The organism is Streptomyces sp. NK15101 (genome assembly GCF_020400725.1).
Taxonomy (GTDB): Bacteria; Actinomycetota; Actinomycetes; order Streptomycetales; family Streptomycetaceae; genus Streptomyces.
This window is the reverse complement of record NZ_JAINVG010000047.1, coordinates 1-57,198: the sequence shown is the minus strand read 5'-3', so window position 1 is coordinate 57,198 and position 57,198 is coordinate 1. Positions and strand designations below refer to the sequence as shown.

44 protein-coding genes and 3 pseudogenes are annotated in these 57,198 nt (G+C 71.5%); 17 read left to right on the top strand and 30 right to left on the bottom strand.

The features are described from left to right. Nucleotides 1–307 precede the first annotated feature (307 nt). From K7G60_RS23995 to K7G60_RS23930, 15 genes are all read right to left on the bottom strand, one after another. Nucleotides 308–1,072 (bottom strand): DUF4239 domain-containing protein, encoded by a 765-nt coding sequence (locus K7G60_RS23995; RefSeq protein ID WP_225803002.1) that lies wholly within the window; start codon nt 1,070–1,072, stop codon nt 308–310. 97 nt (nt 1,073–1,169) lie between these two features. Beyond that, nucleotides 1,170–1,301: a hypothetical protein gene (locus tag K7G60_RS38910; RefSeq protein ID WP_037675104.1), complete on the bottom strand. Its 132-nt coding sequence runs from the start codon at nt 1,299–1,301 to the stop codon at nt 1,170–1,172. A gap of 953 nt (nt 1,302–2,254) precedes the next feature. Further along, the gene (gene panD, locus K7G60_RS23990) at nt 2,255–2,680 is read right to left on the bottom strand and encodes an aspartate 1-decarboxylase (protein WP_225803001.1); all 426 of its coding nucleotides are present in this window, start codon (nt 2,678–2,680) and stop codon (nt 2,255–2,257) included. Nucleotides 2,681–3,087: 407 nt separating this feature from the next. Next, nucleotides 3,088–4,257 carry an agmatine/peptidylarginine deiminase gene (locus K7G60_RS23985; protein WP_225803000.1) on the bottom strand — a complete coding sequence of 390 codons (1,170 nt, stop codon included), beginning with the start codon at nt 4,255–4,257 and terminating at the stop codon, nt 3,088–3,090. A 59-nt stretch (nt 4,258–4,316) separates the two neighbouring features. Continuing rightward, complete coding sequence (locus K7G60_RS23980) at nt 4,317–5,768, bottom strand: cytosine permease (protein WP_225802999.1); 1,452 nt, start codon at nt 5,766–5,768, stop codon at nt 4,317–4,319. Between the two features lie 89 nt (nt 5,769–5,857). Further along, entirely contained in the window at nt 5,858–6,199 is a 342-nt protein-coding gene (locus K7G60_RS23975; protein ID WP_225803006.1) for an agmatine deiminase family protein, read from the bottom strand. A 73-nt stretch (nt 6,200–6,272) separates the two neighbouring features. Continuing rightward, nucleotides 6,273–7,070 (bottom strand): ABC transporter ATP-binding protein, encoded by a 798-nt coding sequence (locus K7G60_RS23970; protein WP_225802998.1) that lies wholly within the window; start codon nt 7,068–7,070, stop codon nt 6,273–6,275. Next, on the bottom strand, nt 7,060–8,049 hold the full coding sequence (locus tag K7G60_RS23965; RefSeq protein ID WP_225802997.1) for an ABC transporter ATP-binding protein: 990 nt from the start codon (nt 8,047–8,049) through the stop codon (nt 7,060–7,062). Before K7G60_RS23965 ends, K7G60_RS23970 begins: the two co-directional genes overlap by 11 nt. After that, nucleotides 8,046–8,900 carry an ABC transporter permease gene (locus tag K7G60_RS23960; RefSeq protein WP_225802996.1) on the bottom strand — a complete coding sequence of 285 codons (855 nt, stop codon included), beginning with the start codon at nt 8,898–8,900 and terminating at the stop codon, nt 8,046–8,048. The genes K7G60_RS23965 and K7G60_RS23960 overlap by 4 nt, the downstream gene beginning before the upstream one ends. Then, nucleotides 8,897–9,856 (bottom strand): ABC transporter permease, encoded by a 960-nt coding sequence (locus K7G60_RS23955; protein ID WP_225802995.1) that lies wholly within the window; start codon nt 9,854–9,856, stop codon nt 8,897–8,899. Before K7G60_RS23955 ends, K7G60_RS23960 begins: the two co-directional genes overlap by 4 nt. Beyond that, a complete protein-coding gene (locus K7G60_RS23950) occupies nt 9,853–11,532 on the bottom strand; it encodes an ABC transporter substrate-binding protein (RefSeq protein WP_225802994.1) in 1,680 nt (559 codons plus the stop codon). The genes K7G60_RS23955 and K7G60_RS23950 overlap by 4 nt, the downstream gene beginning before the upstream one ends. Nucleotides 11,533–11,610: 78 nt before the next feature. Next, nucleotides 11,611–12,627 (bottom strand): agmatine/peptidylarginine deiminase, encoded by a 1,017-nt coding sequence (locus K7G60_RS23945; RefSeq protein WP_225802993.1) that lies wholly within the window; start codon nt 12,625–12,627, stop codon nt 11,611–11,613. 162 nt (nt 12,628–12,789) lie between these two features. Beyond that, on the bottom strand, nt 12,790–14,541 hold the full coding sequence (locus tag K7G60_RS23940) for an urease subunit alpha (RefSeq protein ID WP_225802992.1): 1,752 nt from the start codon (nt 14,539–14,541) through the stop codon (nt 12,790–12,792). After that, entirely contained in the window at nt 14,538–15,233 is a 696-nt protein-coding gene (gene ureA / locus K7G60_RS23935; protein ID WP_225802991.1) for an urease subunit gamma, read from the bottom strand. The genes K7G60_RS23940 and ureA overlap by 4 nt, the downstream gene beginning before the upstream one ends. 341 nt (nt 15,234–15,574) lie before the next feature. Beyond that, the gene (locus tag K7G60_RS23930; protein ID WP_225802990.1) at nt 15,575–16,156 is read right to left on the bottom strand and encodes a TetR/AcrR family transcriptional regulator; all 582 of its coding nucleotides are present in this window, start codon (nt 16,154–16,156) and stop codon (nt 15,575–15,577) included. 152 nt (nt 16,157–16,308) lie between these two features. On the opposite strand from K7G60_RS23930, the gene K7G60_RS23925 reads away from it, so the two are divergent. Together K7G60_RS23925 and K7G60_RS23920 are read left to right on the top strand one after the other, a co-directional pair. Further along, nucleotides 16,309–17,499, top strand: a complete 1,191-nt coding sequence (locus K7G60_RS23925; RefSeq protein WP_225802989.1) for a 7TM domain-containing protein — start codon at nt 16,309–16,311, stop codon at nt 17,497–17,499. After that, nucleotides 17,499–18,359, top strand: a complete 861-nt coding sequence (locus K7G60_RS23920; protein ID WP_225803005.1) for a sugar-transfer associated ATP-grasp domain-containing protein — start codon at nt 17,499–17,501, stop codon at nt 18,357–18,359. Before K7G60_RS23925 ends, K7G60_RS23920 begins: the two co-directional genes overlap by 1 nt. 211 nt (nt 18,360–18,570) lie before the next feature. Here K7G60_RS23920 and K7G60_RS23915 read toward each other — a convergent pair whose 3' ends face one another. The 4 genes from K7G60_RS23915 to K7G60_RS23900 all read right to left on the bottom strand — a co-directional run bounded on the left by K7G60_RS23915 (nt 18,571) and on the right by K7G60_RS23900 (nt 23,570). Beyond that, the gene (locus K7G60_RS23915; RefSeq protein WP_225802988.1) at nt 18,571–19,230 is read right to left on the bottom strand and encodes a response regulator transcription factor; all 660 of its coding nucleotides are present in this window, start codon (nt 19,228–19,230) and stop codon (nt 18,571–18,573) included. 10 nt (nt 19,231–19,240) lie between these two features. Further along, nucleotides 19,241–20,647 carry a sensor histidine kinase gene (locus tag K7G60_RS23910; protein WP_225802987.1) on the bottom strand — a complete coding sequence of 469 codons (1,407 nt, stop codon included), beginning with the start codon at nt 20,645–20,647 and terminating at the stop codon, nt 19,241–19,243. A 67-nt stretch (nt 20,648–20,714) separates the two neighbouring features. After that, nucleotides 20,715–21,881 (bottom strand): agmatine/peptidylarginine deiminase, encoded by a 1,167-nt coding sequence (locus K7G60_RS23905; RefSeq protein ID WP_225802986.1) that lies wholly within the window; start codon nt 21,879–21,881, stop codon nt 20,715–20,717. A 120-nt stretch (nt 21,882–22,001) separates the two neighbouring features. Beyond that, on the bottom strand, nt 22,002–23,570 hold the full coding sequence (locus tag K7G60_RS23900; RefSeq protein ID WP_225802985.1) for a serine/threonine-protein kinase: 1,569 nt from the start codon (nt 23,568–23,570) through the stop codon (nt 22,002–22,004). A 127-nt stretch (nt 23,571–23,697) separates the two neighbouring features. On the opposite strand from K7G60_RS23900, the gene K7G60_RS23895 reads away from it, so the two are divergent. The 4 genes from K7G60_RS23895 (at nt 23,698) to K7G60_RS23880 (ending at nt 28,204) form a co-directional block, all read left to right on the top strand. Continuing rightward, nucleotides 23,698–24,279 carry a TetR/AcrR family transcriptional regulator gene (locus tag K7G60_RS23895; RefSeq protein ID WP_225802984.1) on the top strand — a complete coding sequence of 194 codons (582 nt, stop codon included), beginning with the start codon at nt 23,698–23,700 and terminating at the stop codon, nt 24,277–24,279. A gap of 249 nt (nt 24,280–24,528) precedes the next feature. Then, a complete protein-coding gene (locus K7G60_RS23890; protein ID WP_225802983.1) occupies nt 24,529–25,689 on the top strand; it encodes an agmatine/peptidylarginine deiminase in 1,161 nt (386 codons plus the stop codon). 21 nt (nt 25,690–25,710) lie between these two features. Then, entirely contained in the window at nt 25,711–26,580 is an 870-nt protein-coding gene (locus K7G60_RS23885) for a DUF4436 family protein (protein ID WP_225802982.1), read from the top strand. Between the two features lie 463 nt (nt 26,581–27,043). Continuing rightward, complete coding sequence (locus K7G60_RS23880) at nt 27,044–28,204, top strand: agmatine/peptidylarginine deiminase (protein ID WP_225802981.1); 1,161 nt, start codon at nt 27,044–27,046, stop codon at nt 28,202–28,204. Between the two features lie 658 nt (nt 28,205–28,862). Here the strand turns inward: K7G60_RS23880 and K7G60_RS23875 are convergent. Further along, nucleotides 28,863–29,999 carry a tyrosine-type recombinase/integrase gene (locus K7G60_RS23875; RefSeq protein WP_225802980.1) on the bottom strand — a complete coding sequence of 379 codons (1,137 nt, stop codon included), beginning with the start codon at nt 29,997–29,999 and terminating at the stop codon, nt 28,863–28,865. A gap of 938 nt (nt 30,000–30,937) precedes the next feature. Between K7G60_RS23875 and K7G60_RS39220 the strand changes: the two genes are divergently transcribed. From K7G60_RS39220 to K7G60_RS23860, 3 genes are read left to right on the top strand one after another with little or no spacing between them, the layout of a single operon-like run. Further along, nucleotides 30,938–31,315 (top strand): hypothetical protein, encoded by a 378-nt coding sequence (locus K7G60_RS39220; protein ID WP_308081998.1) that lies wholly within the window; start codon nt 30,938–30,940, stop codon nt 31,313–31,315. 42 nt (nt 31,316–31,357) lie between these two features. Beyond that, the gene (locus K7G60_RS23865) at nt 31,358–33,940 is read left to right on the top strand and encodes a S8 family serine peptidase (RefSeq protein ID WP_225802979.1); all 2,583 of its coding nucleotides are present in this window, start codon (nt 31,358–31,360) and stop codon (nt 33,938–33,940) included. After that, entirely contained in the window at nt 33,937–36,897 is a 2,961-nt protein-coding gene (locus K7G60_RS23860) for a VCBS repeat-containing protein (protein WP_225802978.1), read from the top strand. Before K7G60_RS23865 ends, K7G60_RS23860 begins: the two co-directional genes overlap by 4 nt. 178 nt (nt 36,898–37,075) lie before the next feature. Here the strand turns inward: K7G60_RS23860 and K7G60_RS23855 are convergent, their stop codons facing one another. Beyond that, nucleotides 37,076–38,398, bottom strand: a complete 1,323-nt coding sequence (locus K7G60_RS23855; RefSeq protein WP_225802977.1) for a DUF1254 domain-containing protein — start codon at nt 38,396–38,398, stop codon at nt 37,076–37,078. Nucleotides 38,399–38,615: 217 nt separating this feature from the next. Here K7G60_RS23855 and K7G60_RS23850 point away from each other — a divergent pair, with 217 nt between their 5' ends. The 4 genes and pseudogenes from K7G60_RS23850 to K7G60_RS23835 form a co-directional block, all read left to right on the top strand. Next, complete coding sequence (locus K7G60_RS23850; protein ID WP_225802976.1) at nt 38,616–38,918, top strand: hypothetical protein; 303 nt, start codon at nt 38,616–38,618, stop codon at nt 38,916–38,918. A gap of 55 nt (nt 38,919–38,973) precedes the next feature. Beyond that, the gene (locus K7G60_RS23845) at nt 38,974–42,435 is read left to right on the top strand and encodes a BTAD domain-containing putative transcriptional regulator (protein ID WP_225802975.1); all 3,462 of its coding nucleotides are present in this window, start codon (nt 38,974–38,976) and stop codon (nt 42,433–42,435) included. A 673-nt stretch (nt 42,436–43,108) separates the two neighbouring features. Next, complete coding sequence (locus K7G60_RS23840) at nt 43,109–43,402, top strand: helix-turn-helix domain-containing protein (protein WP_225802974.1); 294 nt, start codon at nt 43,109–43,111, stop codon at nt 43,400–43,402. Between the two features lie 153 nt (nt 43,403–43,555). Continuing rightward, nucleotides 43,556–43,771 (top strand): annotated as a pseudogene (locus K7G60_RS23835) (malate synthase A); the annotation flags it as partial. On the opposite strand, the gene K7G60_RS23830 reads toward K7G60_RS23835, so the two are convergent. The 3 genes from K7G60_RS23830 to K7G60_RS23820 all read right to left on the bottom strand — a co-directional run bounded on the left by K7G60_RS23830 (nt 43,761) and on the right by K7G60_RS23820 (nt 45,456). Beyond that, complete coding sequence (locus K7G60_RS23830; RefSeq protein WP_225802973.1) at nt 43,761–44,063, bottom strand: SelT/SelW/SelH family protein; 303 nt, start codon at nt 44,061–44,063, stop codon at nt 43,761–43,763. The pseudogene K7G60_RS23835 and the gene K7G60_RS23830 overlap by 11 nt on opposite strands. Beyond that, nucleotides 44,060–44,971 carry a HipA family kinase gene (locus K7G60_RS23825; protein ID WP_225802972.1) on the bottom strand — a complete coding sequence of 304 codons (912 nt, stop codon included), beginning with the start codon at nt 44,969–44,971 and terminating at the stop codon, nt 44,060–44,062. The genes K7G60_RS23830 and K7G60_RS23825 overlap by 4 nt, the downstream gene beginning before the upstream one ends. Before the next feature lie 74 nt (nt 44,972–45,045). Then, nucleotides 45,046–45,456, bottom strand: coding sequence for a hypothetical protein (locus K7G60_RS23820; protein WP_225802971.1), 411 nt, complete (start codon nt 45,454–45,456; stop codon nt 45,046–45,048). 232 nt (nt 45,457–45,688) lie between these two features. Here K7G60_RS23820 and K7G60_RS23815 point away from each other — a divergent pair, with 232 nt between their 5' ends. The 3 genes from K7G60_RS23815 to K7G60_RS23805 all read left to right on the top strand — a co-directional run bounded on the left by K7G60_RS23815 (nt 45,689) and on the right by K7G60_RS23805 (nt 50,652). Further along, a complete protein-coding gene (locus K7G60_RS23815; protein ID WP_225802970.1) occupies nt 45,689–47,572 on the top strand; it encodes a galactose oxidase early set domain-containing protein in 1,884 nt (627 codons plus the stop codon). Between the two features lie 33 nt (nt 47,573–47,605). After that, the gene (locus K7G60_RS23810) at nt 47,606–49,876 is read left to right on the top strand and encodes a Dyp-type peroxidase (RefSeq protein ID WP_225802969.1); all 2,271 of its coding nucleotides are present in this window, start codon (nt 47,606–47,608) and stop codon (nt 49,874–49,876) included. A 242-nt stretch (nt 49,877–50,118) separates the two neighbouring features. Continuing rightward, the gene (locus K7G60_RS23805; protein WP_225802968.1) at nt 50,119–50,652 is read left to right on the top strand and encodes an EF-hand domain-containing protein; all 534 of its coding nucleotides are present in this window, start codon (nt 50,119–50,121) and stop codon (nt 50,650–50,652) included. Between the two features lie 69 nt (nt 50,653–50,721). Here the strand turns inward: K7G60_RS23805 and K7G60_RS23800 are convergent, their stop codons facing one another. Genes K7G60_RS23800 through K7G60_RS23785 form a run of 4 tightly spaced genes read right to left on the bottom strand, consistent with a single transcriptional unit; the run spans nt 50,722 to nt 54,960 of the window. Then, nucleotides 50,722–51,681 (bottom strand): SAM-dependent methyltransferase, encoded by a 960-nt coding sequence (locus tag K7G60_RS23800; protein WP_263986242.1) that lies wholly within the window; start codon nt 51,679–51,681, stop codon nt 50,722–50,724. Next, nucleotides 51,678–52,790 carry an NAD(P)-dependent alcohol dehydrogenase gene (locus K7G60_RS23795; protein ID WP_225802966.1) on the bottom strand — a complete coding sequence of 371 codons (1,113 nt, stop codon included), beginning with the start codon at nt 52,788–52,790 and terminating at the stop codon, nt 51,678–51,680. The genes K7G60_RS23800 and K7G60_RS23795 overlap by 4 nt, the downstream gene beginning before the upstream one ends. Beyond that, a complete protein-coding gene (locus tag K7G60_RS23790; RefSeq protein ID WP_225802965.1) occupies nt 52,787–54,196 on the bottom strand; it encodes an aldehyde dehydrogenase family protein in 1,410 nt (469 codons plus the stop codon). The genes K7G60_RS23795 and K7G60_RS23790 overlap by 4 nt, the downstream gene beginning before the upstream one ends. Nucleotides 54,197–54,204: 8 nt before the next feature. After that, nucleotides 54,205–54,960: a (5-formylfuran-3-yl)methyl phosphate synthase gene (locus K7G60_RS23785; protein WP_225803004.1), complete on the bottom strand. Its 756-nt coding sequence runs from the start codon at nt 54,958–54,960 to the stop codon at nt 54,205–54,207. A gap of 426 nt (nt 54,961–55,386) precedes the next feature. Here K7G60_RS23785 and K7G60_RS23780 point away from each other — a divergent pair, with 426 nt between their 5' ends. Continuing rightward, nucleotides 55,387–56,187, top strand: a complete 801-nt coding sequence (locus K7G60_RS23780) for a TIGR01458 family HAD-type hydrolase (RefSeq protein ID WP_225802964.1) — start codon at nt 55,387–55,389, stop codon at nt 56,185–56,187. 96 nt (nt 56,188–56,283) lie between these two features. On the opposite strand, the pseudogene K7G60_RS23775 reads toward K7G60_RS23780, so the two are convergent. Both K7G60_RS23775 and K7G60_RS23770 read right to left on the bottom strand, forming a co-directional pair. Then, nucleotides 56,284–56,367: pseudogene (locus K7G60_RS23775) on the bottom strand (NPCBM/NEW2 domain-containing protein); the annotation flags it as partial. A 171-nt stretch (nt 56,368–56,538) separates the two neighbouring features. Beyond that, a pseudogene (locus K7G60_RS23770) lies at nt 56,539–57,099 on the bottom strand (alpha-galactosidase); the annotation flags it as partial. Nucleotides 57,100–57,198: the final 99 nt, after the last annotated feature.

The window sequence follows — 57,198 nt, the reverse complement described above, 5'->3', positions numbered from 1 at the left end:
CACGAGGAAATCTCCCGGCGCCTTGGCCCTGGCCGCCCGCGGGCCGGTCGCGGGCGCACCGTCCGCGGCGAGGGCGGCGGGGGCGGCCAGGGCGAGGGTGACCGCCCCCAACAGGGCAGCGGACGCGGCACGTATGGCGTGCATGGTGAATCCTCCGGGTCCCGAGGGACAGCCGCGGAAGGGGGTTCCCGCGAAGAACCGTGCACCTCGCTGCCCAGAACGCTAGGAGCGCACTACCACAGCCGCGATCCCAGAGGTGCGAATGGGGCACCGATGCCCCCCGAGTGGCCCATGCGCACGGGTCGCCTCAGGGGCTGATCTGCGGGAACAGATCGGTGAACGGCGCGGCGGTGGCCGAGATGCCCCGGCCGAACGGCGCGTCGAAGTCCCAGATGAGGAACAGCAGGAAGGCGATCAGCACGCTGAAGAGCCCGGCGAGCAACAGCTCCCGGCCGGTCCTGCGGATCTGCAGCGTGAAGATCAGGCCGACCGTCACCAGGGCCCCGATGATCAGGCCGAACCAGACCACCCCCGGCATCGTCGCCCCCGCGCTCTGCCCGCGCGCGCCCCGGGCGTCGTCGGCGAGGGCCACCTGGTCCACCAGCGGCTGGTACGCCTGCCCCTCGAAGTCGTCGGCCGGCCGGTAGTCGGTGACGCTGCGCCGCACCCGCTCCAGGAGCGCGGTGCCCTCGTCGCTGAGCTCGCCCTTCTCGGCCATGTACGTCCACTCGTCGTGGACCACGTACGAGACGTACGCGTCGACGTCCGCGCGGATCCGGGAGCGGACCTCCTGCGGGTACACCTCGGCGCGCGCCGAGATCTCGTGCAGCGCCTGGGCCTCCTGCCGCACGGTCTCCTGGGCGGCACCCCGGGCCTCCCAGACGCCGGCGATGGCCAGACCGAGGACGATCGCGTAGATCACGCCGATCATCATCGTCATGTACTCGATGACGTCCGGGGTCTCGCTGGGGTCGTCGTCCTCGGGGATCCGGCGGTTGTTGATGACGACGATGGTGAGCACGACGGCACAGGCTGCGGCCATCGCGAGAGAGAGAACAAGCCATTCGGACATGGTTCCTCCGGCGGGATTCAGAGGGGCGGTGGGTCGGTGGGCCGGTGATTCGGCGGGCCGGTGATCCGGTGGGACCGCGGGGCGCCCGGACCACGGGTCACTTGGAGCGCGGGCGCAGGATCGCCGTCGCGAGGACGGCCGGGGCGGTGATCATCAGCGTCGCGGTGACGACGGAGGTGCCCCCCTTCTGCTTGGTGTGCGTCGCCGGGCGGTAGTGGGGCAGCGCCACGGAGGAGGGGGACGGCGGTCGGGGCCGCACGGTGGGCGGTGGGGTCGGGGACGGCGGAGGCGCGGCCGCGGGCTCCGGCGGTCTGGTGGCCGGGGGCGCGGGGGGCGGCGGCTCCGGGCGGGGTGCGGGCCTGGTGGCCGGCGGCTCCGGCGCCGGCCGGGGCGGGGCCGGTTTCGGCGCGGGCGGCGGGGGCGGCTCGGGGTTCGGGGGGGGCTTCGGGGACGGGGCGGGGGGCGGGGGCGTCCGGGCCGGGGGGGGGGGGGGCGGGGGCGTCGGCTCGGGGGTGGGGGGGGGGCGCGGCGGGGGGGGGGTGGGGGGGGCGGGGGACGGTGAGACGCGCCCCCCCCGCCCCGCGGCCGATCGGCGCCGGCCCCGCGCGGGCGCCCCCCGCCGTGACGGTGAGCGAGGCACGGTTGATCCGGCTCGGCTGGTGGCGGCGGTGACGTCCGCGTACGGCCATGGGCCCCCCTTGAACACAGCAGCAGCCGTCCAAGTTAGGGGTGGCGCACACTCCGTGACAAGGGTTGCGCGGAAGCCCGGGCCCCTTATGTCACCTCCGAGTCGACTCCGCTCACCCGCCGGCGGGGCCGGGCTCGGGCCGTGGCTCGGGGTCCGGTACGGGACCGCCCGGCTGGGGAGCGGGCGGAGGCGCCGGGTCCGGCGGAGCCGGCACCGGGTTCGGCGGGGGCACCGGCGGCGGCGAGGGAACCGGCGGAGGGATCGGCGACGGGGGCAGCGGATCGGGGAAGGGATGGGTCATCACGGACCTCCCGGTCGACGGGTCTCCCTTGCGGGGGCCTCCTGCACGGGGTCTCCCCCCTCCAGGGTCGCCCCACCGCCCCGGCCGCGCCCGCCGGCCCCCGCCCTTCGGGTCACCCGGTCCCCTCGCGGAGAGGACCGGGCGACCGGCGGTCACCGAAGCCCCGGAACGGCCTCGATCCGGCTTTCGCCGCTCAGACGGAGGAGGGCACGGCGTGCGGGGGCCGCACCGTGTCGCTGCCGGGGACGGGAGCGGACGCGTCGCCCCCCAGCTCCACGATGCGGTTGTCGCCGTCGACGTGCACGACGCGCGGCACGAAGGTCCGCGCCTCCGCGTCCTCCATCTGCCCGTAGCTGATGAGGATCACCAGGTCGCCGGGGTGCACGAGGTGGGCGGCGGCACCGTTGATCCCGATGACGCCGGAGCCGCGCTCGCCCTCGATGACGTAGGTCTCCAGGCGGGCCCCGTTGTCGATGTCGACGATGTGGACCAGCTCGCCGGGCAGCAGATCGGCCGCCTCCATCAGCTCCGCGTCGACGGTGACCGAACCGACGTAGTGCAGGTCCGCCTGGGTCACGGTGGCGCGGTGGATCTTGGACTTGAACAGAGTACGCAGCACTTGGGACTCCTCTAAGACGGCTCCCTGCCTGCTTTGTGCAGGTCAAGGGCGGTCTCGACTGTACACCGGGACACGCCGAACGATGTTTGTGAGGAACATCGCTCCGGTCGGGCTGGACGGCTTCCCACCTGGGATTTCGCGCCGCACCGGCGCCTGCCGGGATGGACCGCCCCTGAACGCGCGGGGACTCATGCTGACCGAATGCTGACTTTCCCGACGGTGCGTCACACGAAGGAAGAGGGGTCAGATCGACTCGCTTCCCCGGAGAACGCCTCGGACTTGCCCACCGGGCAACCGGTCGCCGTAAGGCAGGCCGTACCCCTTGCGTTCCGCATTTCACTGCGACCGGTCCACAGCCGGTCGCTCGGAACGGCCCGGGTCCCGCGGACAGGACCCGGGCCGGTGGATCAGCGGTTGGGTTCCTGCATGGTGACGCAGTGGGCGCCTCCGCCGCCGTTGCCGTAGAGGTTGTCGAGGTTGAGCTGGACGACGGGGCGGCCGTAGGCGGCGGCGATGGCCGACTTGGCCGCCGCGTCCTTGGCGGTGTCGCCGAACTGGGTGGTGATGATCGCCTGGTTGGTGACCGTCCAGTTCATGTAGGAGCTGAGGAAGTCGGCCTGCTTGCCCGCCTGGATGCGGGGCAGGGTGTCGGGTCCTTCGATGGTGAGGACCTGGAGCCGGCGGCCCCTGGCGTCGGTCGCGGCGACCAGGGTGTCGCGGATGGCCTGGGCGTTGGCGGTCCAGACGTCGGGGCGTACGGCGCCGGCCAGCTGCACCATGACCACGCCGGGCCGGATGTAGCGGGCGGTTCCGTCGATGTGGCCGTCGGTGACGTCCTGCCCGGTGACGCCGGGCAGCCAGATCATCTTCGACGCGCCGAAGCGGGACAGCAGTTCCGCCTCGATCTGGCTGCGGGACTTGCCGGGGTTGCGGTTGGCGTTCAGCCAGCAGCTCTCGGTGGCCATCAGGGTGCCGTCGCCGTCGTACTCCACGCCGCCGCCCTCGCCGACCACGGACGCCTTCGCGAACGGGGCGCCGCTGTAGGCGGCGACCTTGGGCGCGACCGTGCGGTCCTTGTCGTAGGCGGAGGCGGGGAGGCCGTAGAAGGTCGTGGCGTTCTCGCCCCAGGCGTTGAAGTTGAGGCCGAAGGCGTCGAGGCCGCCCGCTCCGTCGACGCGGAACAGCGGGCCGGTGTCCCGCATCCAGCAGTCCGAGACCGGAATCGAGCTGATCACGGTGACCGTGGATCCGCACATGGTCCTGGCCTGCGAGGCGGCGGACGAGCCGTCCGCGCACATGACGACCGGCTCGTACTTGGCGACTTCCTTGGCGAGCTTGGCGATGTCGGCCTGGATCTTGGACAGCAGGTTGCCCCAGATCGTGTAGCTGGACGGCCAGGCCATCCAGGTCCGCTTGTGCGACTCGTCCTCACCGGGGACCCTCCAGGACGCGGCCATGGCGGGCTGGATCCCGCCGAGGACGGGTCCGGCCGCCAGGGCGGCCGCGACCGCTCCGGTTCGGGCCAGGAGGCTTCTGCGGCTGATGCCCGGTCGTTCGCCGTCGTGCTCTGTCTTCACGTGGTGCTCCTTCTCTCAAAGGTTCTGTACGTGCGGGCGCGGGTTGCTCTGCGGGTCGCTCAGTGGAGTGGGTCCAGCAGTCCCTCCTCCCGGACCATCCGGCGTTCGGTGGCCAGGTCGAGACTTCGGGCGAAGGCCCAGTAGAGGCCTCCGGCCACCGGCAGGCCGACGAGGACCGAGCAGTCGACGCCGCCGAGGCGCTCTGCGACGGGCCCGACGAAGAGGCCGGTGATGACCATGAACGGGGCCATGCAGGCCAGTCCGATCAGGTAGGCGAGGTTTCCGCGCCAGCCCCACCGGCCGTAGACCCCGTGCGGGTTGAAGATCTCCTTGACGACGTACTGGCCGCGCCGGACGAAGAAGAAGTCGACCAGGTTGATGGCCGTCCACGGGATGAACAGGTACGTCAGGACCACCACCACGTTGGCGAAGAACCAGTTGAACTGGTCGATACCGACGAGGGTGGAGACCGTCCCGACGGCGGCCAGCATGATCCCGATCGTGGCGACCCGGATGGTCCGGGTCGGTTTGACCGGCCGGAACGAGTCGACGATGGAGATCATCGTGAGGCTGCCGCCGTACTGGTTGATCGCCATGATGGAGAGCAGTCCGACCAGCAGCACGACGACCGCGACCGTGCCGAACCCGTCGAACAGCCGGTCGGCCGACAGCTTCAGGGCGGTGACCGGGTCCGTGCCCTCGGGGGCGCCGGCCGAGACCACGGCACCGAGGACGAAGACCCAGATCCCGGAGACCGCACTGGGCAGGTAGGTCCACCAGAAGGTGCTGCGCACGGGGACGTCGGGTCTGAGGTAGCGCGAGTAGTCCGAGACATACGGTGCCCAGCCCAGCTGGAAGCCGGCGACGAAGACGAACACGAGCATGAACGGAGCGAGTTCGAACGGCCCCGCGTTCCAGACGCCGTCCGGCAGCCCTCCGCCGAACAGGGCTGCCGCGGTGACGGCCGCGGTGATCACGACGAAGGGCCAGGTGAGCCACTTGTTGAGCTTGTGGATCCACTCGTACCCGAAGAGGGCGATCACGGTCGCCACCGCGGCGGCGAGGAGGTAGCCGAGGGTGTTGGGTATCCCGGTGAGCAGGTTCATGGCCTGGCCGGACAGCAGGGCGTCGGACGTGTTGAAGGCCACGTAGTTGATCAGGGCGAACACCCACACGGTGAGCGCGGCCCCCAGGTAGCCGAACTGGGGCCTGGACTGTACGAGTTGGGGCAGCCCCAACTGGGGCCCCTGGGCCGAGTGGAACGCCATGAAGAAGGTGCCGAAGAGCGAGCCGAGAACGGTGGCGATCACCGTCCACACGAGGGAGGCCCCCATGGACAGCGTCACGACACCGGTCGCCAGACCGGTGAGGTTGAGGCTGCCGACGAACCAGATGGCCCCGACGCTCGACGGTTTGCCATGTCGTTCCGAGAGGGGCACCCAATCGATCGAGTGCTGCTCGATCCCTGCGGCGGGGGCGGGATCATACGTCGGCGAATCAACTGGCCCCATGTGGGCTCCTGTTCACGGGTGCTTCCACGAATCCGCCGGCGCCCGGGAATCCGCGGCGCCGTTCGGGTGCGCCCACCGTAGGGATTGACTTAAATTTCAGTCAATAACTTGAACGGCGAATTGACGAAAATTTCAGCCAGGGCGGCGGGCCTCTCCGGCTCGGCCCTGCTCCGCAGCAGACGCGCGTCCGCCGCGGTCACCACGTCCACGACGGTCGACGGCGTCGGCGTCGGCTGTCCGCCGCCCGTGCCGAGGCGGTCGATGTCCAGCTGCTCGACGTACCGGTCGGGGTACAGGCGTCGCAGCGTCGTCCGGGCGGCCTCGTTCGCCCTCCGGTCACCGAACCGGGCGGAGATGACGGCGCCGTTGCAGAGGTGGAAATCGCCGACGGCGGTCGCTCCGACGGTGACGAGGAAGCCACGCCGGTTCAGGACTCGGAGCAGAGCCGGGGCGGGCGCACGAGCGCGTGCGCCCGCAGCGGGCGTCGTGTGCCCCCACCGGCCGTCAGAGCGCCCGACGGGCAGCGGCGATCGCCTCCGGATCCCAGTCCGGACGGGGTACGGATTCCAGAAGCAGCCGTGTGTAGGGGTGTCGGGGTGCGGCGAGCACCTCGGCCGTGGGACCCGCCTCGACGACACGGCCCTTGCGCATGACGATGACGTCGTCGGTGACGCAGCGGACCACGCCGAGGTCGTGGGTGATGAACAGGTAGCCGATCCGGGTCTCCTCGCGGATGTCGGCGAGCAGGTTGAGGATCTGCGCCTGTACGGAGACGTCGAGGGCGGCGACCGCCTCGTCCAGGACGAGGACGGCCGGTTCGACGGCGAGGGCGCGGGCGATGGCGACGCGTTGGCGTTGGCCACCGGAGAGCTGCTTCGGCCGGGCGTCGGCGGCTCGGGTGCCCAGGCCGACCTGGTCGAGGAGCTCCCGGACGCGCCGGTCGTGGTCGGTGCCGGGGAAGTGCAGGCGCAGGGTCTCGCGCAGGACCTGTTCGACGCTGGTCCTCGGGTCGAGGGAGAGGTAGGGGTCCTGGAAGACCATCTGGACCTCTCGCGCGCGTGCCAGGCGCCGGGCCCGGCCGCGGACCCGCGTGCCGCGGGCCCGGCCGCGTACCCGGACCTCTCCGCCGTCGGCCTGTTCGAGACCGACGACGATCCGGGCGGTGGTGGTCTTGCCGGAGCCGGACTCGCCCACGATGCCCAGGGACCCGCCCTCGGGGAGTGCGAAGGACACGTCGTCGACGGCGCGAACGCTCCCGAAGGTGCGGTGGAGGCCCACGGCCTCCAGGACGTTATCGGGCATCGGCGGGGCTCTCCGTGAGACGGTCGCTGTGGTGGCACGCGGCCTGGTGCGTCGGCAGGCCCGGTGCGGTGGTCGGCTCGGGCACCTGCTGCTCGCAGACCTCCGTGGCGAGGGGGCAGCGGGCGGCGAACGGGCAGCCGGGCAGTTCGTGGCGCAGGTCGGGGGGCTGCCCGTCGATGGCGGCGAGCCGCCCCTGCGGGGCTTCGAGGCGGGGGGTGGAGGCGAGCAGCGCCGCGGTGTACGGGTGCCGGGGCCGGGCGAAGAGGGCTTCGGCGGGGCCGCTCTCGGCGATCCGGCCGGCGTACATGACGTAGACGCGGTCGCTGATGGCGGCGGCGAGGTCGAGGTCGTGGGTGACGAAGAGCAGTCCGGTGCGGAAGCGTGCCCGCAGTTCGGCCAGGAGCGCGATGACCTCGGCCTGCGTGGTGACGTCGAGCGCCGTGGTGGGCTCGTCCGCGAGGAGGAGTTCGGGGTCTCCCATGAGCGCGGCGGCGATCACGACGCGTTGCAGCATGCCGCCGGAGACCTGGCCGGGGTACTTGTGCAGGGCGGAGTCGTCCAGGCCGACCGCCCGCAGGAGTTCGGCTGCGCGGGCGGTGGCGTCCGTCCGGGTCATGCCGCCGGTCAGGGTGACGCTCTCGGTGAGGAAGTCGCCGATGCGGCGCAGGGGGTTGAGGGCGGCGCGGGGGTCCTGGAAGATCATGGCGACGGTGTCGGTGCGCAGGGCGCGCAGCTGCTCGCCCCGCATGGCGAGCACGTCGTGTCCGAGCACGCGGACCCGGCCCTCGACGACGGCCCCGGGAGGCAGCAGGCCGAGCGCGCTGCGCGAGGTGAGGGTCTTCCCGGATCCGGACTCTCCGACGAGGGCGACGGTCTCGCCGGCGGCGACGTGGAGGTCGACGCCGTCGAGGACGGGGCGGGCCGTGCCGGGCAGGGTGATCCGCAGCCCTTGGACGTCGAGCGTGTACGTGGAAGTCATCGGTCTCTCCTGGCGACGCGGTCGGCCCAGCGCTCTCCGACGACGTTGAAGGCGACGACGGTGAGCACGATGAACACGCTGGGCAGGACCGCGGAGAGCGGATAGCCCCGCTGGATGGCGGTCTGGCCGTCGAAGACCATGCGGCCCCAGTCGGGAGTGAGCGCGGGTACGCCGAGGCCGAGGAAGGACAGGCCGGCGAGGTCCATCAGTGCGTAGCCGAAGTTGATGGTGGACTGGGCGAGGACGACGGGGGCGATGTTGGGCAGGATGTGGCGCAGGCTGATCTGGAGGGCCGAGTGTCCCTGGACCTGGTAGGCGCTGACGTAAGGACGTTTGCGTTCGGCCAGGACGAGGGAGCGGGTGAGCCGGCTGACGTACGGCAGGTAGGCGATGGAGAGCGCGATGACCGGGGCGAGGAGTCCCTCGCCGTAGATCGAGATGACGAGGATCGCGAGCAGCATGCCGGGGAACGCGAAGACGAGCTCGGTGCTGCGCGAGAGGACGGAGTCGAGCCAGCCGCCCCGCCAGCCCGCGGCCGTGCCGACCGCGATTCCGGCGAGGGTGGAGAAGACGACGACGCCGAGCGGACCGAGCAGCGAGGTGCGGGCGCCGAGGAGCAGCCGGGAGAAGGTGTCACGCCCGGCGGCGTCGACCCCGAGCAGATGCTCCGGGGAGGGCCCGGCCAGCGCGTTGCCGAGGTCGACGGCGTTGGGGTCGTACGGCACGAGCCACGGCGCGAGGAGCGCGGCGGCCGTGACGAGGGCGACGAGGCCGAGGCAGGCCAGGTACAGCGGGGACCGGGCGGTGCGGATCTTCGCGAGGCCGGGCCTGCGGGTCAGGACGGCGGTCATGCGGAGGAACTCCTCGCTCCGAGAGTGATCCGCGGGTCGACCAGCGGCAGCAGGAGGTCGACGATGAGGTTCACGATCATGAACAGGGCGACGATGATCAGGGAGATGGCCTGGACCGTCGGGAAGTCCTTGGTCGAGGTGGACAGTTCGAGGAGCTGGCCGATGCCGCCGATGCTGAAGGCGGTCTCCACGAGGATCGTGCAGACCAGCAGCGTCGAGACGATCAGGCCGCCGGTGGTCAGGACGGTTCCCAGCGAGTTCCGGAAGACGTGCCGGCGGATGACCTGGCGTTCCGGGACGCCGCGGCTGCGAGCGACCGTGACGTGCTCGCTGTCGAGGGCTTCCAGCATGGCCGAGCGGGTGACCCGCGCGAGCATGCCGATCAGGTACAGGGCGAGGGCGACCGCGGGCAGGGTGAGGTGCCATACCCGGTCGAGGAAGCCGTCGCCGGAGCCGCTGCTGGGGAACCAGCCGAGGTGGACGGCGAAGAGTCCCTGGAGCAGGACGGCCGCGACGAAGGAGGGGGTACCGACGGCGATCGTGGTGCCGACGAGGATGGCCGAGTCGGTGCCGCCGCCGCGTACGGCGGCGACCCCTCCCAGGACGAGGCCGACCACGACGACCACGGCCAGTGCCATCACCACGAGGAGCAGCGTGGTGGGCAGGCGGTCGGCGAGGAGCCGGGAGACGTCCGTGCGGTAGGTGATGGACCGGCCGAAGTCTCCGTGGACGATGTCGCCGAGCCAGCGGAGGTAGCGGACGAGGAAGGGGTCGTCGAGGTGGTACTGGGCGTTGATCGCGGCGAGGGCCTCCGGTGAGGCCGAGCGGCCCGAGAGCAGGAAGCTCGCGGGGTTGCCCGGCGCCAGGTACATGGCGCCGAAGACCACGAACGACGCGCACAGCAGGGTGGCGGCCATCTCCGCCACCCGGCGTACGGCGAATCTCGCGAAGTTCACCGCGTGGCCCCCGCGTCCGCCGCGCCGACGCTGGCGGCCCACGGGTGGTACATGTACGAGATGGTGGTGGGGGCGCCGGTGATCCTCTTGTTGAGGAAGACCGCGGTGGGCCACTCGGCGACCGGGATCCAGGGCAGCTGCTCGGCCACCCGCTTCTGCATCTCCGTCTCGATCCTCATCCGCTGCTCCGGCTCGTACACGCCGGTGGCCTGGTCGACGAGCGCGTCGTAGCCCTTGTCGCTGAAGTCCGCGAAGTTCATGTAGGCGCCGGTCTTGAAGTTCTGCAGCAGGTCCAGCGGGTCGGTGATCGAGTTGTAGTAGGTGAGCGGGAACATGTCGATTCCCTCGCGCGCCGTCGGGTCGGTGAACAGCGCCGTGAAGGCGTTGGGGGCGATCGTCCTGAGGTTGATCCTCAGCCCGATCTGCGTGCCGGCGGACTGGATCGCGGTGGCGAGGAGCGAGACGTCCTGGCCGATGGAGCTGGTGGCGACGGTCAGGGTCTTGCCCGTGGCGCCGGCCTCCTTGATCAGCGCCTTGGCCTTCTCGATGTCCTGGGCGGCCGGCGGCAGTCCGTCGAAGGCGGCCTCGCGGGTCTGCTCCGAGGCTCCGGCCCAGGCGGCTCGGGTGGTGAGCGAGGCGGTGACGGTGCCGGCGCCGCCGAGGCCGGCCTTGACGAAGCCGGACCGGTCCAGGGCCAGGGAGAGCGCCTTGCGGACCCGGAGGTCGCCGAGCGGGCCCGTCATGTTGGTGATGTTGACGTTGACCGTGCTGAGGCCCTCGCCGAACCAGAGGGTGCCGACGCCGCTGTTCCTGAGGCGGTCGTAGCTCTCGGTGGGGATCAGGTAGCCGCCGTCGATCTCGCCGCTGAGCATGGCGTTGGTGCGGGCCGAGGGGTCGGTCAGGATCCGGAAGACGGCCTTCTTCGCCTTGGCCTTCGTGCCCCAGTAGCCGTCGAAGCGCTCCAGCTCGATCGACTGGCCCTTGCTCCACGCGCCGAGCTTGAACGGACCGGTGCAGGCGAGGTCTCCGGAGGTGCCGTAGTCCTTGCCGGCCGCCTCGACGCCCGCCTTGGAGGCGACGACGCCCGCGGCGGTCGCCATGTACTGGGGGAACTGCGAGTCGGTCTTCTTGAGTTTGACGGTGACCTGGAGGGGGCCGGTCTTCGTCACGGAGGTGACGTTCTGGAAGACCTGGGCCCAGGCGGCGGCGTTCTTCGGGTCCCGCTGTCGGCCGAGGCTGTAGACCACGTCGTCGGCGGTCATCACCTTGCCGTCGTGGAAGCGGACGCCCGCGCGCAGGTCGTAGACCCAGGTGTTGGGGTCGGGGTTCGAGGCCTTCCGGGCCAGGCCGGGCTGCACGGTGAGCCCCGGGGTCCAGCGCATCAGGCTCTCGCACACGTTGGACAGGATCGTGTTCTGCGGGTAGTCGAACGCGACCGTGTAGTCGAGGGTGGGCGGCTCGGCGTAGACGGCCCAGGTGAAGGAGTCGATCTCGCCGCGGGCCGGAGGCGTCGAGGCGGAGAGCTTCACCTCTGCGCCGGTACTGCCCGTGCCGCTCTTGGGCGGACCGGAACAGGCCGCGAGCAGGGCGAACGAGGCCAGGACCGCGGTCGCGGCGGCGATCCGGCCGCGACGGCGGGAGGGCCGTCTGGGGCCTTGGACGGGGGAGGTCGTCATCGGCGCGCTGTCTTTCCGTGAGGGATGCGGAGGGGTGACGGGCCGTGGGGCCGGCCCGTCGGGAGCGGCGGGACCGCTTTACGCGGCGGAGGGACGTGCGGCGGGGATCTGCTGGGTGATGCAGTGCACGCCGCCCCCGCCGAACGCGATCGCGATCGCCTGCACCGGGACGACCTTGCGGCCCGGGTATGCCGAGGCGATCACGGCGAGCGCGGCCTCGTCCTGGGGCACGCCCGCCACCGGGACGACGACGCCGCCGTTGGCCACGTAGTAGTTCAGGTACGACACCTCGACCGCTCCGTCCGGCATCTCGACGAACGCGGTCTGGGGGACGTCGATGATCTCCAGTCGGCGGCCGCGGGCGTCCCGGGTCGATTCGAGAACCGCGCGGTTGGCCCGCATCCGGGCGTAGTCCGGGTGCTCGGGGTCGTCGGGGAGGGAGACCACCACGGTACCCGGGGCGGCGAAGGCGCAGACGCCGTCGACGTGCCCGTCGGTCTCCGTGTCCAGCAGGCCGCCGTACGGCAGCCATACAACCTTGCTGACTCCGAGCTGGGATTTCAGCTCGGCCTCGATCTCGTCCCGGTTCATGCCGGGGTTCCTGTTGGGGTGCAGGAGACACTGTTCGGTCGTGATCAGCGTTCCCTCGCCGTCGACCGTGATCGCCCCGCCCTCCAGGATCATGTCGGAGGGGATGCGCTCGACGCCCAGGTGCTCCAGGAGGAGGCCGCTGACCCGGTCGTCGGAGTCGTACGGGCTGTGCTTGCGGCCCCAGGCGTTGAAGCGGAAGTCCACTCCGGCGCGGTTGCCGTCACCGTCGAGCACGAACAGCGGGGCGGAGTCCCGGAACCACGAGTCGTCCTGGGCCAGCTCCACCACGGTGATCTCCTGACCGCACCTGCTCCTGGCCTCCTCGCCGTGGCCGGGCGGCGCGACCATGGTCACGGGCTCGAACTCGGCGATCGCACGCGCGACGTTCGCGTACTCCTCCTTGACGTCGTCCAGCACGCTGCCCCACAGGTCCTCACGGACGGGCCAGGCCATCAGACACCCCTCGTGCTCGGACCACTCGGCAGGCATACGGAATGCAGTCATCACGGGTCTCTCTTCGTTTCGCCAGAAGTACCCGTCGGCGGCGGCCGGCTCGGCCGGGCGGAGGCGCAGGAACGGGTACGCGGTGTGAACAGCATCCTCCATTCGACTGAAATTTCAGTCAAGAGTGGAGGCATGCTTTTCTCGGTTCATTCAGGGGAGGGATCAGAGGAAGTACAGGCGGCTCAATGGCACCTGCTCCGCCGGCTCGGAGCGCATCGGAGCTCCGTCCAGGGTCACGAGACCACTGTGCGGGTCCACGTCCACCTGTCCGAGGCGGGCGTTGCGCACCATGTCGGCCGGTCCGATGCCCCGGGTCCCCCGTACGGCCACACGCCTGCGCCGCGTGCCCAGCATGTCGTACGGCGAGCCGAACGACCCCGACTCGGCGGCGGCGCGGCTGACGAAGGCGACGGACAGCTCGGCCGGAGCGGCACCGTGCGCGCCGAACAGCGGTCCCAGGACCAGCGGTTCGCAGGTGTCGGTGGCGGCGTTCGGATCGCCGGTCACCCCGTAGGCGGGGAAGCCGTTCTTGATGACCATCTGCGGTTTGGCGCCGAAGAAGGGCGGGCGCCACAGCACGATGTCGGCCATCTTCCCGACCTCGATCGAGCCGATCTCGTGGGCGAGGCCGTGGGCGATCGCCGGGTTGATGGTGAGCTTGGCCATGTAGCGCAGCACGCGCGCGTTGTCGTCGTGCGCGCCGTCGCCCTCCATGGGGCCGAGCTCGGCCTTCATCTTCCCGGCCATGGCGAAGGTCCGGCGTACGGTCTCGCCGGCCCTTCCCATCCCCTGCGCGTCGGAGGAGGTGATCCCGATCGCGCCGAGGTCGTGCAGGACGTCCTCCGCGCCCATTGTCCCGGCCCGGATCCGGTCGCGCGCCATCGCCGCGTCGCCGGGCAGATCCGTCTTGAGCGCATGGACGGAGACGATCATCCCGTAGTGCTCGGCGACCGCGTCCCGCCCGAAGGGCAGCGTGGGGTTGGTGGAGGAGCCGATGACGTTCGGCACGCCCGCCATCTTCAGGACGTTGGGGACGTGTCCGCCGCCGCAGCCCTCGATGTGGAAGGCGTGGATCGTCCGGCCCTCCAGGACCTTGAGGGTGTCCTCGACCGACAGGCACTCGTTCAGGCCGTCGGAGTGCAGCGCGACCTGGACGTCGTGCTCCTCGGCGACCCGCAGTGCGGTGTCCAGGGCCCGGGTGTGGGCGCCCATGTCCTCGTGCACCTTGAAGCCGCAGGCACCGCCCTCGGCCAACGCCTCGACCAGGGGGGCTTCGTCGGACGCGGAACCCCGGGCGAGGAAGCCGATGTTGACCGGCCACGCGTCGAAGGCGTTGAACCCGAGCTTCAGGGCCCAGGGGGAGTTGACGCCGACGCCCCAACTCGGCCCGATCTCCTGGCCGATGATCGTGGTGACGCCGGAGGCGAGGGACGCCTCCATGATCCGGGGAGAGAGCAGATGGACGTGGGTGTCGATCGCACCGGCGGTGGCGATGAGCCCCTCCCCCGGGATCATCGTCGTTCCCGTCCCGACGACGACGTCGACACCGTCGAGGGTGTCGGGGTTGCCGGCCCGCCCGATGGCGTGGATCCGGCCCTCACGGATGCCGACGGACACCTTGCGGATGCCCTGCACGGCGTCGATGACCAGGACATTGGTGATGACGACGTCGCAGGTCTCGCGGACGGCCGCGGCCTTCAGATGCATGCCGTCGCGGGCGGTCTTGCCGAAGCCGGCCAGGAACTCGTCGCCGTACGCCTGCGCGTCCGACTCCACCCGTACGACGAGCCCCGAGTCACCGAGCCGGACCCGGTCCCCCGCGCGGGGCCCGTGCACGGTGGCGTACTCGTGCGGGTCGATGTGCCGACTGCTGCCGGGCGCGCAGTGGTCACTGTGTCTGGTGGGCCTGCTCATCGCTCTGCCCCTTCCGCTCCGAGGTAGCCGCAGGCGGCGGCGCGTTTGAGGGCCTCGGCCTTCGTGCCGGGCGCGTCGAGCGGGCCGTCGACCAGGCCCGCGAAACCGATGGCGATCCTGTCGCCCCCCATCGGTACGAGTCCGACCTCCACGACGGCGCCGGGGTCGAACCGGGTGGACGAGCCGGCCTGGGCCGCCAGTCGCATCCCGTAGGCGGCGGCCCGGTCGAAGTCCAGCCGCGGGTTCGCCTCGAAGAAGTGGAAGTGCGAGGTCACGCTGACCGGGACCGTGGCCGTGTTGCGCACTCGCAGAGTGACCGCCGGTTCCGGCTCCGGCAGGGTGTCCGTGTGGGGCAGGACGGCCCCGGGTGCGCCGTCGTCGTGCTCCACCTCGCCGAACGGAGCGCTGATGACGGCCAGCCGGGTGCCGTCGTCGAACACCGCCTCGACCTGGATCTCCGTCACGACGTCGGTGACGCCGGGGAGCACGTCGTCCGGGCCGAGGACACCGCGTCCGCGGTCGAGCGCCTCGGCCAGACGAAGGCCGTCACGCGCGGCCTCGCACACCGTGTCGGCGATCAGCGCGGTCGCCTCCGGCACGTTGAGCCGCAGTCCGCGCTCCAGGCGGGTCCGGGCGAGCTGGGCGGCGGTGAAGAGGAGGAGCCGGTCGCGCTCGGTGGGGGTCAGGGGCATGTCGTCGCCTGCCTGAAAGGCCTGGCTGCACGTCTGAAGGGCCTGGTCACACGCAAGGTCGTCCCTTCCTTTCCGCGAAACGTCAGAAACGGGTGGAGGAAATTCACTGTCGCACTGACTGAAATATCAGTCAAGACAGTGGACCTGCGGAAACCCGCCTCCGCCACTCTCAGTGGAGGGCGGGAACCGGTCAGGTCCTGGTGCACGCCCCGATCAGGCGGCGGCGCATGAACCGATCGATCTCGCCGAAGGCGCGCCGTCCCGCGATCGGCGGCGGCCCGCACCGGACGACCGGGTCCGTCACGGTCGGCACGGCGCGCCGTGTGCCGGGGAGAACCGCGTTACGAGCGGTCCAGCCGGTCGATCTCGGCGTCGATGGCCTCGCCCATCAGGGTCCGGGCGTGGGCGATCTGGAGCGTACCGCTGAGCCAGCGCATGCTCAGACCCTCCAGGAGGGCGGTGAGTCGCTCGGCGGCGGACTCGAGGGCGGCTGCCGAGGCCATCGGCCGGACCTGGCCCAACAGGGCCGCCACCTCCTGCACCCAGACCCGGGTGGCACGCAGCAGGTCTTCGCGCAGCACCTCGTCGAAGACGGCGCTGGCCCGCAACTCCCCCCAGGCGGTGCTGTTCTCCCTGACCTCGGTCGAGTCCTGGAGTTCGAGGAGGAGCGTCTGCTCCAGCTCCTCGCGCGGGCTGAGCGGTTCGGCGTCCGGGTCGCGGTGGGTCGTGTAGCGCTCGGCGCGGTCGCTGATGAACTCCAGCGTCTTGCGCAGGATCCCGGCGCGGTCCTTGAAGTGGTAGTAGATCAGCGCGGTGGACACGCCCGCCTCGGCGGCGAGCTCCTCCACGCGCAGGCCTCGGACCCCGCGCCGGGCGATCACCCGGGCGGCGGCTTCGAGGAGCTGAGTGCTGCGAGACGCCATGGCCCAAACCTTACCGGGCCCGTCCGATGGACAGGATCACGGCCCTGCCGAGGGGACGGGCGGGGTCGGAAACGGCGCACGGACAACTTTCGTTGCCCTCCGCGGGCCGATCGGTACTACTGGGAGCCGACCCCCTGTTCAAGGCTTTTCCCATGCATGACCTGCAGAAGTACGAAGAGAGTCCGGAGAACGGGGAGCGGGCGGCGGGCGCCCGCCGCGGTGGCCGCGGAAAGGTGCCCGTGGTCGTGAAGGTGCTGGCCGCCGTGGCCTGCCTGAGCTTCCTGCTGCTGGGGGTGCTCGGCTCCCCCGACAGGCCCCTGAGCCGGTCGCCCGAGGTCATCGGCGAACGGGAGATGGTGCGCATCAGCGGACCGACAGGACGCAGTTCCGAGGTCCTCGCTCTGATCGACACCGGTGCGTCTACGTCGTCGGTGGACACGGCACTGGCGAAGGAGCTCGGTTTCGACCTTGCCGCGGTGCCGAGGATCACCGTGGGGTCGGCGCTCGGCCGTGAGAAGCGCCCGGTGGTCGACGCCACGGTGCGGCTGGCCGGCCGCTCCTTCGTCGCCAAGCTCAGCGTCAACAACCGCTCCAAGCGTGAGACTCCCGTCCTGCTCGGACGACAGGAGGTCCGGGGACTTCACGTGGCCGTGGGCAAGCGGCTGCTCACCCAGCCCGACTCCGTCGCCGCGCCGTCGGCCCTGCGCATCCTGTTCGCCAGGGCACCGGCGATCGACCCCGTGTCGATGATGGCGCTGCTGCCCCTGGCGGCCCTGCTGATCGTGGTGCTCCGGGTGGTCGTCGGACTGAACACCCTGGGCACGTTCAGCCCGGTGCTGCTGGCCCTGGCGTACGCGCAGGCGGGCCTGCCCCTCGGCGTGCCGCTGACGCTCGTGATGTTCGCGCTCGGGTTCGCCGTGCAGCCCCTGCTGCGCCGCCTGCACCTTCCGCGGGTCGCCCGGCTCGGCGTGCTGATCGCGGTGGTCACCTCGGGCCTGATCGCCGCCCAGCTCGCCCTGGGCGGTTTCGGGCTCTCGGACTCGTGGGGGATGTCGCTGCCGGTCGTCGTCACGGCGATCGTCACCGAGCGCCTGTGGGAGGCGTGGGACCTCGACGGCGTGAGGGCCGCCGCGACGGGAGCCGCCCTGACCATGGGCACGGCCGTCCTGGTGGCGCTGCTCCTCCTGACGCCGTACGTGCGCGAGGTCGCGGAGGCGGCGCCCCTCCAGCTCGCGATCGTGTGTGCCGTGTGGACATCGATCGCGGGAACGTACCGCGGGCTCCGTCTGAGCGAGCTCTTCCGCTTCGCGCCCGCGGCCAAGAGGCAGGAGATGAAGGCGTGATGTGGCTTCGCGGCTGGGACCCGGTCATGGGCATGAACCTGCGCAACGCCCGGATAGCCCGGCACAACTCGTCGGCCGCCATCCGGCTCGTCAACGACAAACACGCCACCAAGGAGGCGCTGGCCGAGGTCGGCGCCCCCACCTCCCCCACCCTGGCCCTGCTGCGCTCGCGCCGGGAGATCGCCTCGCTGGACTGGGACGGCCTGCCCGACCGCTGGGCCCTCAAGCCGAACCAGAGCCTGGGAGGCAACGGCATCCTGCTGGCTTTCGGCAGGCGTCGCCAGAACTGGACGTCCTCCTCCGGCAAACGGATCACCAGGGAAAGGGTCGCCGACCAGCTGCGGCGCATCCTGGACGGGGACTTCTCTCCGCGCCCCACCGACTGGGCCATGTTCGAACCGCTGATCCGGGCCCACCCCGACCTGGCCCGGCTGTCCCATCAGGGGCTGCCGGACATCCGGGTGATCTGCGATCACGACAGGCCCCGCCTCGCGATGCTACGGCTGCCCACCCGCTTCAGCGGAGGGCGGGCCAACCTGCACCAGAAGGCCATCGGCGCCGCCGTCGATCTGGCCACCGGCCGGATCACCCACGCCCTGGTCGGGAAGGAGCCGACCGAGACCCACCCGGACACCGGCGCACGGCTGATCGGCGCGACCGTTCCGCACTGGCCGGAGGTGCTCGACGCGGCGAGCCGCTGCGCGGCGGCGACCGGCCTGCACTATCTGGGCGCGGACGTCGTCGTCGACGCCGATCGGGGGCCGTTGATCCTAGAGGTCAACGCGCGGCCCGGACTGCAGATCCAGAACGTCACCGGTCACGGCCTGATGGCCGCGACCACCCACCCATGGAGCCCGTGATGCGCTGGACCGCGCTCGTATCCAAGTTCTTCGTCGCCGGCGCGGCCGGTGTGTTCCTCGCGGTCAGTGCCGCGGGCGTACAACCGCCGCGGCAGGCTTCCGACACTGACCCGGGTAGGGAGGTGTCGGCGGACGAGCGGACGACCGCACCCGGTCCGGGGCCGGACGGGCGATCCACCGCTCCCGTTCCGGGTCCTTCACCGACGGCCGGTCACCTCTCGCCCTGAAGGAGCCGGGCGTCGTGGGCCAGGATGGCCGCCTGGACGCGGTTGGCGCAGCGCAGCTTCGTCAGCATGCGGCTCACATAGGCCTTGACGGTGCCCTCCCCCAGGTGCAGCCGCTTGCCGATCTCCGCGTTGGAGGCGCCGGTGCCCACCATTGCGAGGACCTGACGCTCGCGGCTGGTGAGATCGGCGATCCGGTCCAGGCGCGGATCGGCCGGCTCCTCGCCGCTGTCGAGGTACCGGTCGATGAGGTGCCGGGTGATCTGGGGGGACACGACCGGCGCGCCGGATGCGACCCTGCGGACGGCCTGGATGAGTTCCTGCGGGGTGCTGTCCTTGAGGAGGAAGCCCGTCACCCCCGCCTTCAGGGCGCGCTCCACGTAAGCGTGTTCGCCGAAGGTGGTGAGCATGACCACGCGGACCGACGGCGTCCGCTCCGCTATCCGTTCCGCCGCGCGGAGTCCGTCGGTGCCCTGCATCTGGATGTCGAGCATCGCGACGTCCACGTCGTGCCGGGCGGCGAGCACCGACGCCTCGTGGCCGTCCGACGCCTCGGCCACGACGTCGATGCCGTCGGCGTGCTTGAGCACCAGCTTGATGCCGGCGCGGACCAGTTCCTGGTCGTCGGCGAGGAGAACACGGATCACGGGGAGAGCCTCACGTCGTGGGTTGCCGGAAGGGCATGGAGAAGGCGGCCTCTTCGAGGTCGGAGGTCCCGTCCACCTCGGGGTAGGGGACGAAGGCGAGGGTGACGAACTGCACGGCGACGACACCCACCACGCCGAGGGCCATGGCGGCGGCGCTCACGAGCCGGTGCGGCCATGTCCGCGCCGTCGCCACGACGTGCCGTCCGGCCGGGGCGGGCGCGTTCGCCACGGCGGGGCCGGACCCCAGGGGGATGCGGGCGTCGACCGCGTACCCGCCGTCGATCGCGGGTCCGGCGCGCAGGGTGCCGCCGAGCAGACGGATCCGCTCGTGGAGACCGACGAGCCCGAGGTCGCCGCCCGGAAGCCTGACCGCCCGTGCGGCCCGGCTCTCGGGTCCGTTGCGCACCTCGACCCCTACCTGCCGGGGTTCCCTGCGTACGACGACCCGCACGTCCGCCGCGGCGGCGTGCTTGTGCACATTGGTCAGGGCTTCGCGGATCACCCGGTCCACGGCGCGCCGAGCGGTGGGGCTCTCCCCCGTCAAGTCCTCGCCGGTCCACTCGAGACGTACGGCGATCCCGGCCGTACGTGACTGGGCCACCAGGGCGGCGACCTCCGCGTGGGTGCCCGTCTTCACGGTCAGGGGCTCCGACGTGCCAGAAAGCGGATCCCCCGCGCGCAGGACCCCCAGGACGTCCCGCAGCTCGGCCATCGCCTGACGCACCGTGCTGTGCACCAGGAGCGCACTGCGGCGCACCTCGGGGTCACCCGTCTCGCCGGCCATTTCGAGGCCGCCGGAGTGCAGGGCGATGAGGCTCAGCCGGTGACCGAGCAGATCGTGCATCTCGCCCGCGATCCGCGAGCGTTCGCGGGATCTGGCCTGTTCCTCCGCCGAGCGGTGGGCCCGCTCCAGGAAGGCGTTGCGTTCCTCCAGGGCTCGGAGCAGCCGCTCGCGCTGGCCGGTCAGTGCTCCGGCGAGACCGGGCAGGATCCCGCACACGATGCCCGTGACGAGGACGACCATCACGTCGTACTCGAGGATCGGTGCAGGCTCCGCGGCCGAGTGGGCGAGGGTGACGGCCAGGGGCGCCGTCATGGACGCGGTCAGGGTGAGGACGCGGTGGTGGAGACGGATCCAGTTCAGGCCCGCCGTGTAGGCCACGATGGTAAGGGCTCCGCCGGTCAACGGCTCGAACGCCATGAGCGTGGCCGCGGCGACGAGCGCCGTCGCGGGCCGTCGTCGGCGGACGAACACCGACGCCACCGCTCCCCCGGTCGTGGTGAGCTGTCCCGCCGTCCCGAACAGCGCGCCCTGCTCGGAGCTCCAACTGTCCCAGTCCAACAGGGCCGCGACCGTCGCCGCGGTCACGGCGATCAGCGCGAGATCGGCGATCGGCCGAAGCGTCCGGTCCCGCATACCACTCTCCAAGAGGGCCGGTCGCCGCCGGTGGACGGCGACCGGCGGTTCATCCGGTGTCGCCCGGTCAGACGGCCGGGGGGACGACGGGCTGCGACTGGGTGGCGCAGTGGATGCCGCCGCCGCCGGTCGCAATGTTGTCGATGTCGAGCTGGACGACGGTCCGGCCGGGGTAGGCGGCCGCGAGGATGGTGGAGGCCACGCCGTCGGCGTGGTCGTCGCCGAACTGGGGGACGAGCACGGCACCGTTGGCGGTGTAGTAGTTGGTGTAGCTGGACAGGAAGGCGCTGCCCCTGTCCTTGCCGCGGATGCGGCTGCGGTCCGGGCCGGGGAGTTCCGTGACGGTCAGGGGACGACCCTGGGCATCGGTGGCGCTCAGCAGGATCTGCTTGGTCTCGTTGTAGACGGCGACCCACTTGGGGTCGGTGCCGGGGCCGGGCTGGTCGAGCATGACGCGTCCCGGTGCGACGAAGCGGGCCAGGCAGTCGATGTGGCAGTCGGTGATGTCCTGACCCGCGAGTCCGGGCACCCAGATCACCTTGTCGATGCCGAGGGCCGACTTCATCGCCTGCTCGACCTGGTCCTGGGTCATGCCCGGGTTGCGGTTGGCGTTGACGAGCGAGCTGACGGTGGCGAGCAGGGTGCCCTGGCCGTCGGTCTCCAGCGAGCCGCCCTCGCCGACGAACCCCGCCTGGACGCGCGGGACGCCGTACCGGCCGAGGAGGGTCGCGGCCGCGGCGGCGTCGTTGGCGTAGGGCTGGTAGTAGCTCGTGCCGGTCTTGCCCCAGCCGTTGAAGTTGGTGTCCACGCCGGCGACGGCGCCGGGGGCGACGACGAAGGTGGGGCCGAAGTCCCGGATCCACAGGTCGTCGTTGGCTATCTCGACGACCTCGATGCCGTAATGGGCACCGGCTCCGCACTGGTACCGCGCGTCGGCCGCCTGCTCGGGACGGGCGAGCACCACGACGGGCTCGTAGCGGGAGATCGCGTCGGCCACGCGGGCGATGTCACGGCGGACGCCGGTGAAGTACGTGGACCAGACCGAGGACAGCGCGGGCCAGGCCATGAAGGTCCGTACGTGGGGGTCGTGCTCCGCGGGCATCCGCAGCGTGGCGCCGGAAGGGCTGGTGGCGGCGTGTGCGGCCGCGGGCAGCACCGATCCGAGGGCCGCGAGCGGCAGAGCCGCCGCACCGAGCTGGAGCAGTCGGCGTCGGGACGTCGTGGACGTGTCCATGGAACTCCTACCTGAGGGGAGGGGCGGGTGTTGCACGCATGGTTCCGCAGACTGAAAATTCAGTCAATAATCACTTCGGGACCATGTCCCCTACCAATCACTGCGATCACCGATCACCGATCACCGATCACTGCGATAACGCTCGATCGCCGCCGTGACCGGCCCGCCGCCGGCCTGGGCCTCTATCAGCCGCACGACGACGATGCCCTTCCCGTCGGAGCTGCGGACACAGAAGGGCCGCTCGTCGGCCAGGTCCGCGAAGGCGATCCGGGTGACCGGCTCCGTGTCGATGCCCCGCACGCAGTCGGCGGGGCCGAGCTCCTCCGTCGCGGAGACGAAGGCGTCGCTGTCCTCGGGGAGGACGAACTCCGACCGGTCGCGCGCCAGGTACCACGTGGCCGTGTCCGCGGGGACGACCTTCCCGGACTTCAGGTCGAATTCATAGGAGGCGTCAGGGGAGGTCAGCTCCACCTCCTTGCCGACGGACGCATAGGAATCGGCCGCGGGGTACGACGGGCCGGACCCGGCCGCGTCGCCCCCGGCCGGCACATCGAGGAGGTAGACGGCACCACCGGCCGTCACGAGGATCGCGAGCACGGCGAGGACCGCCACGATCAGGCGGCGCCGCCCCTTCCGCGCCCGACGGCGCGAGGAGGGGTCGGCCGGGGCGTCGCCCCCGGGCCGCGGAGGCAGGGGCGCCGGGGCCAGGGTCGGGGGCGGAGCCGGGGCTGGGGTCGGGGCCGCGAGAGTGGGCTGAGCGTGGACGGGCGCCGGGCGTGCCGCCCGCCCCGCCACCTCGCTGCTGATCGACTGGGGCAGCCAGCCCTCGGCGAACTCCGGGCGGGGTCCGACCAGGGGATGGGCGTGGACGGCGGCGATCAGGTCCGCCGTCGTGGGGCGGTCCTCCGGTCGTTTGGCCAGGCACCAGGCCAGCAGATCGCGCAGGTCGTGCGGTACGCGGGCGAGGTCGGGCCGCTCGTGGACCACCCGGTACAGGGCGGCCGACTCCGGCCCCGCCCCGAAGGGAGCCTCACCGCTCGCCACATACGCGATGAGCGCGCCGAGCGCGAACACGTCGGTGGCCGCGGACACCGGTCGCCCCAGCGCCTGCTCGGGGGCCATGAACGCCGCCGTGCCGATGCTCAGGCCGGCCCCGGTCAACGCGACGGCGTCGGCCGCGCGCGCGATGCCGAAGTCGATGACGCGAGGCCCGTCCTCCGCGATCAGTACGTTGGCGGGCTTGAGGTCGCGATGGACGACGCCGGCACGATGGATCGCCTGAAGGGCCTCGGCGACACCCGCCATGAGCATCAGCACCGTTCGCACCGGGAGCGGGCCGTGGCGCTGGACCACCTGATGCAGGGACGGGCCGGGAATGTAGGCGGTGGCGAGCCACGGGGTCGGGGCGTCCACGCCCGAGGCGACCACCTGCGCGGTGAACAGGCCGTGGATGCGCTCGGCGCTGGCCACTTCCTGGGCGAACCGCAGGCGGAACTCGGGGTCCCCCGCGAACTCCTCCCTCACCGCTTTCAGCGCGATCGGGCGGCCGCCGGGGGTGTGCGCCAGGTACACCACGCCCATGCCGCCCGCTCCCAGACGGGCCTGGAGGCGGTAGCCACCGATCTCTCGCGGGTCGTCGGCCGTCAGCGCCGCGTGAGCAGGCTGTGCACCAGGAAGCTGAGCGGACATGCGGTGGCTCTTTCGACGATGTGGAACGAACGGCGTGTCGGCTGATGCGACTGACGCATACTGGCCCTAACTAAAGATTCAGTCAATATGCGACACTGCTGGTTCAGACCACCGAGGAGGAGATCACGTGGCGACGGATCGCCGAGGGGCCATCTTGGAAGGTGCCGCCCGAGTCATAGCGCGGCGGGGAGTGCGCGGGCTGCGCATGGAGGAACTGGCGACCGAGGCCGGGGTGTCCACCGCGCTGATCTACTACCACTTCAAGGACCGGGCCGGCGTCCTTCGCCACACCCTGGAGTTCATCAGCGACCGGGCCGACCGGTACACGTCCGACGAGAACAGCGCCACCGGGCCGCACGATGCCCGACGGGAACTGGAGCAGTCCCTGCTGCTGGAGTTCCAGAACCTCCCGGAGGTCCGCGAGAACAGCACGGCCTGGGGCGAGCTGCGCGCCAGCGCGATCTTCGAGCACGAGTTGCGCGGAGATCTCGCCAGGGCCACGCTGACCTGGATCCACGATGTCGCGGACCTGCTGGGCTGCATCCGGCCGTCGGCTCCCGCGCCGGCCCTCACGGCGGCCGCGGAGAGGCTCACCGGCCTCCTGGAGGGTCTCAGCACCCGCTGGCTCAGCGGCGCACTACCCCTGGACCACGCTCGCGAACTGGTGAAGGAGGCGGTCTCCATCGAGGTCGAACGACTGGACCGCTGACAGCGGACGCACGAGAGGGTCCCACAGAGGGGCGACTCCGCCGCGCGGGCCACCCACGCAAACTTGACTGAATTTTCAGTCAATGCCAGAGTGAGGGCACACCGTATCCGGCCAGGCGTCGCCGACCACCCAAAGGGTCGCGCCCGCCACCCGCGGACGGGCGATGGGACCGCTGTCCACGCCCTCGCCCCCATGGCGCCCGCCCGTCGAATCCCCGGCCCCGCGTGCCCTTCACGATCGGAGACCCCGATGTCAGACCTCCGTCCCTCTCGCCGCTCCGCTCTGCGCCTGCTCGCCGGAATCGGCGCGCTCACCCTCGGCGCCTCGGCCTGCGGCCCCGGCGACCCGGGCCCCTCGGGAGCCACGGGCACCACCGGCCCGGCCGGGGAGACCGGCGAGGAGCGGCGCCTGGGCGCCGAGTGGGAGAGCCACGCCCGCACCTTCATGGCATGGCCCGCGCTGGAGTCCGTCTGGGAGGACGACCTCCCTTACGTGCGCCAGGACATCGCACGGATCGCCCGCGCCGTCTCGGAGTACGAGTACGTCGTGATGATGGCCCGACCGGACCAGCTGGCCGCCGCTCAGAAGGCCTGCGGCAAGAACGTCGAGGTCGTCCCCCTCGCCGTCGACGACCTGTGGGCCCGTGACACCGTCCCCGTGTTCGTCGAGGAGGGCGGCGAGGTCGCCGGCGTCGACTTCAACTTCAGCGGCTGGGGCAACAAGCAGGTCCACGAAAACGACGCCCAGGTCGGACGGAAGCTGCTGTCGAAGTACGGGATCCCCCGCATCCAGACGTCGATCGTCGCCGAGGGAGGCTCCTTCGAGACGGACGGCGAGGGCACGCTCCTGATCACCGAGAGCTCGATCGTCAACGACAACCGCAACCCGGGCAAGTCCCGCGCCCAGATCGAGGCCGAGCTCAAGGAGCTCCTCGGCATGGACAAGGTGATCTGGCTGAAGGGCGTACGCGGCGAGGACATCACCGACGCCCACGTCGACAGCCTCGTCCGCTTCACCGCGCCCGGGGTGATCCTCCTGGACCGCGCCTTCCCGGGCATGCCGGCCGACTCCTGGTCGCGCTCCTCCGACCAGGCCAAGTCCGTGCTCAGCGAGGCGACCGACGCGCAGGGCCGAAGCTTCGAGGTCATCGACCTCCCGCAGCCGGACCCCGACCGGATCACGGGCTACAGCGACGACTTCCTGTCGACCTACGCCAACTTCTACATCGGCAACGACGCGGTGTACATGCCGAAGTTCGGCGACAGGAAGGCCGACGACCGCGCCCGGGGCATCCTCCAGGAGCACTTCCCCAAGCGGGACATCGTGCAGGTGAACATCGACACCATCGCCACCGGAGGCGGCGGGATCCACTGCTCCACCCACGACCAGCCCGGCAAGCCGGTCGAGTGACCACGATTCATGGGAGCGCCCGTGTCCACCACCCGACGCCACAGGCCGAGCCGCGGCAGACTCCTCCCCGCCGTGGCGGCCTGCCTCCTGATCGCGGCGGCCGTCACTCTGGGCACGTGGCTCCAGTTCGGCGAACGGCAGGCCCTGGACCGGGTGTACGACGCGGGCGGTTCGGCCCCTGACCGCGTGGACGTCGAGGCCTCGATCCAGCGTGTCGACGCCGCCGGGCGGGAACTGACCCTACGGGTGAACGTCACCCCGCGCGGGGAACTGGCCGAGGCCGGCGGCGTCTCGCCCACCGAGGACCTGACGCTCCAGACGTCGACCTCCACCCGGGGCGATCTGTCCTTCAAGGCGCACAGCCGCATCGCGACCATGGACCTGCCCGTCACCTTGAAGGGCGGTTCGATCACGGACTACCCCTTCGACGCCTACGACGCCTCGATCGAGTTCACCGCCGTCCAAGGCGGCCAGAAGGTCCCCGTCCACATGACGCTGTCCAACGGCGACGCGCTCTTCTCGGCGGCGGTGGACGACGCCTCGGACGACGGGACCGCGGCCTTCGACATCGGCCTGGGACGCTCCAACAGCGTGCTCGTCTTCACCGCCTTCATGATGGCCGCCATGTGGGGCCTCGCCCTCTCGGTGCTCACCGGGGCGTGGTTCCTCGTCACCCGGCGAAAGGGCCTCACCTGGCCCGCTCTCGGCTGGATGGCCGCCACGCTCTTCGCCCTGGCCGCCTTCCGCAACACGGCCCCGGGCACGCCGCCGATCGGCTGCCTCATGGACTACATCGCCTTCCTCTGGGCCGAGACCGTCATCGCCTTCTGTCTCGTCACCGTGGTCGTCACGGGTTTCAGGGCCGAACGCCGGACGTCGGACGTCGAGTAGTCCCCGGCAGGCCCGCAGTCCGACCGGACCTGCCGACCGGGTCGATGGTCGGGGTGCGGTGGAGCGGGTGGCGACACCCCTGCCCCACACCGGCCTCGCCGTCGCCCATGGCGTCCGATCGATGCATGATCGATGGCCCGGGGCACAGGACCGTACGTTCCTTCCCACAGACCGACCCGCCGGGCCCCGGCTGCGACAGCGCTCCGATCTTCATGCATCAACCACCGCCTTCCACCGAAGAGTCGGCCCCACGAGCTTCAGGACGTGCCGTTCTCGCCAGAGGCGACCGAGCACGCCCCGCGATGATCGGGGCCCGTTCGCTTCTCCCTGCCTGACGGTCCGACCCCTGCGCCAAAGCCAGCGGAACAAGACTCACAGGACCACTCCGGACAGTCTTGACTGAATTTTCAGTCGGGGTCAGGATGGGCGCCACAACCTCGTCCCCCTCACCAAAGGACCCCCCATGACCACGCCCCTCACCTCCCGACGCCGGCTCCTCCAACTCGGCGCGACCGCCGTGCCCCTCGCCGCCCTCGGGTCCGCGCTGCCCACGACCGCCGTCGCGGCCACCACCGGGTCGGGCGCCACTCTGCGGATGCCCGCGGAGACCGACCCCCACGTCCGCACCTTCATGGCCTGGCCGGCGCTTTCGTCGGTCTGGTCCACGCAGCTCGACGGCGTCCGCAACGACATCGCCCGCGTGGCCTACGCCATCTCCCGGTTCGAGCCGGTCGTCGTCCTGGCGCGCCCCTCGCAGGCCGCCGATGCCCGTTACGTCTGCGGTCCCGGTGCGTACCACGGCATCGAGGTCGTCGAGATAGCCAACGACGACCTGTGGATCCGGGACTTCGGCCCCACCTTCGTCGTCGCCCCCGGCGCCATCGCCGGTGTGGACACCAACTTCAACGGCTGGGGCAAGACCGGCACGAGCTACTACCAGCCCTACGCCAACGACGCCGCCGCGGCCACGACATTGCTGGGCCGGTACGGGGTCAACAGGATCCAGGCTCCGTTCGTCGGCGAGGGCGGCTCGCTGGAGACCGACGGCCAGGGCACCCTGATGGCGACGGTCAGCTCCCTGGTGAACAGCAACCGGAACCCTGGCATGACCCAGGATCAGGTGGAGCAGTCGATGAAGTGGGCCCTCGGCGCCGACAAGGTCATCTGGGTCCCCGGTCTGGCCGGGCAGGACATCACGGACTGCCACATCGACTGCCTTGCGCGCTTCGTCGCGCCCGGCAAGGTGATCCTCGACCAGCCCGGCCCCGGCACGAGCAGCAAGTGGGTCGCCGTCTACAACGAGACCAAGAAGGTCCTGCAGAGCGCCACCGACGCCCAGGGACGCCGACTGGACATCACCGAACTCCCCGGACCCGACCGGCGGTACATCCGAGGAAGGGGAACGGACTTCCTGTCCAGCTACACCAACTACTACACCGCCAACGGCGCCGTACTCGTCCCCCAGTTCGGCGACAGCTACGCCGACGGTGTGGCCTACGACATCCTGCGGGCCGCGTACCCCGGCCGCACCGTCGTCCAGGTCAAGATCGACAACATCGCCAGCGGTGGTGGCGGCATCCACTGCGCCACCCAGTCGCAGCCCGTCGTACCGGCAGGGGCCTGACCCACAGTCACGGGGCGCTGACCGAACAGGCATCGCGCTGCTCGGGCCGGCACTCCGCCGTTCTTCTCGTCGCCGACGCGGTCGCGTCACCGGCGAGAGCGCAGAGGCAGGTCACGACGGGACCGCACCCGAGGCCGAACAGCCCCGAACGCGTCACCCCCGACGTGACGGCGCCCAAGCCGTTTCCTTCAGCTCATGTCATGGACCAGGTGAAGGGGGCGGCGAGGTGGACGGTGGGGTCTTGTCATGTCGAGGGTCCAGGCCGCGCCACTGATTGAACTCGTCGGTGCGCCGCTCGACGGTATTGCGCTGCTGGCACACCTCTCGGTCGAAGGCCGACGGGCATCCGTCGGATCGGTCTCGCTTCTTGTGCGTGGAGACCTGCTCGGAGAGGTGAGGGATCCCTGTTCGGATCCCTCACCGGCGGAGATGGGTTCGGACTGCGTGGGATGAGCAGGCCTCGTGCGCCGGGATCGCGTCCGGCGTGGTACTGGGATGGCCGGCCCGGCCATGTCTCACCCACCGCCAAGGTCCGGACCGTCTGCGGGCCGTCGCGTTTCGAAAAGTCCCAACCTCCACCTATTCCACTGGTCAAGCGCAGAGCAGTTGCTGCACCGCCAGCAGAGGCAGAACCTGCCATTGCCCCGACGCCGTGCAATCAGGCTGCTTCCCAGAGGCCGGCGTCCAGGACCCGGGCGGCCTTGGTGATGCTGCCCGGCATCAAGTGCCGGTAGGTGCGGTACGTCTCCTCGATGGACCTGTGCCCCATCCACTCCGCGACGTCGGTGATCGGGATCCCGTTGCCCAGGGCGTTCGAGGCGAAGTAGTGCCGAAAGCCGTACATCCCCACCCCCTCCTCCGGCGGAAGGTCCGCAAAGAGCCTCTTCACCCGCCGCCGCTCCATGCCCTCGGTGAAGTAACCGCCCGGACCACGCAGCAGATAGCCGTCCCGCGTGATGCCGTGCTTCTCCGCATACCGCTCGATCGCCTCCCGCACCGACCGCGGCAAAGGCACCTCCCGGAACTCCCCCGCCTTGCGGTGCTTCAGCTTCGCCGGCCTCAGCGTGTTCGAGTGGATCTGCTCCCGCACCCGGTAGACGTCCTGCGCCACCACGTTGTGGAGGTTCACCGCCCGCGCCTCACCGTTACGCAGGCCGCACCCCGCCATCATGACGATCTCCAGCGCCAAGTCCTCGTCGGCAATGGTCAGCGCTTTCGCCACGTAGGCGAGGGACGGAATGGCCACCTGCTCGCGCACATATTCCGGTTCCTGAACCCCCTTCACCGGGTCGTCCGCCATCGCCCCCTTGGCGTACGCGTCCCGCAGGATGGTCTTCAGGACGCGGAAGATGTTCACCTGGTTGCCCCGGCCGACCCCGTCGCTCTCCATCTCGTCCAGGAAGCGCTCGACCACCATCGGGGTGACCGAGTTCAGCTTCCGCGCTCCCAGACGCGGGACGATGTGGACGTTGATCGAGCTGTCGACGTGCCAGCCGGTGGAGTAGTCCGTCATCCGGCGCTGCCTCGGCCGCCACTGCTTGGCGTACTCCTCGACCGTCATCTGACCCAGCTCACGGCGGGCCGCCGCCACCGACGGCGCCGTGGTCTTCTTCTCCGCATACAGCTGGGTGAGGCGCTCGATCGCGTCATCCTGCGTGGCGTACCCGGACTCCTCGCGCTGCCTGCCCAGCGCGTCGCGAAAACGGATCGAGTACGGGTGGGGGCAGCGGGTGGGCTTGGCGCAGTCGCAGTCCTTGAAGAAGGAACCCATGCCGCGGGCGAGCTGTCGGGCCATGTGACGCACCATCCGTTCCAGCCCAAGAATCCTGCTCAGGCACCGCGCTGCGGGTCGGTGGTCAGCAAGCGCGGACACCATGCGGACGCATGCTGACCGTTTGCTGACCTGAGGGGGGCACATGATGCCCCTGACCTGCGGCGACGCCAAATAGTCAGATCTTGGACTTGAACAGAGTACGCAGCACTTGGGACTCCTCGAAGACGGCTCCCTGCCTGCTTTGTGCAGGTCAAGGGCGTCCTCGACTCTACATCGACACCCCCGTCCGATGTTTGTGAGGAACATCGCTCCGGTCGGGCTGGACGGCTTCCCACCTGGGGTTTCCCTTCGCACCGGCGCCTGCTGGGACGATCGTCCCGGAACGCGCGGGGACTGATGCTGACCAGTTGCTGACTTACCTGATGAGCCATCAACCATGCGGGGACCGCTCTGCACGCACGGACGACGGGCGTCCACGCACCGACCTGTCGGGCACCGACATCGCTCTGGTTCATGGAACACGGCCCCTTTGGCCATCGACCGGTCGACGCGCGACCGCTCCGGAAGTCGGCTCGCCGTCTGCTATCCGCCCGAGGCCCCTCGGCAGCGTGGAACTCACGAGCGACGGCTTCGCGAGCCGGAGGCACGATAGGAAACCGGCCCCGGCCGGCGGCACACGGGCCCCTTCGGCGCTGGGAGCGGAAGCGTGTACGAGCCCGGCTGCCGACGTTGCCGCAAGTATCGATCGAGGCAACAGGAACACGTAGCGGCGGGGCATGACCGCCGACGAACTACAGGCGCGCTACCGGCTGCGCTGGATCCCAGACTGACCGACGAGGCGGAACGGCATGAGCAGCGGTATGCAGCCGTAAGGCGGCGGATCCCCGGCAGATGCTGCATATCCGGCCCTCTGGTCTTCGCGTGCCCAATGGACGACCTCGCCGTGCCCATGAGTGGGCGTGGACGGAATCGAGGGGGCCGCGCACGGCCTCGGTCCCTGGCAGCGCGCCCACAACTGGCTGGTGGTCGCCGCCCGCCGACCATTCACCAGCGGCGCTGACAACCACCCCTTCTACGGTGCCCCCGCGCTCGCTCACGTCCTGGCCTGCGCTGCCGATGGTCTCCCCGGCGCCTACGAGCGCGATCTCGACCTGCTGGACCGCCAGGTGCTCACCGACGTCCGCGTGCGCCTGGACGCCGCCGGCTCCGATGTGGCCTCGCAGAGGACGCTGCTGTCCGTGGAGAGTCGGGCAGGGCGCAAAAACACGGCCATCGTGACCCCGTGCGGAAGGGCGAGCGGCAACAGCTGTAATGGCTCGGTAACGGCTGCTTCCTAGGGTGCGGGCAACCCCCGACTCCCATCTCCGAGGAGTGCCCTGATGCACCCGTCCCGACCGCAGCGGCGCAGACGCGCCCTATCGGCGGCGGCCTCGCTGTCCGCGGTGACCGCCCTGCTGGCCGGTCCCGTGCCCGCGGCCCTGGCCGTCGATGCCCCGGTTCCGTCCGCGAAGGTGGACCCGTCCGTGCTGAACGCCGTGCACGACGGCGGCCGGACGTCGTTCTTCGTCGTCCTCGAGGGCGAGGCCGATCTGACGGCGGCGAGGAAGCAGCGCACGCACGCGAAGGCCGCCACGGCCGCGTACACGGCGCTGAAGTCCCATGCCGAGTCCAGCCAGAAGTCGCTCACCTCCTTCCTCGACGGGGAGAAGGTCGGTCACAAGGACTACTGGATCGCCAACACCGTCCAGGTCACCGGCGACCAGGACCTCGTCGACGAGCTCGCCGCACGCTCGGACGTGAAGTCGATCGTCGAGGCGAAGACGTTCAAGCTCGACGACATCGAGACCTCCGGCGCCGGGGTCACCCAGACGCGCACCTCCTCCTCCGGGGACGCCGCCGGCACCACCCCCGAGTGGGGCATCGCCGACATCAAGGCCGACCAGGTCTGGAACCAGTACCAGGACCGCGGCGAGGGCATCGTCATCGCCAACATCGACACCGGCGTGCAGCACAACCACCCGGACCTGGTGAAGCAGTACCGCGGCAACAACGGCGACGGCACCTTCACCAACGACTACAACTTCTACGACGCGACCGGCGACTGCGCCACCAGCAGCACGCCGTGCGACAACAATGGCCACGGCACCCACACGATGGGCACGATGGTCGGCAAGAACGGCATCGGTGTCGCGCCGAACGCGAAGTGGATCGCCGCCAAGGGCTGCGGCACCTCCGAGTGCGCGCAGGAGGACCTGCTGGCCGCCGGTCAGTGGATCCTCGCGCCGACCGACCGCAACGGTCAGAACCCCCGCCCGGACCTCGCGCCGAACATCGTCAACAACTCCTGGGGCAACACGGGCGGCACCGACCCCTTCTACCAGGACGTCCTCGACGCCTGGGACGCCGCGGGCATCTTCGAGGCGTTCGCCGCGGGCAACGAGGGCAACGGCGTGACCTGCTCCACGACCGACCCGCCCGGCGCGATGGCCTCGTCCTACGGCGTCGGCGCCTACGACTCGGCCGGCAGGATCGCCCGGTTCTCCGGCTTCGGCCCCTCGCGGGTCGACGGCTCGGCCGAGCCGAACATCACCGCGCCGGGCGTCGACGTCCGGTCCACCTGGCCCGGCTCCTCGTACAACACCGAGGACGGCACGTCGATGGCGACCCCGCACGTCGCGGGCGCCGTCGCCCTGCTGTGGTCGGCGGCCCCCTCGCTGATAGGCGACATCGACGAGACCCGCAGGCTCCTCGACGAGGGCGCGCGTGACGTCGCCGACACCCACTGCGGCGGTACCGCCGGCTCCAACAACGTCTGGGGCGAGGGCAAGCTCGACATCCTCGCGTCCATCGACAAGGCCCCGCACACCGCGGTCACCGTCACCGGCAAGGTCACCGACAAGGCGACCGGTGCCGCTCTGCCGGGCGTCACCGTCGACGCCACCACGAACGGCACGACCCGATCGGTGACCACCGACGCCGACGGCTCCTACCGGCTGTCGCTGCCCGCGGGCACGTACGACTTCGCGTACAGCGCCTACGGCTACACGACCGGCACGGTCCCGAACGCCGCACTGGTCACGGGCGTGCCGCTGACGCAGGACGTCGCGCTCGCCGCGGTGCCCGCGCACGCGGTGACCGGCACCGTCCTGGACGTCTCCGGCAGGCCGCTCGCGAAGGCCACCGTCTCCGTGCCCGGCGTCCCGGTCGACCCGGTGACCACGGACGCCCAGGGGACCTACACCCTGCCGAAGGTGGCCGAAGGCGCGTACACGCTGCGGGTCGAGCCCTCCGCACCCGTCGTCTGCAACGGCACCTACACCGGTGCGCTCACGGTCGACGGCGCCGAGACGGCCGACGTGAAGCTGCCGAACCGCACCGACACGGGCGGCACCTACTCCTGCGCCCCCGTCGCCTCCTCCTGGATCAAGGGCTCCTCGAACACCGGCCTGACCGGCGACGAGGACGCCAGGACGATCAGCCTGCCGTTCCCGGTGTCGTACTACGGCGTGACGTACACCAGCGCGTCCGTCACCACCAACGGCCTGGTCGACTTCCTCCAGCCGCGCCTGGGCGACTTCGCCAACACCGCGCTGCCCGCCGCCGCGCAGCCCAACGGTGTCGTCGCCGCGTTCTGGGACGACCTCGTCCTGGACAAGCGCTCCAGTGTCCAGACCGCCGTCACCGGCAAGAGCGGCGCCCGTAGGTTCGCGATCGTCTGGAACAACGCCGCCTTCGGCGCCGACACCTCGGTGCGGGTCTCTTTCGAGGCCGTCATCGACGAGGCCAGCGGCGCGATCACCCTTCAGTACCAGGGCATCGGCTCCGGCGCGCTCCAGCGCGGCGGCTCGGCGACCACCGGCATCGAGAACCAGGCCGGCACCGACGGCCTCGGCACCTCCTTCGACGAGACCGTCCTGAGCGACGCCACCGCAATCCGCTTCACCCCGAGGGACGCCCGATGAGAAACACCCGACGACGGGGCCTGCGCCTGGCCTCCGTACTGATCGCCTCCGGACTCGCCGTGACCGTCGCCCCGGCGGTCCACGCCGCCGGGGACGACGGCAGCCTGATGACCCTGACGGACAGCCAGGCCGAGCAGCTGGCACAGCGTCTGACGCCCGACGTGTACGGGGACGGGCGCAGCCTGGGGGACCCGTTGGAGGCGGCCGAGGACGCCGAGGAGAAGGCCGGGACCGACGCCCTGGCCGACGGTGCCGCGGACGCGACGACCGGCGCCTCCACCCAGGCGACGACCGGCGCCTCCACCACCGCCACCCCCAAGTGGAAGCTGACCAGGAAGTCCGACGTCGAGGGCGCCCAGGGCATGGCCGCCACGTTCCCGGTCGGCGGCGCGGACGGCGACTACTTCTCGGTCAACGGGCTCAGCCCGGTCCAGCGCATCGGCGCCGACGGCAAGCAGCTGTGGTCGCGCGGTGCCGCGTCCCTGGACTCGGACTGGCGGATCACCCCGACGTTCCGGGGCCCCAAGGAGCCGTACCCGCCCGCCGTCGTCATGGGCTTCAACGCGGTCAGCCCGTTCACCATGGCCACCGACGACGGCGTCGCCACCGGGGACCTGACCGGCGACGGCGTCGACGACATCGTCTTCACCGCCGAGGTCGGCGTGAACCCGTACCGGCCGTTCACCTCACCGGGCTCCTCGCTGCCCAACGGCACCTTCGTCACGATCCTCGACGGCGCCACCGGCAAGACGCTGTGGTCGAAGCTGTACGCGGCGGCCTACAACGTCAAACTGGTCGGCACGACGCTCGTCGTCGCGGACTCGGCGTTCTACAACCTCAACTCCCCCGCCGGTTCCAAGGCCACCCTGAACGGCATCCGCTTCGACCACGCCGACGGCAGGCTCACCCCGGTCGACAGCTGGTCGTACGACGCCGGCACCTACAGGGGCGTCCAGTGGGGCTCGCTGGAGCCGATCGGCGACGGACTGCTCGCCGCCTCCTGGAACCAGGCCAAGCGCTACGCCCCCGACGGCTCCCCCAGCGGCCACACCCTGGTGATCGACACCACGGACGGCTCCGTCAAGTGGAACGAGACCGGCCGCCTGTACGTGCGCCAGCTGCGCCTGGACGCCGCCCGCGGCCGGATCGTGGCGCTGGAGCAGTCGGACCACAACGAAGGCGTGAAGTACGAGATCGCCGCGTACGACCCCGCCGACGGCACCCGCACCGGTCTGACCGAGCGGATCAACGCGCTGCCGCTCGCCCTGGAGATCGGTGACGTCCAGGGCGGCTCGAAGCCGGAGTACACGGTCAGCGAGTCGACCCTCGACAACGGCCTGTGGATGAACAGCAACAGCGTCCGCGCCCTGAACGGCGACGACGCGAGCCTGCTGTGGGCCCACACCGTCAAGCGGTCCGCGATCGACGGCGACGTCGACGCCGCCTGGGGCATCAAGGCCGTGGACGGCAAGATCGTCGCCTCGTACCTGGACTCCGACGGCCGTGAAACCGCCGAGAACCGCGCGGGCGGCCACTACGCCCGCATCATCGCGCTCGGCGGCGGCAACGGCGCCGTCAAGTGGGACGACAACGGCATCGTCGGCTCGGTCATGTTCGCCCAGCCGTTCAGGAAGGGCGACGGCTGGCGCCTGCGCACCGTCGACACCAACCAGAACGTCCGCGTCTACAACACCGGCAACGGCAGGCAGACGGACCTCCAGCCGCTGGAGGGCGTCCCCGTCACCGCCGCCGCCACGGACGTCGACGGCGACGGGAAGAACGACGTGGTCCTCGGCGGCTCGTCCAACGCCCTGTTCGCCTACGACGGTCCCTCGATGGTCGCGGGCAAGCCCGAGCAGCTGTGGAAGACGACGCTGCCCGGGCGCGTCGTACAGGTCGTCAAGGCCGACACCGACGGCGACGGCCGCGACGAGCTGATCGTGGCCGACAGCTCGGCGACCGTGGTCGTGGACGCCCGTACCGGCAAGATCCTCACCACGATCGACGCCGCCCAGGGCGAGTACGTGCGCAACGTCGTCGCCTCCGACCTGGACGGCGACGGCGCCGCCGAGATCGCGGTGGCCACCGACGAGGTCCGCGCGTACGAGGGCGACGGCACCCCGAAGTGGGAGTACGCGGTCCCGTCCGAGATCGGCACACCGGCGTTCGCCGACCTGTCCGCCGCCGACGGCAAGGTGTACGCCCAGTTCCAGACGCGCGGCGGCGACCCGACGGCGGCCCGCGCCGTGGGCGGCGTCGGGCTGAACGGCAAGGACGGCACCACCGCCTGGACGTTCACCCCGAAGGCGCCCGACACCAGCCAGGGAGCCGTCCTCGGCATCCCGCTGCGGGCCGGCACCTTCGCCTCGTCCCGCATCCCCTACGCCGACGGACACGCGGTCGTCTTCACCTACGTGGTCCGCGGCAACGCCCAGCAGCTGCCGCCGAACCAGCTGACCAACATGGTCCAGATCCGCGACGGCCGCACCGGCGAGCTGCTGCACGAGGCCAAGGCGGGCGGCTACGCCACCCTCGCCAACTGGAGCACCGAGGGCGACCTCCTGGTCGAGAACAGCCTCGCCTCGCTCCGTGCCTACGCCGCCGACGGCGTGGACCACAAGAACCGCGCGCTGGCCGAGGTCCGCGGCGGTTCCTTCGCCACGGGCCCGGACGGCGCCCGCGTCCTGGTCCGCAGCGGCACCCAGTTCGTCGCTCTCTACGACCCGTCGGTGCTGACCGGGAGCGTGGACTACCCGCCGCTCGTCAACGGCTACGACGTCCTGGGCGCCCGCGAGAACTTCGTGGCCGACCTCGACGACGACGGCAAGGACGAGATCATCGCCCTGCCCTTCGACGAATACGGCACCGACCTCGCGGCGGGCCTCGTCGGCAACAAGGTGGCCGGCACGTACACGGCGATCCGCTCGGCGACCACGCTCACCATCGACAAGGGCTGACCGGCCGCGGCGCGCACGGCTCCGGTCCCGCACGTGGCACGTGCGGGACCGGAGCCGTCACGTTCCGCTCGGGCCCCGGCACGAACCACGCCACCCCCGGCGTGTTGGAGAACGGCACCGGCGTCGAGGCCGCGTGCGGCTTCGGAGCGGGATCGAACGTTCCGGAGGCCACCGGGTGCTAATCGGCTCTGACGAGGTCGTCGGGCTTCCAGGTCTGGTCGTAGAAGGCCGTTGCCGTGCCGTACAGGCGCAGGGCGATGATGAAGGCGCGTCCGGGGATCGTCTGGATGAAGGCGGCGTCGGCGACTCCGTCCGGCTTGCGGGGCGCGATCCAGAGGTCGATGGATCCGTCGGTGTTCTTCGGGATGTCGTAGTAGCTGTTGGTGGACGGCAGGAGCTGCTCGGTCTCGGGCATGGTGCCGTCGGTGATGTTGTAGGCGGTCACCGCCCAGAAGAGGTCGGCCGGCGGATCGGCCGGCAGGTGCATCCGGTAGGTGTGCGAGCCGTCCAGGAGGTCGCCGGCGGCGTCGCGGACGGTGAAGGGGTACTTCGAGCCGGCGCCGGTGCTGTGGATGGCCATGGCCGGGGCGGAGGAGTAGGCGTACTGGAAGAACCGTGAGCGGGCGTCGAGGTCGAGGTGGCTCGCCTGCATCCACTCCGCGGTGGCTCCGCACCAGGCGACCTCCCACTGGCGGTCGTCGTAGTGGAGGTTGCGGCGGTCGGCGCGCCCGAGCTGGGTGAGCGCGATGGTGGACTTCGGTGCGAAGTCCAGAGCCCGGTCGAGTTGCTGTCGCTGCAAGGCGTTCGGCGCGAAGGGCTCGCCCTTGACGATCCCGATGGAGGCGAGGACGCCGCGCAGCTCGGGGTCGATCGCGCTGACGGGCTCGTAGTCGACGAACTCCTTGAGCTTGGTCCAGTAGGAGAAGTCGGTGGGGTACATCATGTTCAGCCGGGCCCCGCTCGCGTTGGGGAACTCCATCGGCGGGACGTTCTTCTCCTGCTCCCACAGCGGGTAGATCCTGGTGCGTTCGGCCGTCGCGACGCCGACCGAGGGGCCCGGCCGCCCGTCGCCCCGGCCCATGATCGTGCGGAAGAACAGGAACACGTTGAACGTGCGGGAACGGAAGGTGAAGTACCCGTCCGGGACATGACCGTCGTAGCCCGGTGGCAGCAGCAGGTACAGGCCGCCGCGGGCCCGGTCGGGGCCGATCGCGCCGACGTCGGTGAGGGTGCGCTGGGAGAAGTCGGTGAACATCCCGATGACGTCGGCGGGGGCGTTCACCACGAGCGGGCCGGTCTTGCCCAGGTCCAGGTAGCCCATGGAGTAGATGACGTCCGCGTTGGGGGTGGGCACCCAGGTGCGGCTGTCCATCCGGTCCTTCCAGACCGGCAGCACGTGATAGCCGTCGCCGAACGCGCCTTGCGAACCGTCCCGCATCCCGATGACGTTCAGCGCGGGCAGCATCGTCAGGTACGCGTGCACCGCCCGCTGGAAGAACAACTCGGCGCGCAGCGCCTCGGCCTCCTCCCGGGGCAGCCAGTTGCCGCCGTTGATCCGTCACAGCAACGGCGAGGACGCCCCTTGCCCGTTGCCGGGGGCGGGCTGCTACGAACCGCCCGAATTCATATCGAAACTCTCCATATCTGGATCAGATCACCCATAACCTACCAAGCAGGATCTTTGGCTACCGTGTCGAGGCCGGAACCGGATCGTTGCCGTGGAACAGGCGGACACCGGTGACGCGGTGAAGTGCGAGATCGCCGTCCACGACCCCGGCAGCGGTGCACCCACCGCCCTCGACACCCGGGTCAGTGCCCTGCCCATCGCCCCTGACCGCGGGCGGCGCGGCCGACGGCAGCGGGGCACCGACGAGACGGTCCCGCTGGACTTCGACCGCTTCGGCGTCAACCGGGCGGCCGCGCAGACCGGTGGCGGAGCGCTGTCCCTGGACGATGCCATCCACCAGATGACGGTGCTCACGCTGTCCCGGCCCGCGGCGCGGGTCACCCGGCCCCCCTGAGCCTCGCCGGGGGTCCTCATCGTCCACAGACGGCCCGGTTAAAGTGTCGCTCCTCATGAACGTGGCACGACAGGACGACGACGTCCGGCAGAACGAAGACGGCGCACCCCCGCTGCTGCGCCTGCGTCTCCTCGGAGGCTTCCGCGCGGAACGGGACGGCGGCCCCGCGCTACCCGGACGCTGGCCCCGTCCAAGTGCGCAGACCCTCGTGAAGCTGCTCGCCGTCGTGCCGGGTCACAGCCTCCACCGCGGGCAGGTGCAGGAGATCTGCTGGCCGAACGCGACGCCGCAGGCCGCCGTCGGCAGCCTGCGGGTCGCCCTCCACGCCGCCCGTCACGCCCTGGAACCGGAGATCGCACCGCGCGCCGCCTCCTCCTACCTCGTCTCCGACGGAGCACTGCTCCGGCTCGACCCGCGGCGCGTGTGGATCGACGCGGACGAGGCCGAGGCCCTCTCCCGCGAGGCACTGAACGGGGTGCTCATCGGGAAGGGCAAGGACTCCGGTGGCTCCGTTCCCGTCCGGTCCGGCGACGCGCTCACGGCGGCGCTCGACGCGTACGGCGGCGAACTGCTCCCCGAGGACCGCTACGCCCCCTGGGCCGAGCAGCGCCGCTCCGAACTCTCCTCGCTGCGGCTGCGCGTCCTGCTCGCCCTCGCCGAACTGAGGCTGGCCGACGGGTCGTACGAGGAGGCCTCCGGTGCGGCCCGCCAGGTCCTCGCCACCGCCCCGGCGGAGGAGCGCGCCCACCGACTGCTCATGACGGCCTGCCTCGAGCAGGGGCTCCACGCCCAGGTGGTGCGTCAGTACGAGCAGTGCCGTGACGCCCTCGCCGAGGAACTCGGCATCGCTCCGGGGCCGGAGACGGAGCGTCTGCGCCGGCTCGCGGTCCGGTCCTCACCGGGCCCTCGCGTCCGTCCGGAGGGCACCGTCACCGGGGCGCCCCTGCCCTCCGCCGTGCAGGCGGCCACGAGCGGCACGCTGCACGGGCGCGAGGAACTGCTGCGCACTATCGTCACCACCACCCACGTCCCGGTGGTCCTGCTCAGCGGAGAGGCCGGGATCGGCAAGACCCGACTCGCGGCCCAGGCCGCCGCGCGTCTCGCCGAGTCGGGTGCGACCGTGTTGTGGGGTGCGGCGCACGATGCCGAAGGACACATGCCGTACGGCCCGTTCGTCGAGGCACTGCACGGCTGGCTCACCCGTCGTCCGCAGGCCCACCGGACACGGGTCGCGAGTCTCTGCCCCGAGCTCGTTCCTCTCCTGCCCTCCCTGCACCAGGTCGCGGGCGGCGCGTCTCCGACGCCTCCCGGCGCACGGGGCGTCGACGCGCCCGACGAGCGGGCCCGCCTCTTCCACGGGGTGGAGCGCCTCCTCACGGAGATCGGCGGGGACGGCGGGGTGGTCGTCGTCCTGGACGACCTGCAGGCCGCCGACGCGGGCACGCACCACCTCCTCGTCCGGCTGGCGCGGCGGCTCTCGGAGGCGGGCGACGGGTTCCCCTGTCGCTTCCTCGTGACCCTTCGCGACGACGAACCCCTTCCCGAGGCGGACCTGCTGCGGGTGGACGAGCTGGTCCGCGCGGGTCTCGCAGCCCGCTTCGCCGTACCGCGCCTGGGCAGGAAGGACGCTCTCGCCCTGGCGCGTGAGGTGCGGGCGCCGCTGGGGCCGGGGGGCGACGAGCGGGACCTCGACCGGGTGTGGCGGCTCTCGCTCGGCAATCCCCTCTTCACCGTCGAACTCGCCCGCGCGGGCACGGCGCACCAGGGCGAGGAGCGGAGTGGTGCTCCCGAAGGCGTTCGCCAGCTGGTCGCCCGGCGGCTGCTGCGACTCGAACCCCGGGCCCGGCGCATGGCCGAAGTCGTCGCGGCCGCCGGAGGAACCGCCCCGCTCGCCGAGGTCCTCGACATCGCCCGCGACGGACTCCACCCGCCGATGTCGACGGCGGAGGCGATCGCGGCCCTCGAAGGGACCGTGGCCGCCTCCCTCCTGGCCGAGCAGCAGATCGTCGTCGGCGGCCGGAGCGTCACCGGGCTTGCCTTCCGACACCCCCTCCTCCGCCTCACCTGCTACGAGCTCCTCTCCCGACTGCGCTCGCTCAGTCTGCACGCCGCCTGGAGCGAGACCCTCCTCCGACACCGGCCCGGCGACGTGGACGCGCTGGTCTGGCACCTGCTGCGTGCCGAGGACCGCCGGGCGGTGGACCACCTGCGCCGGGCGGCGGAGCGCGCGGCGGCCCTCTACGCCAACGAGGAGGCCGACGGGTACTACCGCCGGCTGACGCCCCTGGTCGCGGCCGACCCGGTCCGGGCGGCCGACGTGGGCATGGACCACGGCGCCCTGCTCCATCGGATGTCCCGCTACGGGGACGCCGCGGACGTCCTGCGCGCGGCCCTCGCCTCGGCCGACCGGGCCGGAGCCGCGGACACCGCCGTGGCGGTCACGGCCCGGCTCGCCGAGGCCCTGATCCGGACGGGCAGACAGGACGAGGCCCGCCGGGCGCTCGACGCCCGGCGTCCCGGCCCGACGACGCCCCCGGACGCGGTGGCCGCGCACCGGCTGGCCTCCTCCATCATCGATTTCGTCGAGGGACGGCACACCGGGGCCGTGAAGTCGGCGGCCGCGTCCGCGGCCGCCGCCGCGGACCTGCCCGGCCGTGCGGGCGCGCGGGCCCTCGCCCGTGCGCTGGCCCAACAGGCCGTCTCGCTCGGACTGACGGAACGCCTGCGCGAGGCTCAGGCCGCCGCCGAGGAGGCCTTGCCGCACGCGGTCGCGGCGGGAGACGCCTCGGTGGAGGCCCTGGTGCTGTCGATCCTGCGCGAGAACGCCCGCCGAACGGGACGGCTGACCGACGCGGTCTCGTACGGGGAGCGCGCCGCCGCCCTCGCCGACCGGGTCGGCAGCCCCGAGGCGAGCTCCTTCGAGCGCACCAACCTGGCGGAGCTGCACCTGCTCCTCGGCCGGGACGCCGAAGCGGAGAGACTGGCCGTGGCGGCGGAGCAGACGGCCCGCACACGGGCGCCACGGACCCTCCCGTATGCCCTCACCGCCCTGGCACGGACCCGGATGACCTGGAATCCGCCGATGGCGCGGGCGCTCCTCTCCCGCGCGGAGGGCTGTGCCGAGCAGTCCGGCGAGCAGCAGGCCTTCGACGAGGTACGGCTCGCGACCGCCGAACTCGCGCTGCGCACCGGCCGGCCAGAGGAGGCGCTCTCCTTCCTCGGCACCGGGGCGACCGCTCCCCGCGCCGCCTGTCTACGGGGCTGGGCCCTGGTCCGCACCGGCCGCCACTCGGAGGCCGTCACGCTTCTGGAACGGGAGGCGGCACGCGCGGATCGGACGGGGCAGCACCTCCTCGCCGTGGAGACGACCACGGTGCTCGCGCTCGCCCTAGGCCTCTCCGGTCTGAAGGAACGGGCTTCCGCCCTCCTCGCCGACGCCCGGTACAGAGCCGAGTCCCTCCCGTACCCGGCGGGCCTCGCCCGGGTCCGGACCGCGGAGGCGGAACTGCTCACCTGAAGCCGCGGTCCCGTTGGCCGTCATGGTCATCCCCTGGCGCGCGTCGTGGACGTCACGTGTGCCGTCGAAGGCGACCGCCGGAGCATCGCAGCGTTGCCCTCCACGGTGCTCGGCTGCGCCGTCGGGCCCCTTCGACACTGCCCACCGAGACCGTTCCTGGACCGAACCGTGCAGGAGGGAAGGCAACGGGCCGGCTTGGCGCGGTCTCAACCCCCGAGGCCTTTCGAACAGGACGCCGGGCGGCCGGCACCCGGTAAGCCGGGACACCCTCGCGCCCGATGCCGACCACTCGCCGACTTTCCTGACGCGCCATCGGGGAGTGCCGGGGGGCTTCACCCGCCCCTCAGGACCGACCGCGACGACTCCACAAGCCTACGCAGCTCTCGCCCACGAGCCCCCGTGATCACCGTCACCCCGACGGATCGGCGACGACCCCCGATCCCCACATCCGCGAGGGCCCCGCCACCACAGGAACCCTCGAAGCGGCGCGGCAACCTAGCAGCGAATCCCGGATCGGCGAAGCCGACGATCCTCACGACCTGGCCATGGTCCGCCCGGTGACCCTTGGCTGTGACACAGAGCGGCTGCCAGGAATCTCCTGAATCCGGCCAGAGCAGAGCGCGACCCGGCACTGCGATCAGCCTCAGAGCAGCCTCGAGGAGCCGTCTCGCCCATGGAGACTTCCGAGGTCGCCGCGATGCTCAGCATGTCCACGAGCCGGGTCTACAGGGAAGCGTCGAAACCGGGCTTGAAGGGGTACAAACTCGGCCGAGGCAAGAACGCCAAGGTCCTCCACAAGAGGACCGAGGTCTTCAAATGGCTGGAGCAACAGAAGATCCATCAGCTCAATCTTCAGCGTCCCGTCGAACCGGGCTGCTTACTAGACCACTTGGCTGGACAACCGCCGAACGCTCGCTGCCGCAAAGGAAAGGAAGCGAAAAACTGGCAGGACGCCACAAATAGCTGACCCCTTCAGGGATTGTCAGGGGCATGGGCGACGATGGCCATCCGTACCGATTGGCCTGTGGGGGGCATGGTGTACCTGAGTCGTATTGCTGTCAGTGAGGCTTTTCCAACCCCAGTTTGAGCAGGTGAGGTCGGAAAGGCTCAGTGTCATCCTGCGGGCGTCGAGTTCGAGAACGGCGAGAAGGCCACGCCCGAGCCGGCCCGCAAGGTCGCCGCCGCGGAGCCGGCGAACATCCGCGCGGAGATCGGCGCTGAGGCCTTTGCGGCCGGCCACTGGCAGCAGGCCCACGACCTGCTCCTGGAGGTCTCCCTCGACGAGGACCACGCGGACTTCCTGACGCTGCCCGCGTACGAGCAGCTCAAGGGCTGACGTCCCCCTTCGGAAGCCGCTCCGAGTGGCCCAGGGTCTTTCCCGGGGCCACTCGGTCGCGTACGGCCCGCTTGACCGCAGTGGGCTCCGGGAAGCCGTGCTCGCGCCGGTCCCGGACCACCTCGTCGCCCACCCGCACGACGAACACCCCGCCCGTGCCGGGCTTGAGGGCCAGCTCGTCCAGCTCGGCCTCGAAGGTGGTCAGCAGCTCCTGCGCCAGCCAGGCCGCGCGCGGCAGCCAGCGGCACTGCGTGCAGTACTCGATCTGGACCCGGCGGGTCTCGGACGTCATCCCGGATGCACCGACCAATCCTGTTCGGCCGCGGGCTTGCCGTGCAGGTCGGGGACCTGCTTGAGCCACGCGGAGCGTCCTCGCCGATTCCTCGCCGCCCGCCGCGCGTCCTCGGCGGCGAGCTCGTCCCGGTTGGGGAAGTCGGTGGGCAGCCACTGCCGCGGCGCCCGCACGCGCGCGTGGCGGTAGGCCACATACGCCTCGCGCGCCTCGTCGGGCGTGGCGAACCCGCCGTCGGTGAGCCAGGCGTCCGGCACCTCGGCGACGATCCCGCGCAGCAGCTCCTCGGTCACCTTCGGCGCGAGTTCGGCGTCGGCCGCGCGCACGTCGGGGCCGTAGTGGCCGAGGGCGTGGTGGCGGAAGTCGTACACCTTGGCCGGGTCCGCGCCGTCCCAGCGGTGGTGGAAGACGAGCGCCGCGCCGTGGTCGATGAGCCACAGCCGCGGCGGTGCGGTGCCCGGCGTCGGCCACACCATCAGGTTGGAGCTCTGGACCGTACGGTCGACGGTGACGGTCAGCGCGTCCAGCCAGACGATCCGGCCCGCCTCCAGCGGGTCCACGGGAAGGACCCCGGCGATCTCGGGGGTGAAGTCGCGGGCGCCCGGCAGGTGGTCCGTGCCGGGGTTGAGGCCGGCGCTCGCCCCGTGCAGGTCGCGCACCTCCTGATGCGGCTCGTGCGCGGCGACGGCCGGGTCGAAGTGCACCAGCACCAGTTCGGGGAAGCGCTGCCCGAGGGCCCGGGCCGGCTCGCCGACGATCACCTCGGCGACCAGCGCCTTGCGGCCCTGCGCGGAGCCGGTGAACTTCACGACGTACGTGCCCAGGTCGTCGGCCTCCACGACTGCGGGCACGGAGCCGCCGGACCGCAGCGGGGTCACGTATCGGACAGCCGTCACATCGCGCAGCACACCGGCCAGGGTGGTTCAGCACCGCGGGACCGCCGGCGCGGGACGAGGCGCCGGCGGTCCCGCGGCGGGGACGGTCACATGCCGTGCGTCGGCGTGTCCTGTGTGCACACGACGTGGACGACCAGGTCGGCCGGCTCGATCCGCGGGTGCGCGCGGTGGGGGTGCGGTGACGGCAGGAGCTGGCCCTTGCGCACGGCGACGATCCAGCCGGTCGCGGTGTCGTTGGGGCGGCTCTCCAGCAGGTCGGCGGGTTCCTCGATGAAGCGGGCGTCCTTGCGGGCCTTGAGGGTGAAGCCGCCGCTGTAGGCCTGGAAGGGCGCGGGACAGAACAGCTCGTGGGGGCGGCCGTCGGCGCCGCCGCGGATCACCTTGCCGGTGATGTGGCGCGGCGGCTGGGGCGGGTCCGCCGCGGCCGGGGCGGCGCAGAGGCCGAGCAGGGTCACGGCACTCGCGACGGCCGCGAGAGCGGCCCGAGTCGTGCGCATGGCAGTAGTCCTCCTTGGAGCAGGGGAAGGGGAGACGGCCCATTGCTAGCAGCGCGTCGATCCGCGCCCCGGTGGACACGCAGAGTGAGACACCAACGGGCCATGCCGAATCGTTCCGCTCGGACGCCAGCTCCCGAATCGCTACGGTGTGTGATCTACTCGCCCCGTTCAGTCACTCTGTGTGGTCACCCGGCTCCGCCCGGGTGGCTGCCATGCGCTCTTAAGGAGCCTGATGTCCCGCAGAGGGAAATGGGCGCTCGCGGTCGGCTGTGCCGCGATCGCGCTGTCCGCCACCGCGCCCGCCGGCGCCTCCGTGCCGTCCGCCCGCTCGAAGCCCTCCCCGGCGCACGAGTCCCCCGTCCGGTCGGGCGGCGTCCGCATCACCGACGAACAGGTCCGCGCCGAGGTGCGCCCCGCCGAGGTGGAAGCCCTCGGCCAGGACGCCGCCGAACAGCTGGCCCGTGACCGCATCGGCATGCGGGCCATGGACCACGGTTACTCGCAGCCCATGCGGACCCGCAGCCTCAAGCGGCTGACCGAGTCCCAGAGGGAGATCAACTCGGCGTTCAGCGCCGAGAGCTGGGGCAAGTTCACCGAGTACTTCCCCAGCCCCGACTTCGGTGACCATGTCGCTCTGCTGCCCACGGGCAAGGTCCTGCTGTTCTCCTTCGAGCCCGTCGAGGACAGCCCGAACAAGGAGACCGCGCCCACCGACGTCATCGGCGGCGACAACGCCGGACGCGCCTACGTCTGGGACCCGGAGAAGGGCACGAAGGCCTCCGCCTTCAAGGCCGTACCGCCGCCCGTCGTCGAGGTGGACGACGGCACGGACGAGCCGCGGCCCGCGCCGATCTTCTGCGCCGGGCACTCCTACCTGCCCAACGGCATGGTGGGCGTCTTCGGCGGCAACCTCGGCGGCAACCACGGCTCCGGCGCGCACCTCGCGCTGGTCTTCGACCCGTGGAAGGAGACCTGGCTCCAGCAGCAGGACATGGCGGAGGGCCGCTGGTACCCGACCGTGGTCACCGGCGCCGACGGCCGGCAGTTCATCACCTCCGGCCACGGCGACGTCGGATGGGGCGTGCTGTCCAAGTCGATCGAGCGCTTCCCCGCCAAGGGCACGGCCGTCTCCCTGGACCCGTCGGCCAGGCCCCGGGGCCAGTCGCTCGACAGGTGGCCCGTCAAGGCCGAGTTCACGGTCGACTACCCGCATCTGTTCTCGCTGCGCGACGGCCTGATCTACGGGTTCGGGCGCAACTACGACGAGCAGTACGTCTTCGACCCGAAGCAGGAGACCAGCCGCAAGCTCGCCAACCGGCCCGACGGCGGCATGCGCAACTACGGCTCCGCCGTCGCCCTGCCCAACGGCGTCAACGGCCCGGACTCCGTCCTGATCCTCGGCGGCAACCGCAACGACCCCAACACCTACAAGTTCTCCGGCGGCCGCTGGACCAAGGACACCCCGCGCGCCTTCGGCCGCACCCAGGACGACACGCTGATCCTGCCCGACGGCACGCTGTTCACCGTCAACGGCGGCTACGACATCCGCGACTACGGCAACGGTCCGTACAACCCCAACGCGGACGAGAAGTACCGGCAGATCGAGCTGCGCGACAGCAGCGGCCAGTGGCGCCTCGGCCCCGTCCAGCGGCTGCCGCGCGCCTACCACTCCAACGCGGTGCTGCTGCCCGACGGCCGCATCATGGTCACCGGCGACGAGCTCCAGCAGATCGCCAACGACCCGGACGTGAAGTCCGACATGAACGGCACGATCGAGATCTACGAGCCGGCCTACCTGCACCAGGGCGACCGGCCGGCCCTGTCCGGCGTCCCCACCGCCCCGCAGGGGTACGCCGCCAACCTGCGGGTCAGCACCAGCACTCCGGACCGGGTCAGCCGGGCCGTCCTGATGGCCCCCATCACCTCCACCCACTCGGTGGACACCAGCCAGCGCCGGCTCGAACTGCCCATCACCAGCCGCGCCGGCAACAAGCTCGTGCTGCGCACCCCCGCCTCGGCCGAGGAAGCGCCCCCCGGCTACTACCTGCTGTTCCTGCTCGACGACGAGGGCGTGCCCAGCACCGCCCAGTGGGTGCAGCTGCGCCCGGGCACCTGACCCCGTCCGTCCCCGACACCCTCAGGGAGACTCATGCCCGCTCAGCTCACGCTGCGCGACAGCACCGAGATCCAGGGCGACATCCTGGCCGGTTTCAAGAAGGACAACATGTCCTTGCTCCTCCTCCAGTTCGGCGACGTCACCGCCGCCCGCTCCTGGCTGGAGGTCCTCGTCCCGCAGATCGCCACCACCCGGCAGGTCGCCGAATTCAACGCCCGGTTCAGCGAGGCCCGGCGCAACTCGATGGGCGACGACCCCCAGCACCTCAAGGCCACCTGGCTGGGACTCGCGCTCACCCACCCCGGACTCCAGTTCTTCACCGGCAAGGAGAAGATCTTCGACTCCGTGCCCGGCGGGAGCACGGTCGAGGCGTTCGTCCAGGGCGCGTCCGACCGGGCACTGGCCCTCGGCGACACCGACGACAGCGACCCGAAGGGCTGGCTGTTCGGCTACGACCACTTCCGCATCGTGCACGCCGTCCTGACGATCGCCTCCGACACCGAGGACGACCTCAGGAACGAGCTGGCCCGGCAGCGTGAGGCGGCTTCCCGCGCCGGGGCCGTCGTGGTCTTCCAGCAGGACGGGACCACCCTGCCCGGCGACTCCGCGGGCAAGGAGCACTTCGGCTTCAAGGACGGCGTCAGCGAGCCGGGCGTGCACGGCTTCGAGGAGGAGGACCCGGCCCGCCCCGGCTATGTGCTGGGCCACCCCGGCACCCGGCTGATCTCGGCCGACAAGTTCGTCGTCGACGCCACCGGCGACGGCAAGCGGCCCGCCGGTGTCCCGGCCTGGATGCGCAACGGCTCCTTCCAGGTCCTGCGCCGCCTCCACCAGGACGTGCCCGGCTGGTGGGCGCAGGTCGGCGTCGAGCTCAAGCGGCTCAAGGCCGCCAAGGCGGTCGACGACCGGACCACCCAGGAGTGGCTCGCCGCCCGTCTGGTGGGCCGCTGGCCGTCCGGCGCGTCGGTCGCCAACTGCCCGATGAAGCCGGCCGGGAAGCCGGAGCCCGAACCGGACAACGACATCACCTTCAAGGACGACCCCGACGGTCTGGTCACCCCGCTCTTCTCCCACCTGCGCAAGACCAATCCGCGCGACGGACTGGTCGACGGGGGCGAGCTGGTCGACGAGAGGTTCATGGACGAGCGGCGCATCATCCGCCGAGGCATCCCCTACGGGCGGCCCTTCAACCCCACCCAGGGCGAGGGAGGCGGCGCCGACGACCCCCGGGGGCTCGTCTTCGTCTGCTACCAGGCCGACCTGGTACGGCAGTTCGAGTTCATCCAGGCCGACTGGGTCAACGACCCCGACTTCCCGCACGACCGCCCGCACCGGCCGGGCCCCGATCCCATGGTGAGCGGGCAGCTGACCGATGTGAACGACGGCCAGGTCAGCTTCGAGAGCCGTAACGCGGCGGGTGAGCGGCAGACCACGACGCTCGGGTTCCGTCCGTTCGTCAGGACCGAGGGCGCGGTGTACGCCTTCAGCCCCTCCCTGAGCACCCTGCGCGGCCTCGCACAGGGGCGCCTGGAGGGCGGGTCGGTCACGCCCGTGCCGGATCCCCAGGCGCGGCCGGTCGACGCGGTGGTCCCCCAGCCCGGGCACCCGGGCCGCTACCTCGCCTTCCAGGGCGGGAAGGCCGTCCCGCTCACCTCCTCGGTCGGCGGTGGCGACGCCACCCTCGCACTCGACGGCTCGGGCGCGCGGCCGCTGTCCTTCTGGGACGACCTGCACGACATCAAGCAGGTCGACGCCGCCTGGCCCGTCCCGGACCGCCAGGAGGTGGGCGGGGAGTCCGGCCACTGGCTGTTCTTCACGGGCGACGACGGCAGGCAGCGCTACCGGTACGTCCTCGTCGACGGACAGGAGCCCGTCCGGGTCAGGGTGGACGGCAACCGGGCGCGGCCGCTGAGCCAGTGGAGCTCGTTCGACGCCGCCCCCGACCCCGTCACCCACGTCGACGCGGTGCTGCCGATCCCCGACAAGCAGCCCGGGGGTGACGGCCGGTACCACTACTGGATGTTCCACACCACGCCCGCGGGCCAGCGGTACCGGATCATCTCCCTGCAGGCCGGGGGTTACCGGGACCGCCGCGAGACGGACGACAGCGGGCTCGGCATGTGGCCGTCCCTCGCCGGGGTGGAGCATGTCGACGCCGTCCAGCCCGTGCCTGGCCGGCAGCCGGGCAACGCCCAGAACTGGTACTGGGTCTTCCACAAGGGCGGCTACCGGGTGATCAGCGTCGCCGACGGCTCGGCGCACACCGACGCCGTCGTCCAGCGGGACCGCCCGCTGCCGGGCTGACCCCACCCCACCGCCGAGGCCCCCGGGAACCCACCCCGGGGGCCTTGCCGTGACCGCTCACCCGTCGGTCAACGGGTTGGGCAAAAGATTCAGTAGGGGGTGTCTTGCCGATCAGGTCGGGCTCACTCCTTCCGGTAACGGCGACCGCCTCACCGTCACGGCTCTCCCTCCAGCGCGGTTACGTGGGAGAACCCATTGGGCCGGGCCCGGCGCCGACGGGCCGCACGAGACAGGTGATGGACATGCGCACTGAGGCCGCCAAGCGGGTCGAACTGGTCTTCTCCCTCTTCGACGCCAACGGCAACGGGGTCATCGACTCCGGCGACTTCGATCTGATGACGGGACGTGTTCTGGAGGCGGCGGTCGCATCGGACGCCGGCGCCAAGGAGGCCATCCGGGCCGCGTTCCGCCGCTATTGGACGACGCTGGCCGGCGAACTGGACGCCGACGGCGACGGCGTGATCACCGTCGAGGAGTTCCGCCCCTTCGTGCTCGACCCCGAGCGCTTCGGCCCCACGATCACCGAGTTCGCCCAGGCGCTCTCCGCACTCGGCGACCCGGACGGGGACGGCCTGATCGAGCGCCCGCTCTTCATGTCGCTGATGACGGCGATCGGCTTCGAGGAGGCGAACATCCACGCGCTCTTCGACGCCTTCGGCCCGGACGCCGATGACCGCATCACCGTGGCCACGTGGGCCGCCGGCATCGAGGACTACTACGCACCGGACCTGGCCGGGATCCCCGGCGACCGGCTGGTGGGCGCACCGACCGTCTGACACGGCCCGCCCGCGGGCGTCCCGGGGCGGGGCCGACCGTCCCGGGACGCACCGTCGACCCGGCGGACGTCACGCCCCGGGCTTGTGGGCGAAGACCCACCGGTTCCCCTCCAGGGCGTCGTTCGGCTCGGGGAGGGGACCGCGGCCGTGCCGGCGGGTGAAGTCGAAGGGCGTGCACATCGACGTGGACCAGCCCCTGGCCGTCAGGCGGCCCGCCGAGTCGGGGCGCGGTCCCAGGTCGAAGAGGTCGAGCAGGTCGATGCCGATCTGCTCGCGCGTCGCCGTGTAGATCGCGCTGTCGCGGTACGCCAGCAGGTCCTTCTCCAGCTTGGCCTCGAAGGCCAGGGCGCTGCCCCAGGTGGTCAGCCGGTCCATCGTGTCGATGAGGTGCGTCTCGGTGGAACCCGGCAGGTAGAAGAGCAGCCCCTCGGCCAGCCAGACGCTCGGTGCGGCCGGGTCGAAGCCGGTGGAGGTCAGCGCGGTGGCCCAATCCTCGCGCAGGTCGACCGGTACGGGGACGCGCTTCGTCCTCGGGGCGGCCGACAGGTCCGTGAGGACCTGCTGCTTGAAGGCCAGCACGCCCGCCCTGTCGATCTCGAAGACCACGCAGTCGGGCGGCAGGTCCAGCCGGAAGGCGCGCGTGTCCAGCCCCGCGCCCAGCAGGACCACCTGACGGGCGCCGTCGTGGACCGACCCGAGGACGAAGTCGTCGAGGACCCGGGTCCGCAGCCCGAAGTAGCGGGCGAACCTGCCCCACAGCGGGTTGTCGTCCCCCTCCGGGACCTGTCCGATGCGCACCGGCCAGTCCGCACACGCCGGGGCGGCGCGTACGAAGTGTTCGGCGTGCACGTCCTGAGCCAGGCTGTCGTGGCGGTGGGTCTCGATCGCCCGGGCCGCGGCGACCAGGAGGGCGGTCAGCCCCACACCTCCTTCCACGCCTTCCGCGTCGGCCTGCCGAGTCGCTGTGGCGGCCGCGCCTCCTCCGGTGGCGGGACGGGGGGACTCATCGGTGGTGGCGGTTTCGCTCATCGGTCTCTTCTCTCCGGCAGCAGGACGGGTTTGACCACACGGCCGGCGTCGCAGTCGCGTTCGGCCTCGTTGATGTCGGCCAGCGGGTAGGTGCGGATCAGCCGGTCGAAGGGGAAGCGGCCGGCCTGCCACAGGCCGGTCAGCCGGGGTATCAGCAGTCCGGGTACCGCGTCGCCCTCGCATATGTGGCGCATGCATCGGCCTCGGTCGAGCGTGCCCGGTTCGAGCGGCAGGGAGGTGTGGAGGCGTGCCACGAGCCCGAGGGTGCCGGTGGGTCGCAGGGCTTGGAGCGCGTCGTTGATGAGCGGGGCCGAGGCCGTGGTGTCCAGGGCGTACTGGGCTCCGCCGTCGGTCAGTCGGCGCAGCCGCTCGGGCAGCCCGCGCGATCCGGCGGACAGCGGTGTCGCGCCGAACCGTTCGGCCAGGTCCAGCCGCACGGGATGGCGGTCGACGGCCACGGTCCGTACGCCGGCGGCGGTGGCCGCCATCACGGCGGCCAGGCCCACCGCTCCGGCGCCGAGGACGGCGAGGGTGTCGCCGGGTCCTGCGGCGAAGGTGTTGAGTACGGCTCCGGCCCCGGTGAGGAAGCCGCAGCCGAGCGGCCCGAGGAGTTCGAGCGGCAGGGCGGGGTCGACCCGGACGGCGTTGCGGGCCGGGACGAGCGCGTACGCCGCGAAGGAGGACTGGCCGAACCACCGGGGAGCCAGCGCCTTTCCGGTCGCGTCGGTGAGCCGCGGTGGTTCCTCCTCGCGTCCGCCGAAGAGGTTGAGGGAGGCGAAGGAGTCGCAGTAGGCGGGGGCGGCGGCCCGGCAGTTCCGACAGTGGCCGCAGGAGTCGAAGCTCAGCACGACGTGGTCCCCGACGCCGAGCGCGATCCCGGGGCCGCCGCCCGTCGCCACGACGACCCCGGCGCCCTCGTGGCCGAGGACCGCCGGGAGCGGGCTGCGGCCGGCCGACCGCCGTACCGCGAGGTCGGTACGACACATCCCGGCCCCCGCGATCTCGACCAGGATCTCGCCGGGGCCCGGCTCCGTACGCAGGGTCACTTCCTCGAGCGTGAACGGGTCCTCGTACGAGCGGAGTACGGCTGCCTGGAACCTCGTGGTCACGCTTCCTCCTCGCGCGGGCGGTGGACGACGAACGGCCGGAGGTTGCCGTAGAGGCCCCACGGTCCGCCCGCGACACCGACCCCGCTGTCCTTGACGCCCGCGAAGGGCTGGGCGAGGGAGAGTTCGGCATGGTGGTTGATCCAGGCCGTGCCGCATTCGAGCCGGTCGGCCACCGCCTCGGCCCGGTCGAGATCGGTGCCCCAGACGGAGCCGCCCAGTCCGAAGCCGGTGCCGTTGGCCGCGTCGAGGGCCTCGCCGAGGTTTCGGTACGGAAGTACCGGCAGGACCGGTCCGAACTGTTCCTCGGTCACCACCGGGCTGTCGGGCGGGACGTCGGTGAGGATCGTGGGAGCGAAGAAGTACCCCGCCCCGTCGAGTCGGTGGCCACCGGCCGCGACCCGGGCGCCGTCCGCCAGGGCCCGCCCTGTGACCTGCTCGACCCGGGCCAGCTGGGGAGCGTTGCTGACCGGACCGATCCGGGTGTCCGGATCGAGTCCGGCTCCGACCGGGACGGTCTTCGCGCGCTGGGCGAGGGCTTCGACGACCTCGGCATGGAGCCGGGCAGGGGCGTAGACGCGTTTGACCGCCATGCAGACCTGCCCGCAGTTGCGGAACGCGGCCCAGAACAGCCGGTCCGCGATCCGGTCCACGTCGACGTCGTCCAGGAGGACGGCCGCGTCGTTGCCGCCCAGTTCCAGGGTGACCCTGGCGAGCGAGGCCGCCGCGGCCCCGGCGACGGCCCGGCCGGTGGGCACCGAGCCGGTGAAGGTGACGTGACGGATGCCCGGGTGGGCGGCGAGACGGGCACCGAGGGGTTCACGGCCGGTGACGACGGTCAGGACGTCCTCGGGCAGGACGGTGGCGAGGACGGAGCCGAGCAGCCGGGTGGCGAGCGGGGTGTGAGGGGACGGTTTGAGGACCACGGTGTTGCCGGCCGCCAGCGCGGGCGCGAACTTCGCCGCCGCGAGCTGGAGCGGGAAGTTCCACGGCACGATCGCGGCCACGGGCCCGACGGACCGCCAGCGGACCTCGCTGTGCACGGGTCGGCCGTCGTCGATCCGACGGACCCTGGGGGCCAGGTCGGCGAAGTAGCGCAGCCGGGCCGCCGTACGGGCGATCTCGGCGTACGACTCGGCCAGGGGCTTGCCCTGTTCCCGCGTGAGCAGCCGGGCGAGGTCGTCTCCGGCCGTTTCCACGGCGTCGGCCGCGGCGCGCAGGGCGGTGGTGCGGGCGGCGGGGTCGGCGCGCCAGCCGTGCCAGGCCCGCTGGGCCCGGGCGACCGCCTCGTCCAACTCGTGCGGCCGCTGGTCGGGGGCCTCGTCGAAGGCCTCCCCGGTGGCCGGGTCGACGACGGCAAGGCGTGCGGCACGGTGCCCGGGGACGCGACCGGCTTCCGGTGTCGGCATCCCGGTGGTCAGCTCACGGCCCGAGCGCCGACGGTGCGCTCCCGGGCCTGCCGGTCCATCTCCGCCCGGAAGGCGGCGACCAGATGCGGCTGGATCCTCCCGGCGTTGCGGTCACCGCCCGCGCAGACCGCTCCCCGCACGCCCACGATGTCCGTGCCGATGCGGGTCAGCGGACCGAGATCGGCCTGCTTGACGCTGCCCGCGAGGGCGGCGAGCAGACCGGAGGCGTGGGCGCGCCGGACGAACTCGGCGCAGGCGTCGGGCGGGACGTGGTCGAAGAGCCGTGTGCCGTCTTTGATCGCGGTGTCCAGCATGGCCGCGTCGGCACCGGCGCGGACGGCGATGTCGGGCAGGGCGAGTGGGTTGACGCAGCCGATGCGGTGGGCGTCGGCGTATCCCGAGGCGACGACGAGCGCCTCGGGGCGGTGGTCCTTCACCGCACGGACGACCGCCCTCATCACCTCGACCCCCTGCTCGGGAGTCGTGCAGCCGTACAGGCCGACCTTGATGTACGTGGCGCCGGAGGCAACCGCGCCCAGCGCGGCCAACGCCACCGTACCGGGCTTGTACGGCACGTCCCCCAGGGTGGCGGACACCGGCTTGTCCGCCGGCACCGCGTCACGGATCTCCCGGATGACCCAGGGGAAGTTGGCGCCCAGAGAGCCCTCGTCGGGCTTCTTGACGTCGATGATGTCGAGGTGTTCCGCGGCCTTCGCACAGTCGAGGGCTTCCTCGACGCCGTCCGGGGAGATGAGAAGCAACACCATGAGCTCCTTCCGCCGCATGTCCACCTGGCCGAGGACAGGGGTGCGGATCACTCGGTTCACCTGCGATGCGCTCATCCTTTCCGTCGCCCCGTGGGCACCGGTAGGGCGCACGGAGCTCCCGGGAGGTGCGCAAAGGCACGCTCATGATGCGGTGTGCACCGCCGTGCACCGGCGCCTGTCGACGCACGCCCGACCCTGCCGACCGCCCCCGATGCCCACTTGTGTGCTTCGGAGCCCTGTCTGCCTGCCCCCGTCCCCAGGCACGGAGGGCCTCCGCGGGGGTCGCACGCTCCCGTCCGCGGAAGTCCGGGAGGCCGGTGACGTGTCCGTCATCGCTCCGAAGAGCTCGGACCGCGACGGAAGCGGAGGCCGGTCGCACGGCCGCGGGGGCGGTCGGCGGGTCCCTGGGCTACGGTCGGGCCCATGAAGGGAATCCGAGCCGCCCTGATCGACATCGACGGCGTCCTCACCGTTTCCTGGAAGGCGCTGCCCGGAGCGGTCCGGGCCATGGAGCAGCTGCGCGCCGCGGGGCTCTCCGTGACGCTGGTCACCAACAACACGTCCCGTACGCGGGCCGTCATCGCCTCACGGCTGGCCGGACTCGGCTTCCCCGTGGGTGCCGAGGACGTTCTGACCGCGCCGGCGGCCACCGCGGCGTATCTGCGCGAGCGCTTCCCCGGCGCGCGCTGCCTCCTGCTCAACAGCGGAGACGTACGGGACGACCTGCCGGGGGTCACGCTCGTCGACGAGGGCGACGCGGACGTCGTCGTGCTCGGGGGCGCGGGAGCCGAGTTCGGCTACGAGGCCCTCAACCGGGTCTTCCGGCAGCTGCAGGGCGGGGCCCGGCTGGTGTCGATGCACCGCAATCTGTACTGGCGCACCGAGGCCGGCCTCGACCTGGACACCGGGGCGTTCCTCGAAGGCCTCGAGAAGGCCGCCCGTACGGAGGCGGAGGTGACGGGCAAGCCGGCGCCGGCGTTCTTCGCGAGCGCCCTCGCCCACCTCGGCGTCGACGCGTCGGAGGCGCTGATGGTCGGCGACGACATCGAGTCCGACGTGCTGGCCGCCCAGCGGTCGGGCATCACCGGCGTACTGGTGAGGACGGGGAAGTACCTCCCCGAGACGCACCGCGCCGCCTCCGGGACGCCCGACCACGTCCTCGACTCCTTCGCCGACCTGCCCGCCCTCCTCACTCCCGGGGGCGGCGCAACGCCTCGGCACTGACCGGTCCCGAAGCCGATCACGTGGGCAGGCGGGCCGCGCGAACGGCGCTCCCGCCCGGGCACCCGGACAGGAGCGCCCGCCGGGGGCGCCGTCGTATCAGCGGGTGACCGTCGCGTCGGCCCAGTCCGCGTGGTCGTGGTTCACGCCGTCCCCGCCGTCGGCGACGACGAGGCGCACGGTCCCGGCGCCCGCCGAGGCAGTACTCCATCCACCTCACCGCAGGCGCGCACCCCGAGCCCCTTGGCGTGGACGAGCCGCCCGTGGTGAGCGGCCCCCGGCCTCGGCCTCACCGACGCCGGTGTCCTTCTCGACGGACCCCAGCCGTTCTCGGCGCTGGCGTCGCTCAGGTACGACGTGCCGGCCGGGGGCGGGTACGGTGGCCGAGAACGTGTCGGCGACGCTCGCGTGCTGCCACAGATCGCGCACCGGGCAGGCCCGCCGCCTTCGCTGTGGTCGCGATGCGCTGGGGCCGGTCCGACTCGCTGAACAGGGCGATCGCCCGTCAGCCATCAGACCGACGACCACACACCGGCCGTCCTCGGCGCTGATGACCCTGCTCTGCTTCCCCAGCGGATCCTGGTCGACGAGGGAGGAGCGGGTCCGGTACTCGGTGTCCGTCATCCCACCGTTGCCGACCTCGGGCATCCCCGGGCCGTTCCAGGTGCCGGGCTCGGCGTAGGCGTCGAGCGGCAGGTTCTGCCTGGCGATCGACAGCATGCCGCCCCGGCTGTCGCTGATGCCGTGGGTGGTCCGCCACAGGTGGCCCACGTCGGACGCCCATTCCCAGGGCCGGTTCACGTCCCCTTCACAGATGTTGTGGACGATGGGCCGCCCCGTCGCCTCCAGTGCGTCACGCATGGCGGTGCAGCGCTTCTTGGCGTCGACGCCCTGGTTGTCGCAGTCCTCGTACTTACCGGTGCCGTGAGGGCGCGGTCAGACCAGCAGGACGATCGCCAGCGCGCCCGACGCGTCGACGACGCCGCACCATTCCGACCAGGCGCGGGGGACGAC

What these genes read in the sequence shown, in the direction of transcription:
- K7G60_RS23910 (WP_225802987.1), bottom strand. Translation starts at nt 20,647, where the DNA reads ATGCGGGACCGGACGCTTCGGCCGATCGCCGATCTCGCGCTGATCGCC.
- K7G60_RS23930 (WP_225802990.1), bottom strand. Translation starts at nt 16,156, where the DNA reads ATGGCGTCTCGCAGCACTCAGCTCCTCGAAGCCGCCGCCCGGGTGATC.
- K7G60_RS23820 (WP_225802971.1), bottom strand. Translation starts at nt 45,456, where the DNA reads ATGCGCACGACTCGGGCCGCTCTCGCGGCCGTCGCGAGTGCCGTGACC.
- K7G60_RS23950 (WP_225802994.1), bottom strand. Translation starts at nt 11,532, where the DNA reads ATGACGACCTCCCCCGTCCAAGGCCCCAGACGGCCCTCCCGCCGTCGC.
- K7G60_RS23940 (WP_225802992.1), bottom strand. Translation starts at nt 14,541, where the DNA reads ATGAGCAGGCCCACCAGACACAGTGACCACTGCGCGCCCGGCAGCAGT.
- K7G60_RS23965 (WP_225802997.1), bottom strand. Translation starts at nt 8,049, where the DNA reads ATGACTTCCACGTACACGCTCGACGTCCAAGGGCTGCGGATCACCCTG.
- K7G60_RS23805 (WP_225802968.1), top strand. Translation starts at nt 50,119, where the DNA reads ATGCGCACTGAGGCCGCCAAGCGGGTCGAACTGGTCTTCTCCCTCTTC.
- K7G60_RS23960 (WP_225802996.1), bottom strand. Translation starts at nt 8,900, where the DNA reads ATGACCGCCGTCCTGACCCGCAGGCCCGGCCTCGCGAAGATCCGCACC.
- K7G60_RS23875 (WP_225802980.1), bottom strand. Translation starts at nt 29,999, where the DNA reads ATGGCCCGACAGCTCGCCCGCGGCATGGGTTCCTTCTTCAAGGACTGC.
- K7G60_RS23830 (WP_225802973.1), bottom strand. Translation starts at nt 44,063, where the DNA reads ATGACGTCCGAGACCCGCCGGGTCCAGATCGAGTACTGCACGCAGTGC.
- K7G60_RS23815 (WP_225802970.1), top strand. Translation starts at nt 45,689, where the DNA reads ATGTCCCGCAGAGGGAAATGGGCGCTCGCGGTCGGCTGTGCCGCGATC.
- K7G60_RS23810 (WP_225802969.1), top strand. Translation starts at nt 47,606, where the DNA reads ATGCCCGCTCAGCTCACGCTGCGCGACAGCACCGAGATCCAGGGCGAC.
- K7G60_RS23980 (WP_225802999.1), bottom strand. Translation starts at nt 5,768, where the DNA reads ATGGGGCCAGTTGATTCGCCGACGTATGATCCCGCCCCCGCCGCAGGG.
- K7G60_RS23905 (WP_225802986.1), bottom strand. Translation starts at nt 21,881, where the DNA reads ATGGACACGTCCACGACGTCCCGACGCCGACTGCTCCAGCTCGGTGCG.
- K7G60_RS23845 (WP_225802975.1), top strand. Translation starts at nt 38,974, where the DNA reads ATGAACGTGGCACGACAGGACGACGACGTCCGGCAGAACGAAGACGGC.
- K7G60_RS23925 (WP_225802989.1), top strand. Translation starts at nt 16,309, where the DNA reads ATGCATGACCTGCAGAAGTACGAAGAGAGTCCGGAGAACGGGGAGCGG.
- ureA (WP_225802991.1), bottom strand. Translation starts at nt 15,233, where the DNA reads ATGCCCCTGACCCCCACCGAGCGCGACCGGCTCCTCCTCTTCACCGCC.
- K7G60_RS23780 (WP_225802964.1), top strand. Translation starts at nt 55,387, where the DNA reads ATGAAGGGAATCCGAGCCGCCCTGATCGACATCGACGGCGTCCTCACC.
- K7G60_RS23865 (WP_225802979.1), top strand. Translation starts at nt 31,358, where the DNA reads ATGCACCCGTCCCGACCGCAGCGGCGCAGACGCGCCCTATCGGCGGCG.
- K7G60_RS23860 (WP_225802978.1), top strand. Translation starts at nt 33,937, where the DNA reads ATGAGAAACACCCGACGACGGGGCCTGCGCCTGGCCTCCGTACTGATC.
- K7G60_RS23995 (WP_225803002.1), bottom strand. Translation starts at nt 1,072, where the DNA reads ATGTCCGAATGGCTTGTTCTCTCTCTCGCGATGGCCGCAGCCTGTGCC.
- K7G60_RS23900 (WP_225802985.1), bottom strand. Translation starts at nt 23,570, where the DNA reads ATGTCCGCTCAGCTTCCTGGTGCACAGCCTGCTCACGCGGCGCTGACG.
- K7G60_RS23970 (WP_225802998.1), bottom strand. Translation starts at nt 7,070, where the DNA reads ATGCCCGATAACGTCCTGGAGGCCGTGGGCCTCCACCGCACCTTCGGG.
- K7G60_RS23800 (WP_263986242.1), bottom strand. Translation starts at nt 51,681, where the DNA reads ATGAGCGAAACCGCCACCACCGATGAGTCCCCCCGTCCCGCCACCGGA.
- K7G60_RS23880 (WP_225802981.1), top strand. Translation starts at nt 27,044, where the DNA reads ATGACCACGCCCCTCACCTCCCGACGCCGGCTCCTCCAACTCGGCGCG.
- K7G60_RS23840 (WP_225802974.1), top strand. Translation starts at nt 43,109, where the DNA reads ATGGAGACTTCCGAGGTCGCCGCGATGCTCAGCATGTCCACGAGCCGG.
- K7G60_RS23790 (WP_225802965.1), bottom strand. Translation starts at nt 54,196, where the DNA reads ATGCCGACACCGGAAGCCGGTCGCGTCCCCGGGCACCGTGCCGCACGC.
- K7G60_RS23945 (WP_225802993.1), bottom strand. Translation starts at nt 12,627, where the DNA reads ATGACTGCATTCCGTATGCCTGCCGAGTGGTCCGAGCACGAGGGGTGT.
- K7G60_RS23890 (WP_225802983.1), top strand. Translation starts at nt 24,529, where the DNA reads ATGTCAGACCTCCGTCCCTCTCGCCGCTCCGCTCTGCGCCTGCTCGCC.
- K7G60_RS23920 (WP_225803005.1), top strand. Translation starts at nt 17,499, where the DNA reads ATGTGGCTTCGCGGCTGGGACCCGGTCATGGGCATGAACCTGCGCAAC.